Origin of the sequence: Streptomyces sp. NPDC002574 (assembly GCF_042889545.1) — a bacterium.
Taxonomy (GTDB): Bacteria; Actinomycetota; Actinomycetes; order Streptomycetales; family Streptomycetaceae; genus Actinacidiphila.
Genome location: NZ_JBIARB010000005.1, coordinates 358,042 through 398,819 on the forward strand (window position 1 = coordinate 358,042; position 40,778 = coordinate 398,819).

34 protein-coding genes and 1 pseudogene (1 of these 35 running past the window's edge) are annotated in these 40,778 nt (G+C 70.8%); 13 read left to right on the plus strand and 22 right to left on the minus strand.

All coding sequences use genetic code 11. The features are described 5' to 3' along the window. Both ACFYXS_RS14220 and ACFYXS_RS14225 read right to left on the minus strand, forming a co-directional pair. Positions 1–4,436: the 5' portion of a DEAD/DEAH box helicase gene (locus tag ACFYXS_RS14220; protein WP_389247974.1), read on the minus strand. 331 nt of this gene lie to the left of the window's left edge; only the first 4,436 of its 4,767 coding nucleotides appear in the window; it begins with the start codon at positions 4,434–4,436; its stop codon lies off the left edge, out of view. 58 nt (positions 4,437–4,494) lie between these two features. Then, a complete protein-coding gene (locus tag ACFYXS_RS14225; RefSeq protein ID WP_389247595.1) occupies positions 4,495–4,743 on the minus strand; it encodes a hypothetical protein in 249 nt (82 codons plus the stop codon). Positions 4,744–5,290: 547 nt separating this feature from the next. Between ACFYXS_RS14225 and ACFYXS_RS14230 the strand changes: the two genes are divergently transcribed. From ACFYXS_RS14230 to ACFYXS_RS14240, 3 genes are read left to right on the plus strand one after another with little or no spacing between them, the layout of a single operon-like run. Beyond that, a complete protein-coding gene (locus ACFYXS_RS14230) occupies positions 5,291–7,438 on the plus strand; it encodes a helix-turn-helix domain-containing protein (RefSeq protein WP_389247597.1) in 2,148 nt (715 codons plus the stop codon). Continuing rightward, positions 7,435–8,439: a hypothetical protein gene (locus tag ACFYXS_RS14235; protein WP_389247599.1), complete on the plus strand. Its 1,005-nt coding sequence runs from the start codon at positions 7,435–7,437 to the stop codon at positions 8,437–8,439. The genes ACFYXS_RS14230 and ACFYXS_RS14235 overlap by 4 nt, the downstream gene beginning before the upstream one ends. After that, on the plus strand, positions 8,436–9,338 hold the full coding sequence (locus ACFYXS_RS14240; RefSeq protein WP_389247601.1) for a DUF6339 family protein: 903 nt from the start codon (positions 8,436–8,438) through the stop codon (positions 9,336–9,338). The genes ACFYXS_RS14235 and ACFYXS_RS14240 overlap by 4 nt, the downstream gene beginning before the upstream one ends. Here ACFYXS_RS14240 and ACFYXS_RS14245 read toward each other — a convergent pair. Further along, positions 9,263–10,600, minus strand: a complete 1,338-nt coding sequence (locus ACFYXS_RS14245) for a DNA cytosine methyltransferase (protein ID WP_389247603.1) — start codon at positions 10,598–10,600, stop codon at positions 9,263–9,265. The genes ACFYXS_RS14240 and ACFYXS_RS14245 overlap by 76 nt on opposite strands. A gap of 191 nt (positions 10,601–10,791) precedes the next feature. Between ACFYXS_RS14245 and ACFYXS_RS14250 the strand changes: the two genes are divergently transcribed. Beyond that, positions 10,792–11,289 carry a GNAT family N-acetyltransferase gene (locus tag ACFYXS_RS14250; RefSeq protein ID WP_389247605.1) on the plus strand — a complete coding sequence of 166 codons (498 nt, stop codon included), beginning with the start codon at positions 10,792–10,794 and terminating at the stop codon, positions 11,287–11,289. On the opposite strand, the gene ACFYXS_RS14255 is transcribed toward ACFYXS_RS14250, so the two are convergent. The 4 genes from ACFYXS_RS14255 to ACFYXS_RS14270 form a co-directional block, all read right to left on the minus strand. Beyond that, the gene (locus ACFYXS_RS14255; protein WP_389247607.1) at positions 11,264–12,082 is read right to left on the minus strand and encodes a GNAT family N-acetyltransferase; all 819 of its coding nucleotides are present in this window, start codon (positions 12,080–12,082) and stop codon (positions 11,264–11,266) included. The genes ACFYXS_RS14250 and ACFYXS_RS14255 overlap by 26 nt on opposite strands. Further along, positions 12,079–12,636: a YbaK/EbsC family protein gene (locus tag ACFYXS_RS14260; RefSeq protein ID WP_389247609.1), complete on the minus strand. Its 558-nt coding sequence runs from the start codon at positions 12,634–12,636 to the stop codon at positions 12,079–12,081. Before ACFYXS_RS14260 ends, ACFYXS_RS14255 begins: the two co-directional genes overlap by 4 nt. Before the next feature lie 85 nt (positions 12,637–12,721). Continuing rightward, positions 12,722–13,471: an acyltransferase gene (locus ACFYXS_RS14265; protein WP_389247611.1), complete on the minus strand. Its 750-nt coding sequence runs from the start codon at positions 13,469–13,471 to the stop codon at positions 12,722–12,724. A 40-nt stretch (positions 13,472–13,511) separates the two neighbouring features. Next, positions 13,512–14,432: a pseudouridine-5'-phosphate glycosidase gene (locus ACFYXS_RS14270; RefSeq protein ID WP_389247613.1), complete on the minus strand. Its 921-nt coding sequence runs from the start codon at positions 14,430–14,432 to the stop codon at positions 13,512–13,514. 56 nt (positions 14,433–14,488) lie between these two features. Here ACFYXS_RS14270 and ACFYXS_RS14275 point away from each other — a divergent pair, with 56 nt between their 5' ends. After that, entirely contained in the window at positions 14,489–15,040 is a 552-nt protein-coding gene (locus tag ACFYXS_RS14275) for a gamma carbonic anhydrase family protein (protein WP_389247615.1), read from the plus strand. Between the two features lie 10 nt (positions 15,041–15,050). On the opposite strand, the gene ACFYXS_RS14280 is transcribed toward ACFYXS_RS14275, so the two are convergent. Beyond that, entirely contained in the window at positions 15,051–15,701 is a 651-nt protein-coding gene (locus tag ACFYXS_RS14280; protein WP_389247617.1) for a DedA family protein, read from the minus strand. Positions 15,702–15,834: 133 nt separating this feature from the next. Beyond that, positions 15,835–16,287: a DUF4442 domain-containing protein gene (locus ACFYXS_RS14285; protein ID WP_389247619.1), complete on the minus strand. Its 453-nt coding sequence runs from the start codon at positions 16,285–16,287 to the stop codon at positions 15,835–15,837. Positions 16,288–16,359: 72 nt separating this feature from the next. On the opposite strand from ACFYXS_RS14285, the gene ACFYXS_RS14290 reads away from it, so the two are divergent. Then, complete coding sequence (locus ACFYXS_RS14290) at positions 16,360–17,355, plus strand: hypothetical protein (protein ID WP_389247621.1); 996 nt, start codon at positions 16,360–16,362, stop codon at positions 17,353–17,355. Positions 17,356–17,427: 72 nt separating this feature from the next. Then, positions 17,428–18,765: an MFS transporter gene (locus ACFYXS_RS14295; protein ID WP_389247623.1), complete on the plus strand. Its 1,338-nt coding sequence runs from the start codon at positions 17,428–17,430 to the stop codon at positions 18,763–18,765. On the opposite strand, the gene ACFYXS_RS14300 is transcribed toward ACFYXS_RS14295, so the two are convergent. The 4 genes from ACFYXS_RS14300 to ACFYXS_RS14315 form a co-directional block, all read right to left on the minus strand. Then, positions 18,705–19,559 carry a spermidine synthase gene (locus tag ACFYXS_RS14300; protein ID WP_389247625.1) on the minus strand — a complete coding sequence of 285 codons (855 nt, stop codon included), beginning with the start codon at positions 19,557–19,559 and terminating at the stop codon, positions 18,705–18,707. The two genes, ACFYXS_RS14295 and ACFYXS_RS14300, sit on opposite strands and share 61 nt — an antisense overlap. Positions 19,560–19,639: 80 nt before the next feature. Beyond that, positions 19,640–20,812, minus strand: a complete 1,173-nt coding sequence (gene tuf, locus ACFYXS_RS14305) for an elongation factor Tu (RefSeq protein ID WP_389247627.1) — start codon at positions 20,810–20,812, stop codon at positions 19,640–19,642. 279 nt (positions 20,813–21,091) lie between these two features. Beyond that, positions 21,092–21,742: a class I SAM-dependent methyltransferase gene (locus ACFYXS_RS14310; protein ID WP_389247629.1), complete on the minus strand. Its 651-nt coding sequence runs from the start codon at positions 21,740–21,742 to the stop codon at positions 21,092–21,094. A 30-nt stretch (positions 21,743–21,772) separates the two neighbouring features. Further along, positions 21,773–22,480: a DNA alkylation repair protein gene (locus tag ACFYXS_RS14315; RefSeq protein ID WP_389247631.1), complete on the minus strand. Its 708-nt coding sequence runs from the start codon at positions 22,478–22,480 to the stop codon at positions 21,773–21,775. 66 nt (positions 22,481–22,546) lie between these two features. Here ACFYXS_RS14315 and ACFYXS_RS14320 point away from each other — a divergent pair, with 66 nt between their 5' ends. Continuing rightward, complete coding sequence (locus ACFYXS_RS14320; protein ID WP_389247633.1) at positions 22,547–23,236, plus strand: TVP38/TMEM64 family protein; 690 nt, start codon at positions 22,547–22,549, stop codon at positions 23,234–23,236. Positions 23,237–23,240: 4 nt separating this feature from the next. Here ACFYXS_RS14320 and ACFYXS_RS14325 read toward each other — a convergent pair whose 3' ends face one another. Both ACFYXS_RS14325 and ACFYXS_RS14330 read right to left on the minus strand, forming a co-directional pair. Then, positions 23,241–23,894, minus strand: coding sequence for a hypothetical protein (locus tag ACFYXS_RS14325; protein WP_389247635.1), 654 nt, complete (start codon positions 23,892–23,894; stop codon positions 23,241–23,243). A 100-nt stretch (positions 23,895–23,994) separates the two neighbouring features. Further along, positions 23,995–24,609 carry a flavin reductase family protein gene (locus tag ACFYXS_RS14330; RefSeq protein ID WP_389247637.1) on the minus strand — a complete coding sequence of 205 codons (615 nt, stop codon included), beginning with the start codon at positions 24,607–24,609 and terminating at the stop codon, positions 23,995–23,997. 33 nt (positions 24,610–24,642) lie between these two features. Here ACFYXS_RS14330 and ACFYXS_RS14335 point away from each other — a divergent pair, with 33 nt between their 5' ends. Beyond that, positions 24,643–25,395, plus strand: coding sequence for a zinc ribbon domain-containing protein (locus ACFYXS_RS14335; RefSeq protein ID WP_389247639.1), 753 nt, complete (start codon positions 24,643–24,645; stop codon positions 25,393–25,395). A gap of 509 nt (positions 25,396–25,904) precedes the next feature. Here ACFYXS_RS14335 and ACFYXS_RS14340 read toward each other — a convergent pair. The 5 genes and pseudogenes from ACFYXS_RS14340 to ACFYXS_RS14360 form a co-directional block, all read right to left on the minus strand. After that, positions 25,905–28,832 (minus strand): toll/interleukin-1 receptor domain-containing protein, encoded by a 2,928-nt coding sequence (locus ACFYXS_RS14340; protein WP_389247641.1) that lies wholly within the window; start codon positions 28,830–28,832, stop codon positions 25,905–25,907. Between the two features lie 129 nt (positions 28,833–28,961). Further along, positions 28,962–29,714, minus strand: a complete 753-nt coding sequence (locus ACFYXS_RS14345) for a hypothetical protein (protein ID WP_389247643.1) — start codon at positions 29,712–29,714, stop codon at positions 28,962–28,964. A gap of 70 nt (positions 29,715–29,784) precedes the next feature. Next, positions 29,785–31,092 (minus strand): hypothetical protein, encoded by a 1,308-nt coding sequence (locus ACFYXS_RS14350; RefSeq protein ID WP_389247645.1) that lies wholly within the window; start codon positions 31,090–31,092, stop codon positions 29,785–29,787. A gap of 134 nt (positions 31,093–31,226) precedes the next feature. Further along, a pseudogene (locus ACFYXS_RS14355) lies at positions 31,227–31,367 on the minus strand (flavin reductase family protein); the annotation flags it as partial. A 69-nt stretch (positions 31,368–31,436) separates the two neighbouring features. Further along, positions 31,437–31,982, minus strand: a complete 546-nt coding sequence (locus ACFYXS_RS14360) for a GNAT family N-acetyltransferase (protein ID WP_389247647.1) — start codon at positions 31,980–31,982, stop codon at positions 31,437–31,439. A gap of 358 nt (positions 31,983–32,340) precedes the next feature. Here ACFYXS_RS14360 and ACFYXS_RS14365 point away from each other — a divergent pair, with 358 nt between their 5' ends. Further along, positions 32,341–33,366 (plus strand): NlpC/P60 family protein, encoded by a 1,026-nt coding sequence (locus tag ACFYXS_RS14365; protein WP_389247649.1) that lies wholly within the window; start codon positions 32,341–32,343, stop codon positions 33,364–33,366. A 251-nt stretch (positions 33,367–33,617) separates the two neighbouring features. On the opposite strand, the gene ACFYXS_RS14370 is transcribed toward ACFYXS_RS14365, so the two are convergent. Further along, entirely contained in the window at positions 33,618–34,292 is a 675-nt protein-coding gene (locus tag ACFYXS_RS14370; RefSeq protein ID WP_389247651.1) for a histidine phosphatase family protein, read from the minus strand. A 504-nt stretch (positions 34,293–34,796) separates the two neighbouring features. On the opposite strand from ACFYXS_RS14370, the gene ACFYXS_RS14375 reads away from it, so the two are divergent. Together ACFYXS_RS14375 and ACFYXS_RS14380 are read left to right on the plus strand one after the other, a co-directional pair. Then, complete coding sequence (locus tag ACFYXS_RS14375; protein ID WP_389247653.1) at positions 34,797–35,900, plus strand: sensor histidine kinase; 1,104 nt, start codon at positions 34,797–34,799, stop codon at positions 35,898–35,900. A gap of 100 nt (positions 35,901–36,000) precedes the next feature. After that, complete coding sequence (locus tag ACFYXS_RS14380; RefSeq protein ID WP_389247655.1) at positions 36,001–36,183, plus strand: hypothetical protein; 183 nt, start codon at positions 36,001–36,003, stop codon at positions 36,181–36,183. A gap of 26 nt (positions 36,184–36,209) precedes the next feature. Here the strand turns inward: ACFYXS_RS14380 and ACFYXS_RS14385 are convergent, their stop codons facing one another. Beyond that, positions 36,210–36,773 (minus strand): PadR family transcriptional regulator, encoded by a 564-nt coding sequence (locus ACFYXS_RS14385; protein ID WP_389247657.1) that lies wholly within the window; start codon positions 36,771–36,773, stop codon positions 36,210–36,212. Between the two features lie 312 nt (positions 36,774–37,085). Between ACFYXS_RS14385 and ACFYXS_RS14390 the strand changes: the two genes are divergently transcribed. Beyond that, entirely contained in the window at positions 37,086–40,628 is a 3,543-nt protein-coding gene (locus ACFYXS_RS14390) for a choice-of-anchor D domain-containing protein (protein WP_389247659.1), read from the plus strand. The last annotated feature ends 150 nt before the right edge of the window (positions 40,629–40,778 follow it).

A 40,778-nucleotide genomic window follows, 5' to 3' on the forward strand; every position in this document is an offset into this window, starting at 1 on the left:
TCCTTCAGACGGGCGGCCAGGTACTTGGCGTGCTCGACCGAGGTGGCGAACACCAGCACCGGCCAGTCGGCCGGCATCGCGGCGATCTCCGAGACGATGCGTCGGCTGCGGTCGTGGTCGTCGGCCAGCCGCTGCTCGGCGGCCTTGGACAACAGGCTGAACTGCTCAGCGCTCTCACGCTCCTGACGGGACAGCTCGATGGTGCCGCCGGCCAGTTCCCGGTGCTCGACCTGCGCCAGAACTCCGAGGTCCTGGAGGTGGCCGTAGGCATCGTCGGAGGGGAAGACTCCCTCGTCCAGCCGACGACCGCCGAACCGGTTGACCAGGCGGCCGGTCTCCTCCTCGTTGTGGCCACGGAACGGGGTGGCCGTGAGGCCGAGCAGGTGCCGCTCAGTCCGGTGCTGCGTCAGGCCGAGCAGGCTCAGGATCTCGGTGTAGCGCCGGGTGGTGGCCACGTGCGCTTCGTCGACCACGACCAGGGCGGCCGCCCGCAGCCAGGCGTATCGGTCGGTCTCCAGGCAAACCTGGAGCTTGGCATCGGTGGCCACGACGAGCTGCGGCCCGTCGGTGATCGGGGCCGCCTCGTTCGAGGTCCACAGTCGGTTGATCGTCAGTCGGGTCTGCGCGCCGGCCTTGCCCCAGACGAACTGCCAACTCTGCACCGCCTGCTCGCACAGTTCCTCGGTCTGGGCGATCCACAGGATCGGCCCCTTGAGGTCACCCGTCTGCTTCACCCAGCGGATGACGGCCTCGGAGGTGACGCGTGTCTTGCCGGCGCCGGTGGGCAGCGACAGCATCGCGCGTTGCGGGGCCAGGCGGTCCAACATCTCAAAGATGTTGAGGGCGAGCCGCTCCTGGTAGTCGTGCAGGCGCGGGAAGTCGCGCGGACCGTCGACCGTCAGGCTCTGCTCGAGGGTCGGGGCCCGGTAGCCGGCGAAGGGGGCCGGCAGACCGAGGTCGGCGACGAAGGACACGGCGGCCGAGCCACCGGTGTACGACGACGGGGCGTTCGCGAAGCGTTCCTGGATGTCGCGGGCGTGGGTCTTGAGGACCGTGTCGCCGTGGGCGTTGAACGACATCTGTGCGATCCGACGCCCCGTGGGCTCCTGTCCGTCCAACTCCTGTCTCTCGGCATCCATCAGCCCGGCGGGCAGCCGGTCGCGCAGGGCCTCCGCGCCGATCAGGAGCTCGAGCTTGGCCGTCACGTCCGCCGCCTCCCGAATCGCCTTCAGCGCGGCTCGCACCTTCTCGTCCTGCTCCTGGCGGGACTGGGCGTCCAGCACCGCGCGGCAACCCGAATCCCCCATCCGCAAGCCCAGTTCACGGTCCACGGCCCGGAGGGCGTCGAGACGGTCGAGCGAGTCCAGGACCTTGATCACATTGCCCTGGCGGGCGCTCTCCAAGGACTTCGCCCGGGCGCCGCGCGGCGTGCGGACCACCTCTTCCAACGTGGAGCAGCGCAGGAGTGAATAGGTGCCGACGGAGGCCCCCATCCTCTGGCGAAGCGTCGGGAACTCCTCGGACAGCGGTACCGCCTCCACGCTCGACTCGTGGCGGGTCTCGCGGCTGACGACGTCGTCGTGGCGCAGCATGCCCCACTGGTCGACCATCAGGTCAGCGGACTCCTGGTCCGGCATCAGCAGTGCCGGTACCCGCTCCGCCCGCAGCGACCGGTACTCGTCCCGGTTCGCGGCGACGGCGATCTCGCCGTCCTCCCGTGCGTCCCAGGCATCTCCGATCCGGCATCGGGTGAGCGAGCCCTCGGGGAAGTCGATCCCCAGGCGGGTCAGCAGGGCGTACGTCGAGCCGACGAACGCGTCGTCCTCGCTCTCCTGCAGCTTCTCCAGAAGCTGCGCCCACTGCTGGGAGCGGACCTTCTCGACGCTGTCCGCGAGCCCCAGCTTGCGGGCCTTCTCCTCGCTGATCGACGCCACCGGGAGTACGTCGCGGTACGCGTCGAGCTGCGGGCCGACGGCGTCCTTGGGGGACTTGAGCCCCTGCGAGGTCTTGACCCGACCGTGTCGAAGGAGCATCCATCGGATCGGGGACTGAGCCGTCCGACGCGTGCCGGCCTGCGCGCCGATCTGCAGCGTCCAGTTCTCGATCAAGGCGTCCTCGGGCAGCGCCTGGAGGAAGGCGGCGCGCGCCTCGTCCGAGAGGCGGGGCAGCAGGTGCAGGGGTCCACCGACGGGAGCCCCCTCGATCCTTGTCTTGCCGAGAGTCGGCCGGCTCGCCCGGTTGTCGAGCGTGCTGCAGTACGCCGCGTGAGCGGCCTCCCGGTACTCCTCGAACCAGGTCTCAGCCTCCGGCTTGTGGCCGGAGGTCGGGCGGTCCCGCAAACCGGCCTCGCGGAAGAACGCCACGTCATCGGAGTGGAACCGCATGTCCACCGCGACCCCGGGGTCGCTCTCCGCGGTGACGACGATGCCGGGCAGCATGCTGTCGCGCATGAGGTGGAAACGGCCGTCCGCGGTCCGCACCATCAGGGTGTCCATCGGCGCCGGTACCCGCTTGGTCACCTCGTGGCCCACCACGGAGGCACCGGCCCGGTGGAACAGATCCCAGAACCGGTTCCATTCCTGCGGGCCGTACGAGGAAAATCCCTGGTCGAGGACGCTGACGAAGCGCCCCCGGACGTCGGCCTCCTGGATGCCGAGAGTGGTGAGAGCAGAGGAGAGCGACGGATCGTCGGACAGGGCCCGATCCACGTAGACCAGCGACTCCCGCAGACCGTCCTCCTCCGCGCGCCGGTACACCACACCGCCCACCGGGGCGACCATGCCGTGCTCCTCGGTGAGGACGATCGCGGCCTTGCGGGCCTCGGCGGCGCAGGAAGCCTTGGACTCGATCATGTCGGCGACGATCCGGACGGCGGTCTCCGAAGCCTTCGCCGAGCCGTCGGAGACGAGGGACTCGAGCCACTCGACGACCGAGGCCCGCTGGCGTCCGGCCGCGGCGAGGATGTGCTGGATCTTGCCGGACCGCAGGTCCGTGGCCTCGACCGAGGGATGCGTCCAGTCACGGGGGCGACCGGCGTACGCGTGCCACATCCGCAGCCAGCGGATCTGCGAGGTGCTGTCCCGCCCCAGGTCGGGGTGGATCTTCACATCGCGGGGGATGCGCAGGACTCCGTCCTGGTCCGGCAGTGACGGGCGCGCCGCGGTGGCCGCCCAGATCTGCTCGGTGAGCAGGCGGTCGGCCCAACTGATCACCTCCGCGCCCCTGGTACGACCGGGCAGCAGGGGGAGGTACGCACCGGGGTCCTCGGAGGGGGCGAGCGCGGGCAGCGACTCGACCACCAGACGGGCGGCCACCTGGATCATCTCGACGTTGAAGGGCGAGGAGTCCAGCAGGTTCTGCCGGTCCTCGTTGGTCTTCCAGGCACCGTTCAGGATGCCACTGAGGGTCATCTCGTACTTCGTCGGGAAGAAGGACCAGAACCGGCCCCGCCCCCGAGCGTCGGCGGCACTGAGCAACCCGGACTTCTCGTCGGCTCGGTACCCGGGCACGGCCCAGGCCACATCGATGGACACTCGGTCGTGCAACTCACCGGCGTCACGGCGGGCAGCAGCGGTCGGCTCGTGCGTGCGGGTGAAGACCCGCCACTGGGAAGTGGCCGGCGGCTTGCCGACGCGCTCCTCGTGGATGGTGCGCAGGTCGCCGTGCTGTTCGGCGCGGAGGGCCCGACGGGCGATCGGGCGAGGCCGGCGGTCCTCCAGTACCACCGGACCGACGTGCGGGGAGAACAGGTGGAAGCCGGACGGGAACTCCTCGCGGGTCTCGTGGCTGGCCACGCCCTGATGACCGTGCATGTCCTTGCCCAGGCGCTCGGCCGCACCGGGCAGCAGCGGCAGACGGACCACCGTGGTCGCCCACTCCAGCAGTTCGTCCAAAACCCGGTCCCGGAGGCGCTCGATCGCCATGTCCAGCTCGCGGGCCATGCGCAGCACGGGCGCCTCGAAGTGCTCGCCGTGCCGCTCGCGCACGCCGGGGACGTTTCGGATCTGCTCGTACGACCAGGCACGATCGAACCCGAAGCTGCCGTCGCGGCTGAAGAATTCGGGAGTGTCGGTCACGACGAGCACCGACTTGACGCCGACGCCGAACCGACCGATCTGCCCACCGCGCTTGCGGGACATGCTCATGCGCAGGATGGTCTCCGCGCCCTCGGGCGTCACGGGGTTTCCTTCATTCGCGCAGTACAGATGGGTGTCGCTGAGGACGACGTGGACCCGGCCCCCGGGCTCGTCGCGAATCTCGTCGGCGGCGTTCTGGACCAACTCGAAGAGCTGACGGTCGCCGTACCCGCCCTGGGTGATGCGGCGCTCTCCGTTGGCGTGCTCGGGGATCAGGCCCGGGTCGACACGGTAGGTCTCCAGGACACGAAGGGACTGCTCGGTGACGGTGCGGATCACGGGGGACTGCGGGTCGGCCACGAATGGTTCCACTTCAGAACGATGGGCTGGGAAGGAGAGGAGTGAGCGCTGACGCCCGTCAGCAGGCGAGCTGCACGGTGAACGTGACAGTGGCGACGCACCGGTGACCGATGGGATTCCGCGGCAGGCGGCGGAAGTCGACCGGGGCATCGGTGTCGAGCAGGACCTTCCGGTAGGAGGCGACCACGCCGTGGTCGAGTCCGCCCATGATGCCGAGGAGGGTCTCCTGGGCCTGGGGGTCGTCGGCGAGGTGGTCGTACAGCGTGACAACGGTGCGCATGTGGTTGAGCGGGGACGTCGAGGACACCGAGGTACCTGCGCTTTCGCTTTCGTGGGGACTTCACGAGGAAAAGGTGCGAGGTGGTGCGGGAGCGAAATCCGAACCGTGCGGACATCCGTCGAGGGGTCCGTGGTGGGAAAGGTGGAGAAGGATTTCGTCCGGCGTGCGAGGCGGTGCACGTGCAGATGTCCCGGGCCGAACCGCGGGTAGGCCCGATACTCCCTGCTCCCTGGCCTCTCGCCGTGTGGGGCAGGCGGGGAGGAGGGCACAGCTGTGCCCTGGGATTCTGTCGTTTGCCCCGGTCGTTTCCGGGGCTGACGGTCAGCAACTCAACCACGTATTCCCGCCGTTGTGCAAGAGGCTCCCTCGCGGTGGACCACGCGCCGTGGCGCTCGGATCTCGACGAATTCGGCATGAACCGGGTGGAATTCCCTGTTCCATTTCCCACTGCTCCGACAAGCCTCCGACCGGACGCCCGCCGCACGTCAAAGAACTTTTGACAGGCCGGCGCGACGTCAACAGCCGTGCGGTACGGTGACTGTCACGCAGTGACCCGAGCGGAGGCAGGTGGCACGTGAAGGCGGCTGAGGACTTCGGTCCCTGGTTGGCACGCCAGCTCAAGAACGCCAGGAAGAGCCAGGCCGACTTGGCGGAGGAGCTCGGCATGACCCGAGCCGCCGTCTCGGCCTGGATCGTGGGACGCTCGGTTCCCCGGGACGACACCATCCAGCGCATCGCTGAAGTGCTACAGACCGATCTGGCGACGATCCACACCCGCAGCACCGATGCTCAGGCCGGGTTGCCGGTCTCCTGGTACCACCGACCCGCCCACGCCGACGGGGGTCGCGAGTACGGCAACGCAGCCGCGTTCGCCTTCGAGGCCGATGTCTCGGTCCTCGCCCGCGAGGCCACCCAGAACAGCATCGACGCGCGCCTCGACCCGGCCGAACCCGTCCGGGTCCGCTACACCCTGCACGAACTCACCGGCGAGACCCTCGCCCGCTTCCGCGAGGTCATCGACTGGGAACGGCTGCTCCCTCACTACGAGGCGCTCACCGCGGAGAGCGGGAAGCAGGGAAAGGTCTCGCGCACGATCGCGGCCGGGCTGCAGGACATGTACCAGCACGACCGTCTGGTACTGCTGCGTGTCGACGACTACAACTGCACCGGTCTGACCGGCGGCGACTACGACAACGGCCTCTTCGCGGCAGTCGTGCGTCGACAACTCGACAGCCACAAGAAGGACGCCGGGGCAGGTGGCTCCTACGGCTTGGGCAAGGCCACTCTCTGGGCCACCAGTCGCCTCGGTCTCGTACTGATCAACTCCACTCTGTCCAATCCTCACGAAGGTCGCACCGAGCGTCGCCTGATCGGCCGGCTCGACCTTCCGTGGCGCGCGGTCGACGGCCAGGAGTTCGCGGGACCGGCCTGGTTCGGACGTCCCGACGCGGACGCCAAGTCCACTGATGTCGCCCGCTCCTGGTGGGCCGACGAGGAGACCGTCGAGAAGCTTCACCTCACCCGCGAGAGCGCTGCCCCCGGCACCTCGTTCCTCATCGTCGGTGCCCACGACGTCGCCAGCCTGGCGACCGTCACCGGCACCGTGGACGAGGAGGAGACCACCGAGGACGACGACACTGTCCACCGCATGCACGCCCGCCTCGTCGACGCGCTCGGCCGCAACTTCTGGGCCGCGATGACCGGCGGCGGCGACCACAAGCCGCACCTGGAGGCGTCCGTCCGCACCTTCCGCAACGGCGAGGTCCTCATCGCCGAGGAGCGTGTGGATCCGGCCGTCACCCAGCCCTCCCGCACCCGTGCCTTGCGCGCCTTCCTCGAGGGCGACACGGTCGACCGTCTCTCCGCCCCGGGCCAGGTGGCCCGCGCCATCGTGCACTTGAACGTGCCCCTGCACGGTGGTCAGGTGCGCGGCAGCGTGCCTCACGAGGCGGTACTCCTGGTCACCCACGCCGAGGACGCCGACGGCCGCCCGAACCGACTGGTCTCCATGCGGGGCAACCGCATGACCGTCAAGGACAGCGCCGTCGCCAACGTCCCCATCGGGACCAACCCGTTCCAGGCCATTCTCCTCACCGGTCGAGCAGCGGGGCAGGACGTCCCCGGCGCCCAAGCCGCAGAGGAGTTCCTCCGCGCCTCCGAACCACCCGAGCACAACAAGTGGGGTCAGACCGAGGAACTACGCCTCACCTACTCCGCCTCCGCCTACCGACGCATCGCGGCCCTGACGACCGCCGCCAACAGTGCGGTGCGCGACCTGGTCGCCGTTCCTCGCGCCAAGCGCCGGAACGGCGGTGAGGCCAAGATCGCCGGGCGCCTCAAGGTGGGTGGCGCCGGCGCGAAAAGGCCGCGCTCCACCGGGGCCTCGGTGCTGCCCGAACTGGACAACGTGGACGCCATGATCGACGACAGCGGAGCCTGGTCGGTCACGGTCGACCTGCGGGTGTCGCCGGGCGTCGACACGGACCGCCCGGTCACTCCGGTCGCCAAGTTCGACGTGCGCTCCGGTCCTCGTCCCGCGGCTCCGTGGAAGGAACTCGTCGCCGTCAGCGGCTGCGAGATCGTCGACGGTGCCCTGAACCTGCTCCCGGGCAGCCGCAGGGCCGTGTTCAAGGGCGTCACCGATGTGTCCCGTCACCCGGTGCGGGCCCAACTCACCGGACTCGTCGTGGAACTCCGTGTCGGGAAGGGGGAACAGGCGTGAAGGTCTACCCCTACCGTCGGCTGACCGGCAACGTGTCGTGGCGCGTCGACAGCGCCCAGGTCAAGGCCGAGGGTGAGTCCTGGGTGAATGTGGAGAGCAAGTACGTCTCCACCGTCGAACGCGTCGTGGCCCTCGGCCCCGACGAGGAGCGCCCCGACTGGACCCAGGCCCGACTCCGCCTGTCCGTCAAGCTCCCGGCCAAGGCGCTCGAGCCCGATGGGCCCTGGCAGGAGGTCAAGGTCCTTGCCGTACTCACCGAGCGTGCCACCAACTCCCGTGCGTCCGTGGAGTTCTCCCAGGTCTCCGAGGACGGACGCGAACGTACGGCCGAGCTGTACATCCACCGCTGCGACCTCCTCGATCGCGCCTCCCTCGCCGTCCACGTCGTCGCCACCGCGGACGGTGTCCCCGGCCGCGTGATCGGCACGTCCGACGTGGAGTGGTTCGTCGACGTCATCGAGGCCACGCCCTCACTCGCCCGCGAGCTCGACGTACGGATGGTCGGCTTCGCCTCCGGGGCCGGCCGACTCCAGCGCTTCAAGGACTCCCCCTGGCTGGTCGACACGACCGGGCGCATCCCCGCCGTACGCGTCAACACCGACTTCGACGGGCTGGGCGACCTCATCGGCGCGGACGGCGGCAACGGTGCGGAGAAGACCGTCCGGGAACTCCTCCTCGCCCAAATGTGCTCCGAGGTCTGGACCGCCGTCTTCCACTCGGCCGTCGGCGACCTGGAGATCGAGGAGGACGGAACCCCGCTGTTCCCGCACGGCTGGCAGGGCGACGTACTGCGCGAGATGCTCCCCGACATGTACCCCGATCGCGAGCCCGGGGACGCCTTGCGCGAAGTCCACGCGGCCCGCACCGGTCCGTCCGCCACCGGGTGGGGCGAACTGCAGCCCCGAATCCACTTCGCGGCCTCCCGACGGGCGAGTGTCCCCCGGACGCTGTCCACCACCATCCGCGACCTCGAACGACTCACACAGGGGGACGACGCATGACCGGCCGGCCCAGCTACTTCCCGGAGCGCCTGGCGGTGCTCCCCAACGCCGAGGCCGGGGACTTCCTCACCGAAGGAGTTCTCACCGGCCGGGAGGACATTGCGAGTATCAGGCTCAACCAGGTCACCGAACCGCTGCCGCACGACGACCGGCGCGGTGATCTGCAGCCCGTCCGGGACCTGGCCGAGGACGCCATGGCCTACTGCGACAGCAACGGGCTCAAGGCCACCCAGGCCGATGCGTGGCTCGCCCCGCGCCTGCACGCGGCCCTGCGACTCACCCGCCGTGAGGCGGCCGACCCCGGCCTCTGGAACTACCTCGCCCTCGGGGTCGCCCCCGACTACGTGATCTGGCGGCACCAGCCCGAATCGAAGGACGGCAAGGTCGCGAAGGTGGCGGCCGAGCGCTTCCGCGGGCAGTACCACAAGCAGGTCTTCGCCCGCCTTTGGTGGGCGGCAGAGCTCTTCCGTGACGGCCCGAACTACGAGCCGGTCGTCACGGCCTGCGGCAACCAGGACATGCTCAACACCGCCCTGCGCATGACCGTGATCAACCACCGGCCCACCGCCCAGGCGATCGTGCGCCTGGTCGCCAAAGGCGTGATCACGACGGGTCGTGAGGTCAACGCACTGGCCGGAGCCGTCAACGCCGCCGCGGCCACACTGATGTACGACGTGATCGCCCCGGACGCGGAGCGCGAGTCCCGTCCATTGATCGATTGGATCACCGAGGCCGAGACCGCCCGCCAGGTCTCACGGAACGCGCTCCCGACCGGCCCTGACGAGGAACCCGCCCCGGAGATCTCCGTGAGCACATTGGTGGACTACTTCTCCGACCTCTTCGCGGACGCCCCGGTCCGGGGACGGGAGGACTCCGAGGAGTCCCCGGAGGAGGACTGATCCTCGGGCTTCGGGCAGTTGGGACCACAACCGTCCGGAGCACCGCAGCCCTCCTTGCGGAGCGTGGCACGGTCCTCGTCGGGGGTCTCGGGCCAGTCCTCCCGCAGCAACTCCTCCGGCACGTCCGGTAGGCCAAGCGCCGCAGCCAGCACGTGCATGCCGAACATCGGGGGCACGGCATTGCCCACCTGCTGCGACTGGTCGCCTCCCGACCAGGGGTAGTTGGGCGGGAAGGTCTGGAGGATGCCGGCTTCGGCAATGGTCAGGCGGGGTGGGTCGTGCGGGATGCCGGGCTTTCGCCGAACAGCGTTGCGGGAGACCTTGCCGGTGACGGTGAAAGCCGGTTGCCTGTGCGTTCGGACGCCACGATTCTTCGGATCTCCGCCACTGCCGTAGTTCGACACGATCTCGAAGGGGGTCTCGCGGCCCCCGGGCCTGCCCTCCGTGCGCCCCAACACCTTGCCCATCGGGACCCACGGATCGATGAACGGCGGGCCGTCCAGCGACAGGGTCGTGTCCTCGGGCCCGCCCGCCTTGGGATTGTGCGGGTTGTACACGTGGTGCCTGCGGCCGGGCAGCCGCGGAACGCCGTGCGCGGTCAACCGTGCCATCAAAATCGTGCGCCGCCGGGTCTGGGGAACCCCGTAGGCCTCGGTGGGCAGTGTCGTGACCTCGGCAACCTCGTACCGAACGCGAACGCCGTCCTTTCCCGGCAGCCCTGCCTTCAAGACCTCCGCGTAGACATCCCACAACGCCTTCACCCCGGGCACCTGCTCCAGGACGATCACGTCGAAGGGCCGTCCGTCCCGGTTGGGGCAGGTGAGTGCCTTGATCGCGTACCGGAGCGGTTCCAGGACGAGGGCGGTACGGGGATCACCGTGCAACTCTTCCAACTGCTTGTCGATCACGGTGTCGTCGACGCCGTTCACCAACTCACGAATGAAGCCTTTGACGTCGTCCAGGGCCTTACGACCTGCTCCCTGGCCGGCCACCGAGTACGTCTGGCACGGCGGACCGCCGGCCAGGACGTTCAACTCCCTCGGCAGTTCGTGGAACCTCTCCCGGCGTACCGTGCTGACGTCCGCATGCCAGGTCTGAAGTCCGGCCGCGTAACGCGTCTCACAGGCGTTCCGGTCCCACTCGATTCCAAGAGATCGCACGCCAAGCGTGCGCGCGGCTGTGTCGAGGCCACCAGGACCGGCGAAAAGGTCCAGAATGTATGGGTTCTCCAGGAACGAGGCGGCTGCATCCGGGCTGGTCATGTAGCGGAAGTGTAGCCGGCGGATCTCGATGCGAACCACGCAGTCGGCGCTTCCGCGTCATCTCGCCTTTCCTCGCATGTCGAAGAGGGACCGCAGACCATCGCACCGCGCACTGTGTTCCGGACGTCGCGAACATGCCCGTCCCCGACATCGAGATCCCCCTCCTCGGCCGGTCCATGTAGCGTGCAGCCATGAAAGCCGTCGTCCGTCCCGCCCGCCCCGAGGACGCCGCCGAGTTGGTGCGGCTGCGCCGGCTGATGTTCCGGGCCATGACCGGCCGGGACGAGCCGGGCGCGTGGGAGGCCGCGGCCGAGGAGCGGGCCCGGGAGCAGCTCGCCGGCGGTGCCGGGAGCGCGCTGGGGGCGTTCGTGGTCGACGGCGACCCCCGCGGCGGGCCGCATCTGGCGGCGTGCGCGGTGGGTCGGGTCGAGGAGCGGCTGCCCGCGCCCGCCCACCCCGAGGGGCGGTTCGGCTTCGTCTTCAGCGTCTGCACCGATCCCCGCTACCGGGGCCTGGGCCACGCGCGGGCGACCACGGGGGCGCTGCTCGCGTGGTTCGCCGAGCGCGGCGTCACCCGGGTCGACCTGCACGCCACGCCCGACGCTGAGCCCCTGTACCGCAGCCTGGGCTTCGCCGAGCACTCGATACCGCTGTCGCTGGACCTCAGCCGGCCGGGGGTTCCGCGATGAGGGCCGTGCCCACGCGGCGGAAGCCGATGCGGGCGTAGATCCGGGCCACGTGCTCGTCGCCCGCCGACAGGAAGACCGTGCCCAGTCCCCGCGCCCGGGCGTGCCGGACGAGCGCGGAGGTCACGGCGAGCGCGAGGCCGCGGCGGCGGGCGCTGGGCAGCGTGCCGACGCCGACGATCTCGCAGACCTCGCCGACCGGGTTGTACTGTCCCGCGCACAGCGCGGTCGTGCCGTGCACCGCCGCCGCGTGGACCGTCAGGCCGTCCTTGACCCGCGCCTCGGCCGCCGCGAGGGCGGCCGGGGCGGCGTGCAGCACCCGGGCGACGTCCAGTTCGGACGTCCCGGCCGGGCCGATCGCCGTGCCGGGGTGCGCGAAGGCCAGGTGCGGCACGGTGAGGGCGCTCGCGAACGCCGGGTCGCCGGGCGCCAGTACCCGGACGTCCACGCCGTCGACGGGCGCGACGGCGGCTCCGGCCGCCCGGGAGTCGAGCACCATCAGCGGGTGCGCGTGCACGTGCAGGCCCGAGGCCTCCGCCGCCTCGCGCAGCGCGGGCGTCGTCTCCGCCACCCACTCGAAGCACTCGGGCACCCCGAGCAGCCGCTGCCGCTCGCGCACCCGGTCCACGTCGGCGCGGCCGATCCACCCGTCCGCGCCGGGTGTCGGCCGGGCGTAGTAGGGCCAGCCGAGTCCCTCCCGGACGAAGAGGGTCAGCGGGCCGAAGTCCTCGGCGCGGGCGGCCGCCCGGGGCACCGTGTCGTAGTACCGCTCCAGGCGCGCCAGCAGTTCGGTCACGCCGGGATGCCCAGTCCTTCGACGACCTGCACGCCGGGCAGCGCGGCCAGCGCCTTGCCCGGCAGGAGCAGCTTGCCGCGGCGCCTGCCGCTGCCGATGATCACGTAGGGCGTGTCCGTGACCGCCGCGTCGACCAGCAGCGGCCACGCGGCGGGCAGCCCGATCGGGGTGATGCCGCCGTACTCCATGCCGCTCTCGCCGACCGCGGTGTCCATGGGCGCGAACGAGGCCTTCCGCACGCCGAGATGACGCCGGACGAAGCCGTTCACATCGGCCCGGGTGGTCGCGAGCACCACGCACGCGGCCAGCGTCACGTCCTGGCCCCGCTTGCCGGCGACGACCACGCAGTTGGCCGACTGGTCCATGCCGACGCCGTACGTCTCCGCGAAGACGGCCGTGTCCGCCTTCTCGGGGTCGGTGTCGACGAGAAGCACCTCCTCGGCCGGTACCTCCCCGTGCCAGGCGGTCAGGGCCGTGGCGACGGTCTCGGGCAGCAGGTCGAGCCGCTCGACGGCCGGGTGGACGTCGGTGAAGGTGCCGATGGGTGCGCGCATGTGCGGCACGCTAACAAACCGGCCCGGTCGACCGCGCCGACGATCCGCGGAACGGACACCCCCCGGCGTACACCGCGCGGCGCGGTCATCCCTCCGGTTCGAGCTCGACGAGCGCGGCCAGAGCGGCGAGTTGCTGGTGCGTCGCCCCCGCGGGGACCGGCACCGGCGCAGGGGTGCGCAGCGGGGGCTCCCAGCCGCGTTCGGGGTCCCAGCGCCGTACGACGCGCGCCGGTGCGCCGGCCACCACCGAGTGGTCGGGGACCTCGCCCCGGACGATCGCCCCTGCCGCGACCACCACGTTCCGCCCGATCCGGGCTCCCGGCAGGATCACCGCGCCCGCACCCAGCCAGCTTCCGGACCCGATCTCGACGGGCGCGGAGCGCGGCCACTGCCGGCCGATGGGCTCGTGGGGGTCGTCGTAGGAGTGGTTGTCGCTGGTGACGTAGACGTACGGACCGCAGTAGACGTCGTTCCCGAACACCACCGGCCGCGAGGCGATGACATGGCTGCCGCGGCCGAGGACGACGCCGTTGCCCAGCCGGACGACGGGGTCGGGGCCGAGGTCGAGGCCGGGCATCATGCCCGCGGTGAGGGTGACCTGTTCGCCGATGATGCAGTAGTCGCCGAGGTGGACCCAGCGCTCGCCGAAGATCGTGCCCTGAGGGAACGCCAGCCGGGTCCCGGTGCCGATGCGGCCGAAGCGCAGCGGTCCTGGACGGTCCGCGGTCACCGCGCCCGCGCCCTGGACCCAGCGCCAGCCGCGGTGCACCAGGCGGGAGGTGGCGCGCCGGCGCCAGGCCCCCAGCGGGGAGAACATGTTCTCGTTTTTCGGCACCCGCTCACGGTACAGAGGGCCGTGGAGTGCGGCCGGTCGATCAGGTGTGATGTGTGCCGCGTTCGGACCAGGCGACGGCGAGCCGTGCGGCCAGCCGCACATTGCCGCGCACCGCGGCGAGGTTGGCCTCCAGGCTGGCCCCCGCGGTGCCCTCGACGAGCCGGCCGAGCAGGAACGGTGTGACGGCCTGGCCGGTCACGCCCTCGTGCTCGGCTGCGTCCAGTGCCTGCGCCAGGACGCGGTCGTGGAGTTCCGGGTCGAGTTGCTCCTCCTCGGGCACCGGGTTGGCGACGACGATCGCGGCGGGCGGTCCGCACAGGTCGTCCTGGGCGGCCATGACCGCCGCGACCTCCTCGGGCGTGCCCAGTGTCCAGTCGACCGGCTGCCCGGAGCGGCTGAGGTAGAAGCCGGGGAATTCCCCGGTCCCGTAGCCCACGACGGTGACGCCGAGGGTCTCCAGGCGCTGCAGGGTGGCGGCGACGTCGAGGATCGACTTGACCCCGGCGCAGACCACGGTGATCCGGGTCCCGGCGAGCAGTCGCAGGTCGGCGGACTCGTCCTGTTCGTGGGTCCAGCCGCGGTGCACGCCGCCGAGCCCGCCGGTGGCGAAGAAGCGCAGGCCGCCGCGGGCGGCGAGGAACGCGGTGGCCGAGACGGTGGTGGCCCCGCTGGCGCCGGTGGCCAGCGCGACGGGCAGATCGCGGTGGCCGAGCTTGCGCATCCGCTCGTCGTGGGCGACGCGCTCCAGTTCCTTGTCGTCCAGGCCGACGCGCGGCACGCCGTCGAGGACCGCGATGGTCGCGGGCACCGCTCCGCCGTCCCGTACGGCGGCCTCCAGCTCCCGGGCGACCTCGAGGTTGCGGGGGCGGGGCAGACCGTGGGAGATGATCGTCGACTCCAGGGCGACGACCGGGGCGCCCGACTCCAGCGCGGCGATCACATCATCGGAGAACTTCAGCACGCTGTAGGCGCTACCCGCCCCGCGATCACCGCAATCGCGGGGCTACCGTGATCTCCATGACGGAGAGAGCCTTGATCGCGGCCGTGGGCGGCCATACGCCCCGCGTCGACCGGGACGCCTTCGCCGCGCCGACCTCGGTGGTGCTGGGCGAGGTGACGATGGCGGCGGGCGCCAGCGCCTGGTACCACGCGGTGCTCCGGGGCGACTGCGCGCCGATCACCCTCGGCGAGGGCAGCAATGTGCAGGACAACGCGACGGTCCACGCCGATCCGGGCTTCCCGGCCGTGATCGGCGCGGGCGTCACGATCGGGCACAACGCGGTGGTGCACGGCTGCGTGGTGGAGGACCACGTACTGGTCGGCATGGGCGCGACGGTGCTCAACGGCGCGCACATCGGAACCGGTTCGCTGGTGGCCGCGGGCGCCCTCGTACCGCAGGGGATGCGCGTGCCGCCGGGTTCGCTGGTGGCCGGGGTGCCGGCCAAGGTGCGGCGCGAGCTGACGGACGAGGAGCGGGACATGGTCCGGCTGAACGCCGAGCACTACGTGCAGTTGGCCGGTGCGCACCGTGCCGCGTTCGCGTCGGACGCGGCGGGCGGCGCGGGCTGAGCTCGGCGCCTCACTCGGCCGTCGCCGCGACCGTCTCCTCGTCGGGCTCCGCGACGGCGGCCGCCGCGGCCTTGGCCCTGCGGCGCACGACGAGGAAGGACGCCAGGCCGATCAGCACGGCCGCGCCCAGGCCCACCCACGAGAAGCGCTTGAGCCAGGGCTCGGCGACGATGCCCACGTAGTAGATGACGGCCGTCGTGCCGCCCGCCCAGACGATGCCGCCGAGGACGTTCGCGACGAGGAACTTCCAGTACGGCATGCGCAGCACGCCCGACAGCGGTCCGGCGAAGATCCGCAGCAGGGCGACGAAGCGCCCGAAGAACACCGCCCACATGCCCCAGCGCTCGAAGGACGCCTCGGCGGTCGCGATGTGGCCGGGAGAGAAGTGCTTGGGGAAGCGCCGGCCGAGCCGGTCCATCAGCGGACGTCCGCCGCGGCGGCCGATCGCGTAGCCGATGGAGTCGCCCACGATCGCCCCGGCCGTGGCGCAGACACCGACCACCCACGGGTTGACATGCCCTTGGGACGCGAGCAGCGAGGCGCTCACGAGGATGATCTCGCCCGGCAGCGGTATGCCCAGGCTCTCCACACCGATCACGAGCGCCACCAGCAGATAGATGCTGACGGGCGGGATCGTCCCGAGCCACTCCTGGACGTGCAAGGCCGCTTCCTTCCCCTGGGGCGGTCGGGTACCGGTCGGTGCGCCGGGCGCGCACGTCGTTGCAGCGTATCCGACGTACGGCCCGGCGCGGTTCCCGTGCCTGTGGGGTGGCCCACCCCGGGGCCAATGTTCGTCAGGAGTTGGGGCGCAGGGTCCACACGATCGACATCTCGCCGGTCACGGCGCCGTCCTCGCGACGGATCCGGACGGTGACCGGGAACTCGGGGCGCTCGCCCTTGTCGAGTTCGGCGATGATCTCGGCGGCGGGGCGGCCGAGTTCGGCGGTGGCGGTGACCGGGCCCATGGCGAGCTTCTTGTAGGAGATCTCGGCGCGGACGGCGAGGGGCACCGCGCGGGAGAGCTGGTCGGCGAAGGCGGCGAGCACGATGGCCCCGCTCGCGGACTCGGCAAGGGTGAACATGGCGCCCGCGTGGGGGCCGCCGACGTGGTTGTGGTAGTCGGCCTGGTCGGGGAGACGGAGCACCGCGCGCTCGGCGGTGGTCTCCGCGTACTCCAGGTTCAGGGTGCGGACCATGGGGACGGTGGCCGTCAGGAGCTCGGCTATCTGGGGCTGGTTCTCGGACATGGCCGGATGTTACCAGCTGGTAATGACGGGATCCATGGAACCGGGAGGCGGCAACCCCTAGTGTTTCCAGCCATGTGGCCAGGAGAACAGCAGCCCGGGGGACCGCAGTATCCGCAGCAGCCGGGGGGACCGCAGTATCCGCAGCAGCCCCCGCAGCAGTTCCCGTCGCCCTACGCGCCCCAGCAGCACCCGGCCTACCAGCCGCCGCCCCCGCCGTGGGGCGCCCAGACGCTGCCCGGCGGGCACGGCGGGCCGAAGCCGCCCGGCAACCGGCGGGGCGTGGCCGTCGCGGTGTCGGTGGTCGCCGCCGCGGCGGTCGCCGCGGCCGGCGTGCTGATCGCCGTGAAGCTCACCGGGGACGACTCCGGCCGCCCCGAGGCCGGCCCGTCCGCGAGCGGTGCCCCGACGACGGGGACCCCGTCGGACGGCTCGTCCTCCGCCTCGACCGCCGCGTCCTCACCCGCCTCCCCCAGCGCCTCCGACGACGGCCCTGGCGCCGACGACGCGCGCGGCAACCCCGGCGACAGCGCGATCAAGCCCGTGGTCGCCGGGTGGCGGACCGTCGTCCGCGGTGACATGGGCGTCGCCTACGACGTCCCCACGAACTGGACCGTGAAGTCGGCCGGCCTGCTCATCGGCTACGAGTGGGACAAGAACCGCATCGTCACCGGCGGCGCCGCCACCCTCGACGAGGACTGGTGCGGCACCGACCAGCGCGGCATGGCCGGGGTGAAGGGCGGCAAGGGCGCCAAGAGCCTGCAGTCCGAGGCGACCAACGAGGCCTACAACTGGGCGTACGCCAAGTACAACCAGGAGGGCGGCACCAAGCTCACGCGGTCAGCGACCCGCGCCTACAAGAACGGCCAGGGGGTCGCCGGCTGGATCTCCAGCACCCGCGCGACCGGTATGAAGGGCACGTGCGCGGCCGACGGCACCGCCTACAGCTTCACCTTCCTCGGCAAGGACAAGGAGGTCCGCTCCTGGATCCTGGTCGTGGACAGCTTCAAGGGGGCGCCGGACGCCAAGACGATCGCGAAGGTGCGCGACAGCGTCCGCCTGATCGGCTGAGGCACGGACGCCGATCGGCGAGCGGGAACAATCCGCTTGGCAGATGACGGCCCGGGCGACCATAGTCCCCGGGTGACCCCCACGACCTGCCGCCCTCCCCGCCTCCGCTTCCCCGACTGGGCCGGGCGCAACTTCCGGCTGCTGGCCGCGGCGGCGTTCGTGACCAACCTCGGAACCTCCGGCGCCGTGGTCGCCTCGGCCTTCGCCGTGCTGCGGGCCGGCGGCGACGGCACGGACATCGGACTGGTCGCGGCGGCACGGACGGTGCCGCTGGTGGTCTTCCTGCTCATCGGCGGCGCGGTCGCGGACCGGCTGCCCCGGCACCGGGTCATGGTCGCCGCGAACTGCCTGAACGCGGTCTCCCAGGGCGTGTTCGCGCTGCTCGTACTCTCCGGGGACGCCCGGATCTGGCAGATGGCGGTCCTGTCCGCGCTGGGCGGCACCGGCACCGCGTTCTTCGCGCCGGCCAACGAGGGCATGCTGCTGTCCACCGTCGACGGCGCCCACGCCGGCCGCGCCTTCGCCGTGTTCCGGCTCGGGGTGAACGGGGCCAACGTCGGCGGCGCCGCCCTCGCCGGGGCGCTCATCGCGCTCGTGGGCCCCGGGTGGGTCCTGGCCGTGGACGCGGCCTGCTTCGCGTTCGCGGCGTCGCTGCGCGCGCTGCTGCGGGTGGCGCGGACGACGGCCGCGGCCGCGCCCGGCGGCAGTCTGCTGCGCGATCTGCAGGACGGCTGGCGGGAGTTCGCGTCGCGGCGCTGGCTGTGGGCCATCGTCGTGCAGTTCTCCGTCGTCAACGCGGTCATGGTCGCCGCGGAGGCCGTCTACGGTCCCCTGGTCTCGCAGGCCGAACTCGGCGGCGCGGGTCCCTGGGGCGCGGCGCTGGCCGCGTTCGGCGTCGGCAACATCGCGGGCGGCTTCCTCATGCTGCGCTGGCGTCCGCGGCGCATCCTGCTCGCGGGCACGCTCTGCGTCTTCCCGTTCGCCCTCCCGGCGGTGGCGCTCGCTCTCGTCGTGCCGGTGCCGCTCCTCGCCGCGACGATGCTCGTGGCCGGGCTCTCCGTCGAGGTCTTCGGCGTGACGTGGATGCTGGCGCTGCGCCAGGAGATCCCGCAGGACAAGCTGTCCCGGGTCGCCGCCTACGACTGGTTCGGGTCGGTGTCCATGATCCCGCTCGGTACCGCGCTCGCGGGCCCCGCGGCCGGCGCCTTCGGGCTCGACGGGGCGCTGTGGGGATGCGCGGGGCTCGCCGTGCTCCTCACCGGCGCCGTCCTGCTCGCCCCCGAGGTGCGCAATCTGCGCCGCAAGGACACCACCGCCGAGGTGGCCGGCGGCAAGCCCGCGCCGGTGGTTCAGCCCACTCCGAACGACCCGCCGGGCGGCTCCGGGGAGGGCACCGCGTCCTTGTCGTGAACCGGCCGTGCCCGCCGGAGGAAGACCGCGAGGGCGTCACCGTGGACGACCCGCGCGGGGAAGGCGTCCGCGACGGTGCGCCGGGTGAGCCGGGCGACGGGCAGCGGCCGCCGGGAGGCGGCGAGCACGGTGTTGCCGAAGCGGCGGCCGCGCAGCACGCCGGGCTCCGCGATCAGGCAGACCTCGTCGAACAGGGCGTCCAGGCCCGCGATCTGGGGCCGCAGGAAGTCGAAGGGCGCGGAGTCGGCGAGGTTCGCCAGGTAGACACCGTCGGGGCGCAGCACCCGCGCGGCCTCGGTGAGGAACTCGTACGACGTGAGGTGCGCGGGCACCCGCGAGCCGCCGAAGACGTCGGCGACCACGACGTCCGCCGAGGCGTCCGGTGCCGCCTCCAGCCAGGCCCGGGCGTCCTCGGTGGCCACGGTGAGCCCGTCGGCGCCCGCGGGCAGCGGCAGCCACCGCGCGACCAGGTCCGCGAGCGCCCGGTCGGCCTCGACCACGTGCTGGCGGGAGCCGGGCCGGGTGGCGGCGGTGTAGCGGGGCAGCGTGAGGGCGCCGCCGCCGAGGTGGACGACGTCCAGCGGCTCCCCCTCGGGGGCCGACTCGTCCAGGACGCACGCCAGGCGCCTGGTGTACTCGAACTCCAGATGCGTCGGGTCGTCGAGGTCGACGTACGACTGCGGGGCCCCGTCGACGGTCAGCAGCCAGCCGGCGGGCCGGTCCACGTCGGGCAGCAGCTTCGCCGCGCCGAAGTCCACGGCCTCGCTCACCGGGACGCGTTCGTCGTCCTCCATCCGGCCATTGTCCCAGCGCGGGACGGGGCCGTGCCCCCGGGGAGGGCGGAAGGGGCCCGGGCCGGGCCCGGGCCCCTTCGCTAGTCGAGCAGCGCGGTGACGGTGCCGGCGCCGACCGTGCGCCCGCCCTCGCGGACGGCGAAGCCGAGACCGGTCTCCAGCGGCACCGCCCGGCCCAGCTCCACCGTCATCTCCACCCTCGCCCCCGGCAGCGCGATCCCGGCACCGCCGAGGTCCACGTCACCGACGACGTCCGCCGTCCGCACGTAGAACTGCGGGCGGTAGCCGGTCGCGATCGCCGTGCGCCGCCCGCCCTCGGCGGCCGGCAGCAGGTAGACCTCGGCGCGGAACCGGCGGCTGGGCGTGACGCTCCCGGGCGCGGCGACGACATGGCCGCGTCGCACGACGTCGCGCGCGACGCCGCGCAGCAGCAGCGCGACGTTGTCGCCGGCCTGCGCCTCGTCCATCGGCTTGCCGAAGGTCTCCAGTCCGGTGACCACGGAGGCCGTGTCCGCGCCGAGCACCTCGACGCGGTCGCCGACCCGGATCGTGCCGCGCTCCACCGCACCGGTGACGACGGTGCCGCGGCCGGTGATGGTCAGTACGTTCTCCACCGGCAGCAGGAACGGCGCGTCGGTGTAGCGGTGCGGTATCGGCACGTAGGTGTCCACCGCGTCGAGCAGCGCCTCGATCGCCGCCGTCCACCGCGGGTCGCCCTCCAGCGCCTTGAGCCCGGAGACCCGGACGACGGGCAGGCTGTCCCCGGGGTATCCCTGGGCGGAGAGCAGTTCGCGCACCTCCAGCTCGACCAGGTCGGTCAGTTCGGGGTCCCCGGCGTCGGCCTTGTTGAGCGCGACGACGATGTGCTCGACGCCGACCTGGCGGGCGAGCAGCACGTGCTCGGCGGTCTGCGGCATGACGCCGTCGAGGGCCGAGACCACCAGGATCGCCCCGTCCAGCTGCGCCGCCCCCGTGATCATGTTCTTCACGTAGTCGGCGTGGCCGGGCATGTCGACGTGGGCGTAGTGGCGGGTGTCCGTCTCGTACTCGACGTGCGCGATGGTGATGGTGATCCCGCGGGCCGCCTCCTCCGGGGCCTTGTCGATCCGGTCGAACGGGACGAAGGCGGCGGAGCCGCGGGCGCTGAGGACCTTGGTGATGGCGGCGGTGAGCGTGGTCTTGCCGTGGTCGACATGACCCATCGTGCCGATGTTCAGGTGCGGCTTGGTGCGCTGGTACGCCTGCTTGGGCATGGTGCGGTGCTTTCTCGGTCAGTCGACTCGTCGGATACATCGACAAGTCGACCTGCGGAATGGGACCCCTGCGTCCTGCCGACCCTCCCCCTGCGGGGTCCGCCGGACTGTCCGGGGAGGGTCAGGTTCGGGCGCCGCCGAAGGCGTGGACCGGGAGAGCCGGTGCCGGCGCAGCCTTCGGCGCGTCCGCGACTGCGGAGGCGTCTGCGAGGAAGGCGTACCGGAACATGCCGCCGATCATGCGGCACGGGAGGGTCCGGGGGCGAACGATTTTTCAGGTCACGGCGCGCGCCGTGCCAGCACGTAGGCGCGGCGGGACTCGGCCTCGTGCGGGTAGTGGGTCCGCTCGAGCGCCGCCCGCACGGTGAATCCGGTGCCCTCCAGGGCCGCGCGGACGTGGGCGGCGGCGAGGAAGTGGAAGTCCACGTCGACCTCGTGGCCCCACCACTCCGCCATGTGCCGCACCTCGGCGCCGAGATGGAAGGCGACGAGCAGCGGGGCGGAAGGCCGCAGGACGCGCCGCATCTCCGCGAAGGCGGCCGGCAGTTCGTCCGGGGCGAGGTGGATCACGCTGTAGAGCGCGACGACGGCGCCGAACTCGCCGTCGGCGGCGGGCAGACGGCGCAGGTCGCCCACCCGGAACTCGGCCCCGGGGTGGTCGGCGCGGGCGAGCGCGACCATCCGCGGCGACAGGTCGATCCCCACCGCCCGCACGCCCCGGCCGGCGAGCCAGCCGGTCACATGGCCGGGGCCGCAGCCGAGGTCGGCGACGGGCGCGCCGTCGGCCGTCTCCTCGACGAGGGCGGACAACAGGGCGCGGTCGAGCGGCTTGTGCGCGAGTTCGCCGGCGATACGCGTCCGGTACTCCCCCGCCACGGCGTCGTAGCTTCGCCGCACACGGCCGTGGTCGTGCTCCGGGGCGCTGGGCATGCGCCCAGCATCCCAGCCACGGGCGTGCTGTCACAGGTGCTTGGTGGCCTCGCGCACCGACAGCGGCGAGAGCCGGTCCGCCGCCGACACGACGAACTCCCGCACGGCGTCCGGGTCGGTGCGGGCGTACTCGCGCAGCGCCCAGCCGATCGCCTTGCGGATGAAGAAATCACGGTGCCCGGACTGGAGCAGGCAGTAGCGGAACAACCGCTCGGCGTCGGTGTCGCCTTTGTACGTCAGCTGGTGCAGGAGCGCGGTGCGCGCGATCCAGAGGTCGTCGTCCGTGATCCAGGCGTCCATGGTCGCCACCAGCGGCGGATCGGCGGCGACCAGGCGCCCGACGACGTGCGCCGCGAGCAGGTCGGCCGTGTCCCACCACGGGTCGGTCGCCACGAGGTGCCGGACCGTGCCGAGGAACGCCGACGAGCACCGCCCGATGTGGCGGCGCAGGAAGTCGACCGCGAAATAGCGGTACTCCCGTTCCGGCAGCGCCCAGCACCGCAGGGCCACGGCCGCGCAGTCGTTCTCACCGGGGCGGGGCGTGCCCGCCAGTACCTCCCGGGACAGCACGCGCCGGGCAGGAGTGGCGATACCGAGGAAGGGGAAGGCTCCGCGCATGTAGGCCGCCGCGGAGGCGGCCCGATCCGGGTCGGCGGCCGCGGCATACGCCGTGGTCAGGCGGGGCAGCACCAGATCGGCGAGAGTGCTGTCCGGGACGACCGGGACATGGGATGTCATACGCGCACCGTACGCGGGACCACTGACGGTCCCCGGACGGACATCCTCCTGGGCTAGGCTCGCGGAATGTCCGACGCCCCTGCCCTGACCGGTTCCCGCCCGCGCCTGCGCGTGTCGCCGTGGGCCCGACTGGCGCTGCTCGTCGTGCTCCTCGTGGGCGCCGGGGTCTGCGTGGTGATCTGGGAGCCGCAGCATTACCTCGCCGACGGTTGGCCCGCGCAGCTCACGGGATTCGCCGCGATCCTGCTGTTCACGCTCGGCTACGGCATCTGCGCCACCGCCTTCGTCCCCCGCCCGCTGCTGAGCATGGGCGCCGGCGCGCTCTTCGGTTCGGTGTGGGGGCTGACCGCGGCGATCGGCGGCACGGTGATCTCCGCGGCGGCCTGCTTCGTGCTGGGCCGCGTCCTGGGCCGGGACGCCCTGCGCCCGCTGCTGCGGGGCCGCATACTGCGGTCCGCCGACCGGCAGTTGAGCCGGCACGGCTTCCGCACGATGCTCGTGATGCGGCTCTTCCCCGGCATCCCCTTCGCGGCGGCCAACTACGCCGCTGCCGTGTCCGAGACGCGCCTGATGCCGTACCTGGTCGCGACGGCGCTCGGCACGATCCCGAACACCGCCGCCTACGTCGTCGCGGGCAGCCGCGCCGCCACCCCCACCTCGCCGGTGTTCCTGCTGGCGATGGGCTTCCTGGCCGTGACGGGACTCGGGGCGCTGGTCTTCACGGCCTGGGCCCGCCGCCGGCGCCGGCGCGGCTGACCGCCTACCGGTCGAACCAGAACGCGTCCTCCGGCAGGCCTTCGTAGACATCGGCCCGCAGATACCCGGGGCGTCCGAAGTGCTCGGCCTCCCCCCGGTAGACCGCCACCAGCGAGTCCGGACCGCGCCACCAGGTGTCGGCGATGCCCGCCACCCGCGGCACCGGATCGAGGGCGTCGAGGTCCAGGCCTTCCACGGCGTCTCCCGACACCTGCGTGATCCGGCGCGCGCTCCCCGCCGCACGGTGTGCGAGGGCCACGGACTCGACCCACCCCTCGACATGGGCGTGCAGCGGGGTCCACCGGGCGCCGCGGATCCCGAAGGCGCCATCGGGGGCGATCATGAACCCGTAGGGGAGAGAACAGCGCTGGTCGCCCGCCGCGAACCACCAGCCCTCCTCCGGCGTGCCGAAGGGAAGGTCCGCACTGAGCACATGGGGGCCGCCCTCGTAGCGGGGCGCCGGAGGCACCAGGAATCCGCCCCATCGTGCCTGGTAGGCGGCCGCCCGGTCGATGACCTCGACAGGGATGCCGAGCCCCAGCCATGTCGCCCGGTAGCGCTCGACGGGCAGCGGCTCGACACGGACGGCGTGGAAATGGAGGAATGACGCCGTCATGACGCTCAGCCCGTCGGGCACATGGGTGACGTGGTGGTTCACCCGCCGCAGCCTACTGCGGGAAGTCAGGAGCCGGGCCTCGCCCGGGCCACGGCGGGCGTTGCCCGACGCGGCCCGGCCGGTGCGGAGCGGCCCCCGCGGATCAGCCCTGGCGCGCGCCGGGCCAGTCGGCGTAGCGGATGCGGGAGATCTCCAGGATCTCCCCCGTCGTGCCCCACTCGTCCTTGCCGAGACGCGCGAGCGGACGCAGCTTGCGGACGTCGGGATGGCCGTCGGCCATCACGGCCTCGGAGACGGCGGCGTGCACCACGCGGCCGAAGACGACCGTCGAGTCGCCGAGGGTCACCGTGCTGTGCAACTCGCACTCCAGGGCCACCGGGGAGGCCGCCACCCGCGGCGGCTTGACCACGTGGCTGGGCTCTCGGGCGATGCCGACCTCGTCGAACTCGCTGACGCCGCGCGGGAAGTCGGTCCCGGTCGCGTTGATCTGCTCGAAGAGGTGCTCAGGGGCGAGGTTGACGACGAACTGCCGGGTCTCCTCGATGTTGCGCAGCGAGTCCTTCCGCCCGACCGACGTGAACTGCACGACCGGCGGGCTGACGCACGCGACCGTGAAGAAGGAGTGCGGGGCGAGATTCGCCGTCCCCGCCTCGCTCAGGGTCGACACCCAAGCGATGGGCCGCGGCACGACCACCGAGGTCAGCAGCTTGTAGAAGGGGGTGCGGCCCATGGCCTCGGGATCGAAGTCGATTCGCATGGGCGCCAGTATCCCCCTTGAGGGATGCGGATCGTGGCCGCCCTCTCCGCCCCGGCCGAACGCGAGGTTCCGACGAAAGGGCCGGGTATCGGAAGACACGAGTCACCGGAGTCGATCACCCCATGTCCACGTCGCACGAGTGGGACGACATGCTCATTCCGCCGCAGGCACGCGGCGGCCGCGTCACCCCCGGCCCTCCCCCAACGACCGGCTGCCTATCCGCTGATCTCCTCCGACCGTTTCGGCACCGAAGCCGGAGTCGACCGCCAGGAGGAAGATGCCGAGGACACCCGGGCACGGCTGCGCTGGGGACCGTTCGCCAAGATCTACAAGGAGAACGACACCTCGGCGTTCTCGGGCATCCTCATCTACGGCAAGTGCGGCCGGGGCCTCGTCGGCCACCGCGGCAGCAAAACCCAGGTCCGCGCCTACCGGTGCCCGCCCACTGCACTCGGGGGATGCCTCGGGAAGTCGATCAGCGCCCATACCGTCGAAGAAGTGGTGGATGAGGCGCTCACCGCATTCCTCGCCAATGCCCTGCACAGCTCGACAACCGACGGACCCGCCAACGAACGACTCACGCCCCTGCACAACCAACTCACCGACCAAACCAGGCGTAAGGAAGACCTCGTCCAGCGCTGGCCCTCCGGCGCCCTCACGGACGCCGGCCTCGGTCAGGAAGAATTTTTCAACTCCTGGGAAGCATCAACAAGAAGATCTCCGTTCTACGCGACGCCATCGCCGCCGCCGAAAGCGCCACGCCGCAACCCATTGACACAGAACTGATCCTGGACAGCTGGCGCCAGGGCTCCCACCACCAGTGCCGCGCCCTCCTCCAGAGGTACCTCCACAGCATCGAGGTTCAACCGCCCCTGCGCCCCAAGGGCGCCAACCGAAGCCACCACGTCCGCGAACGCCTCCTCCCCCCACTGGAGGACACCAGAGGAAATAGCCGCGTAGGGGTGTGGCCCCAGGCTCTCGCCGGGGGACACACCTTCAGGACTGCATGACCTGCAGCATCCGCCCTCCACGACGCCCTGTCGACGCCCGGGGCTGGGGCAAGGCGATCACCGTCACCCGCCTGATGTTCACCCGCCCGCAACAAGACGCGCAGGTGACTTAATCCTCCAGGCGGGCCCGGGCGGTACGGAAGACCCCGGACTGTTCGATTGGTGCTCGTGGGCGCCGAGCGGACGCCCCTGCCTTCCATCCGCCTTACCGGCTCTCGAGATTCCGTGCCTACACCCGGCATCCAGGCGACCGTGACCTGCGACGCCGACTCAGTAGCGCATTTACTAACAAGACTCCGGTAGTTCGCTACGCCGCGGGGTGAACTCCTGCCACTCGCGCGCCGTCAAGCCACCGTCCACCATCCGGCACAAGGCGGTGCGCCAGTGCTCGGGATTCAGATCCCACAGGGTCGTTCCCTCGGATGTGATGACGGCCGCTTGATCTCCGGATCGGCTGCCAGCAACCGCCAGAGGGGTCCCGCTCTCCCAGGGAGACGTCCACGTGGCTGCGGGCCCGCCGCGGTCGACGTAATGGAAGGTGACGCTCTCGGGGGCGAACGACACCAGCCGAGTAGCCGCGCCATCCGCAACCCAGCCCTGGGAGCTCGCTGGCCAGTTGCCTCGAACGACCGACTTCCGCTGCCCAGTCCGGGGATCCCACAACTCCATTCCCCTGGATTTCTCACCGTCCCTCTTTGTGCCGTCGGCCGTGAACTTCCAGTGGACCACGGAGAGAATCAATGTCGAACCGTCAGGGCTCATCGCAATGCCTTCGACGAAGGCGTCGGGAAGGCGCAACCGGACTGGTGCGGAAAGTTGCCCCTTCTCGCCGGGCTGTCGGACCTCGACCAAGGCCTCAGGGGTCCTAGGGGCCTCGTAGCCACTGACGGTCAGGGTTGCCAGGCGACGGCCGTAGGGATCTGCCGCGAGCATCCCTTCGCCCTTGAGGAACGATCCTGGTCGGCCGTCCCGGCTGACCAGCCGCACTCCATTGTCCGTGACCACCGCCAGCGTGCCGGAAGACAACGCAGCGACGCTGTACAGCTCCCGGGCCCCGAGCCGATCGGCCGTCGTTTGCCACACCGGAGTCAGGGGATCGCGGCGCCAGTGGACGAGGCGGTATGCATCTCCTGACACCCCGATGGTCGTCAGGCTGTGCCCGTCCGGCGAGAAGGCCAGGTCCATCCAGTCAGTGCCCCGCCCATCGCCAGGTGAAGAACGGTCGACAGGTTTCAGACGCTTCGGGTCGTAGACGGCGATGCGGTCCTGTTCTAGGACGCCGAGTCGGCCCGCGTCGTCCCACTCCGCCTGGGAGGCAGATGCGCCCCAGGAGAGTCGGCGAAACCTGTTGTCGTGGCCGGGAGTCGTCAGAGCAAGCTGCTGTTCGTCTGTGGACAGCACCTGCCTACCGTCGCTGCCGATGGCCAGCGCACGGATGCTCTTCGCGTGTCGGAACAGCTCGGTTCGCGAACCGGACCTCAGATCCAGGGCGAACACCCGGCCGTCGGCGCAGCCGACAACCGCAGTACGGCCGTCGGCTGCGGCCTTCAGGTCGTAGACGTCGCATTCGGCAGGCAGAGACGCTCTGCCGTGACTCGACCCGTTCCTGGTGTCGACGAATTCCACACGGGTGTCTCGTACGGCCGCGATACGGCTCCCGTCCGGAGAGAATGCGGTGGGCGTGCCAGGGAGAGCGATCGCCTCGCTCTTCGGCAACCACTGTCGACGTCGAAGATCCCACGCACGGAGGGTCGCGCGGTCACTGTCGATGTTCGTCGCCAGGGCAAGCACCCGTCGGCCATCGGCGGAGAATACGACGTCGTCGATCCTCAGCCGAGGGTCGAGAGGCGGCGTCGTGGTGACCGACCCTCGCTCGGGATCCCACAATTCCAGGCCGTTGCCACCAACGGGCTCCGCCAACACGGGGCCTTCGTCTCCGGTATCGATGCCGCCAGGCGCCGCAATCAGGGACGTGTCCGATGCGATGGCGAAGGTGGACCCGATCCTGTCGTTGCGCGGTCCTTCCCGGCCGCCCTCGGCGAGGTTCCAGCTCCGCATTCCGTGGCCTACCTGCGATGCGAACAGCCATTGCCCGTCGAGGCTGAAGACCAGCTGGTCGATGTCGCCCCAGCCTTCCCCGCCGGCACCCGGTGGGGCGTCCTCGGAAACCGGTGCGGTTAGCAGGTACGCTCGACGCGACGGGGCCGCGTCCCAGACCTCGATGGTCGAGCCGCCACGTCCGCTGAATGCAAAAAGGTTGTCCGGGCCGACCGCTGTGGCGATGAAGGAGACCGTCCCGTCCACTTGGTGGTCCCGGATCAACTGGACGTGCCGCATCTGGTCCATGCGCTGGATCATGGCGGTCGTGGACTCTGGAGTCGGCTCCATGGCGTAGGCGGCGACAGCGAGCCGGGCCGCCAGCACGGGGTCCTCTACGACCTCTTCGGTCGAGCGCTTCGACAATGCCTCGGCAAGTTTCAGGCGTTCCTGTGCATTCGCGTCACTCCGCGCCTCCCCCCAGGCCAGCAGGCTCCACGTCAGTGCGAGAACCAAGCCAAAGGCGACGGTAAGCTTTCCACGGCGTCGCCATCGCTCTTCCCTGAGTAGGACCTCGGGCCTCTCGCCATACAGAGGCGCCGCCAACTGGCAGACGGCGACGCGGCCGGACCACCAGCGGAGAGCGAGCGCGGGGTGGAGGCGCCACCGGCGCTTAAAGCGTCGCAGGTCGACCCATTTCGGTTCCTTCTTGTAGAACCCCTTCAGGGCGGGCGGTACGGCATTGGAACCGACGTGGAAGTCCCCGGCCTCCGCATCCCACGCCAACTGCCCACCGGTCTGAGCGATAAGGATGTGACGGCTGGCGTCGTGCTCACGCCACCATTCGATCTCCTGGTTCGGCCATGGCTGGGTGGCTGCCTCAGGAGAGGCGAGCAGGATCAGATACCGAGACCTGTCCAGAGCCCGCTTCACTTCATCGGGAAGCTCTCGGGTAGCTGGCAGGGACCGCTGGTCAAGGTAGACGCGGAGCTGCGGCCGCTTACGGCGTCGGCGGACCCTGATCACCCCAGCGCCGACACTTCTTAGCCTGCCACGTAGCGACGGCGCGAGGCGGCGGTCCGCCTTGTTGGCGTATGAGATGAAGGCGTCGTAATGCTCGTGGTCGTCGTGGTCCTCGGGCCGTTCGGACCTCCTGAGCCCCACACGCCATCTCACGCAGTCCCCCTCCAACGCCCAAAATCCCGTACTTCCCGACCTTGTTGTCCGCCACATGGAGATCCCCTCGGATGATTCGAGCAACGGGTAACTACGGATGAGAACGAGGGAAGGGTGATTGGGACGCGGTCAGGCGGTGGCGGAGCGTTGTGCTGTGTCCTGTTCGGGGACGCCTTCCGAGTTGCGGGCCTCGTGCCAGGCGGATCTGCGCAGATGACGTTCGGGGTCGCGGACGCCCGCGATCTCACCCAGACCGATGATGTACGGCCGTAGATTGCACTGGAGTTCGCGCAAGGCCTGCCGGAACTCCGCATTGCCGGGCCAGGCCGACTCGTTCTCTTCGGGGTGGGCCTCCTCGAAGGCACGCAGCCGGGGATGCCAGGTGGCCAGGAAGGGCGCGAGTTCGAAGTTGAGTATGTCCAGGACTAGTTCGTGGACGGAGTCGCCGTTCGCGGGAGGAGGCGTAGCGCTACCGGACTCCAGCGGTTCGCGGTACATGTCGAACAGCATCTTGAGGGACGTGAGGGCTTCGCGCAGATTGCCGCTTCCATCGTCCAATGGACGGGTTGCCACACGCGTCGCGGCCTGAAAGAACATGCGCAGCGCCGCCTGCCGCATGTCCATGTTCGCCTTGAACGTCATCTCGCTGCCCGGGAGGACCAGCCGCACCTCGGTCAACTGGACCGACCTGCGGTAGACATCGCTGCCGAGTACCAGGGCGACTCCAACCACACCGCCGACCGCGACGGAGAGCCACTGGCCTCCCGTCTGGCTGATGGAGTACGCGGCGACGCCGATGACTGCACCGACTGCCGCGGCCAGCACCGCCCGCCCCACCGTGCGTCTCGCAGCAGCGATGGTCCACCCCCGACGCACCGTCACCTCTTGTGTCCTTTCCCCGGATGGCTCGTTGCACGGACACCCTGTCCGTGCTGGTGGGGAACCTACCGGGTCAGGTGCTCTGGCGCAGGCGCCCCAGCCCGCGGCATGCCAGGGCGGCGATCTCCTGGGGGTAGTGGGAACCCGCCAACTGCTGGTTCTCCTCGTCGGTCAGGCCGTTGTACAGGCCAGTCCACGTGGGAGCGTTAGTGAGTGCCCGAAGCCGCTCCAGGCCGTCGAGGAAGCGGGGATCGGGCGGGGTGGCGTCCGAGGGATGGGGTACATCTGGTGCACCGGTGAGGCCGAGCGTCTTGGCGATCTCGGAAGTGACTCCGCCGTAGCCAGCCGCGAGATAGACGGGCAGCCCGGCTTCCAAGGCCAGCAGAGCTTCTTCCACGAGCCCCGGCATGGTCCCGAGGAACCCTCCTCGCTTGCCACCGAGGAGCAGATGCCCGTCCACATGGCGCATGAGGTGGCGACGCATGCCGGTGAGTGCGCGGTGCCTGATCTCTGGGTCGGCCTCGGGCACAGGGGCCTCGCCTCGGTCGGCGGCGGGGTTGACCGGTTCGCCGTCAATACTCAGGCAGACGATCTCACCGTAGCGTCCGAACTCTTCTCGATGGCGATCGAGTTCCGACAGTGGCAGTCTGCGGTGCTCGGTCCAGGCGAGGCAGTTGAGCAACGGGCGGGACGAGGGCGCGTACGTCCGCATCTGCTCGATCAAGAAGAGGGTGTAGCCGTCTTGCCGCAGGTTTCCTCCGTAGGCCAGCTTGCCGCCCGCCGTCACGACGAGCTGCGCGAGTTCACCGAGGACCGTGCGGAACTGGGTTTCGGCCAGGCCCAGCCTGTCCAGGTCTGCACTGGTTGCGACCGAGATACCGATCCGCATTCCCTTCAGGGCTTCGGTCGGCAGTACGTCGGACATGTACGTCCCTCCGTTCTCGCGCATACGGTCCCGGCCCAAGGCGACGAACTGCTGGGGGGTCATGGACTCGAAGACCAGCCCTCTCAATGACGCGACATCCTTCAGCTGCGCGGCTTCGGTCGGTCGGACAGGGACGCCGGCGTGCAGGACGCTGAACCGGCGGATCGTAGACCGGCCTGCGGTGGTCTGCGTGTGTCTCTTCAGTTCCGCCGTGAGCGTTTCCGCTTCCGGCGGGTGGAAACTCATCCGGGTCGTCGATTCATCTACGTACCGCCGCAAGCACGTGCTCTGGTGCCGCCACAGAGCGTACGACAGGTAGTCGTCCACCAGGAGGTTCACCCCACGGAAGACGTCCGCCTCCGACCACCCATCTTCGAGCATGCGCACGCGCACCCAGCGCGCGTTCCCAGCGAGCGACGAGGCTCTCTCCTCGCCGTGGGTGAGGGCGTCAAGCATGACGATGGGAACCCCCTCCCGTTTCGCGGTCCACAGGTCCTCCGGACACCAGTGCCGCGTGGAGTACAGGTCGGTGTCGACGGCCAGGAAGGCGCCACGCCCGGCGTTCTCCGGGACCGCTACCGCTTTCCTCAGAACTTCGCAGGGGCGAGATTCGCCGTCCCCGCCTCGCTCAGGGTCGACACCCACGCGATGGGCCGCGGCACGACCACCGAGGTCAGCAGCTTGTAGAAGGGGGTGCGGCCCATGACCTCGGGATCGAAGTCGATACGCATGGCGGCCAGTATCCCCTTCGGCGCGCGCCGATCCCAACGCCCCTCTCGCCGGTGCGCCGGGGCCGGCGATCACGACTCCCGGGACAGGCCCCACGTCTGCAGGGCGAAGGCACGCCCCTTCTCCTCCCCCTCGATCAGCGGCACGTCGAGCAGGCGGAACCCCGCCTTGGTGGCCACGGCGACGCTCGCGGCGTTCTCGGCCTCCAGCTCCAGGATCACCTGCTGCAGGCCCAGTTGCCCGAAGGCGTACGCGGTCATCACCCGGACCGCGCGCACGGCGAGCCCCTGGCCTCGGTGCGCGGGACCGATGGCGTAGCCGATCTCCGCGCCCTCGGGGGCGCGGCGCAGCATCACCTCGCCGAGCGGCGCGCCGCCGTCGACGGTGACGGCGAGCAGGATCGTCGTGCCGTCCGCCCGCATGCGCCGGTCCCGGTCCAGTCGTGCGCGGGCGGCCTCTTCGTCGAAGGGGGAGACGATCGGCGTCCAGTACGCGATGTCGGGATGGTCGAACAGATCCGGCATCGCGGCCAGGTCCGCTTCCGTCCAGTCGCGCAGGACGAGGCCTTCCCCGGCGAGTTCGAGCCGCGAGGGAAAGGGCGACGTCGTGCTCGTCATGGTGCGGATCCTCCCTGGCATGTCGGAGCAGGCAGCATAACCGGGTCCGGCCGCCGGGGCAGGCGGACCGGATTTCCGGTGCTCTGCGTCAACCCGACCTCACTGTGTGTGCGATGTGTGCAGAGAAAGGGCCCATGAGAACGACTTTATTTCATAAGGGATTTGATCCGATCACAAGATGGTCACTAGGGTCAGGTCTCGAACCTCTGTCCAGCGATCACCCAATCGGGGTGGCGGCAGAGGTCCCGCCGATCCGAAGTGGCGTGCGTACGACGGGGGAACGCCGACACTCGGGGCCGGGGAACCGCGGTTCCCGACGCACGCGGCAGGCGGCTGGAGGAAGAAGGAGCTCGCCCGAGTGGCGTCCCACCGTCGACCCAAGCAGACCAGTCGCACCCGCATCACGGTGCTCACCGCGACCGCCGCCGCAGCCGTGGCGATCTCCGCCCAGGCCGCCCAGGCCGCTCCCGCCAAGCAGTCCGTCAAGAGCGTCAAGGCCAAGGTCGACGCCCTCTACGAGCAGACCGAGCAGGCGACCGAGAAGCTCAACGGCGCCAAGGAGAAGCAGGAGCAGCTGCAGAAGCAGGTCGACAACATCCAGGACGAGGTCGCCCGCCAGCAGGACGAACTCAACGACCTCCAGGACGACCTCGGCACCCTCGCCAGCGCCCAGTACCGCAGCGGCGGCATCGACCCGACGCTGCAGCTCTTCCTCTCCACCGACCCGGACACCTACCTCGACAAGGCGTCCACTCTGGAAGCGTTGAGCACCAAACAGGCCGAGGGCCTCCGGCAGATCGCGGAGAAGAAGCGCAGCCTCGCCCAGCAGAAGGCGGAGGCGGCGAGCAAGCTCACCGAACTCGACCGGACCCGCACCGAACTGGCCAGGAAGAAGAAGCAGGTCCAGGGCAAGCTGGCCGAGACGCAGCGGCTGCTCAACTCACTGACCGCCGCCCAGCGCGCCGCGGTCGCCGCCGCGGACGCCGGCGCCGGCGTGGGCAACCAGCACGTCAACCTCGGCAACGACACCCCGGCCACCAGCCGTGCCGCCGCCGCCCTCGCGGCCGCGCAGACCCGGATCGACATGCCGTACGTCTACTCGCACGCGGGTCCGACCTCGTTCGACTGCTCCGGCCTCACCTTCTGGGCGTACGCCCAGGCCGATGTCACCATCCCCCGGATCTCGCAGGACCAGGCCAACGCCGGGACCCGCCTGTCGATGAGCCAGTTGCAGCCCGGCGACCTGGTGATCTTCTACGGCGACCTGCACCACGTCGGCCTCTACGCGGGCAACGGCATGGTCCTGCACGCGCCCCACTCCGGCGCGCTCGTCCGCTACGAGTCGATCAACAACATGCCGTTCCAGTTCGGCGTCCGTATCTGATCCTGGATCTGATCCTGGATCTGATCCCGGATCGGCTCACCGAGCCGGGGTCTTCGGGGTGTCACAGGCCGGCCACCGCCCCGCCACAGCCGCCCCGGGACCTGTGCGGGTGTCGACGACGCCACGCCTCAGGGCATCGTCGCCGAGGCCGGCCAGGAGCGGATGAAGGCGGCCACCGAGGCACCCCGACACGAACGGGAGGCGCCCGTCGCCGGTGTCACCGGCAACGGGCGCCTCTCACTGACGGCCCGTCAGGAAAGCGGCGGTGCGGCGGCGTTCGCCTGCTCCAATGGCGCATGGTGGCGGAGAGTCGTGAAAGGCGTCCCGTGGACGGCGAGCGGAACGCTCCCGGCCGGACGAGAGGGCTCCCGCTCCGCCGCGTGGGCGGGGGTGACCTGCCAGCCGGTGTCCGTGGAAACGAGCGACACCGCCGACAGCGGCCGCACGTCGAGGTGCCAGAAGGTCCTCGCCGGCGCCAGAAGTGCGTGCACGAGCAGGGCGCGCACGACGGCGGGCTCGACGACGGCGAGAGTGGGCCGGGTGCCACGCGGGAGTTTGATGAGCCAGTCGGCCGCCCGGTCGCACAGGTGCCGGACGGATTCACCGCCGTGCGGCGCGGCCTCGGGGTCGGTCAGCCACAGGGACAGGCCGTACGGGTCCATGGCCGCGATCTCCGCGCGGGTCCGTCCCTTCCAGCGACCGCAGTCCAGGTCCCGCAGCGCGGGCTCGACCGTCGGCTCGAGGCCGAGCGCCTCGGCGGTCCGGGCGCAGCGCGTCGAGGGCGCCCTGATGGTCAGCGGGTGGGTGACGAACGCGGGGAGGGTCACGCTGCCGGGCAGCCGCTTCCCCACGGGCTCGTCACCGAGGACCGCTTCGCGTCCTCCGGTCGCGGTGGCCGCGCACAGAAGGGTCAGGTGGATCGCCATACGGTGGCCTCCTTCCTTTCCCGGTCGGGTACCGGGCGTCCTGTGAGGCTCCGGCAACCGTTCTCCCACACGGTCCGTGGGCTGTCTGCCGCCACTCGGGTGACGAGGCGACGTGAGGAGGGAGCAGGCGCCGACCGTCGGTGCCGCGGTCCGTGGATACGGGGATACGTGGACACACGTGGACCTGCGTGGACAGGTGTTTCCTGGTTACAGCATGGCGTCCGGCGTCCCCGGGATCCATCCACCGGTCGGCGGCTGTTGCCTCCACCGACCGGCGGGACGGCATCCGCCATCCGGCCGGTAGCGCGGCGCGCGCAAGGGGTACGGCCCCGGGCGGGGTAGGCATCCGATCATGGCCCCATGCCGTACGGCGCGCACGATTCCGCCGGCCCCGGGCGTCCGGCGACCCGTGGCGGGAGCCCCGCGCACGCCCCGCCCCGGTGAGGGCGCCGGCCCGCGGCGTACCGGCGCGTGCGGCCGTCCGTGCCGGCGGGCCGACGGATGATGAGGTTCCGCACGCCGCCCCCCGTGCTGCTGGACGTGGTCCTCGTCTTCTTCGCGCTGCTCGACGTGCGCGTCAACGTCCATTTCAACGACTCCGCCAGCCTGGCCTGGGGCCTGACGGCCGCGCTCTCGCTGATGCTGCGCCGCCACCGACCGCTGCTGACGTTCCTGCTGACCCTGCCCGCCGTGCTCGTGTCGTCCGCGGTGTTCGCGTCGCTGGCCGCCCTGTACACGCTCGCCACGTTCACGCGGCGGCGCACTCTGCTGGCGCTCTGCGGCATCGCCTTCACGCTCTGTGACGTACCACCGTGGCCCTCGATGAACTTCGACCTCACGCAAACGGCGACGTTCATCACCCTCGGCTACACCGCTACGACCGCGGCCGCCCCCCTCTTCCTCGGACAGCTCGTGCAGGCCCGTCGTGACCTCTCGCTCCGGCTCCGGGAGATCTCCGAGGCCCGCGACCACGAGCGGCTGCTCACCGACCAGACGGTGCTGGCCACGGAGCGTGCCCAGCTGGCCAGGGAAATGCACGACGTCGTCTCCCATCAGGTCAGCCTGATCGCCGTGCAGGCCGGTGCCCTGCAGGTCGGCGCGCCGGACGCGGCCGTCAAGGAGACCGCGGGGACGATCCGGCGGCTGAGCGTGCAGACCCTGGACGAGTTGCGGCACATGGTGGACGTTCTGCGAGCGGCCGGCAGCCGTCCGACCGAACTGACACCGCAGCCGTCCGTGTCGGACCTCGAACGGCTCGTCGGCGGCAGCGGCATCGAGGCCGACCTCGACATGGATCTGCCGGAGGGGCTCCCGGCGCCCGTCCAGCGTGCCGTCTACCGCACGGTCCAGGAGGCCCTGACCAATGTGCGCAAGCACGCGCCCGGCGCACGGGCCACCGTGCGGATCCGGCGCGAGGCCGGCGTCGTCCGGGCGACGGTCACCAACGGCCGGCCCACCCGCCGGCCCCTTCCCCTGCCGAGCGCGCGGTACGGCCTGGTCGGACTGCGGGAGCGTGCCGCGCTGCTGAACGGCACGTTCAGTTCGGGGCCCACGGCCGAGGGGGGTTACGAGGTCCGCCTGGAGCTGCCGGTCGAGGGCCCGACGTGACCGGCACCGGATCCACCCGTACGGCGTATCTCCGGCGACCGCGCCGGTGCCGATGGTCCGACAGTGCACCAACGGCCCTGAGGAGCCCGAGCAGCACGACGTGCCACGGCCCCGTGGGACGTCCCCGGAGGACGGTACGCGGCCGGCCGCCAAGGAACCCGGCGCCGAGGCGCGCCCGCTGCTGCTGCAAGTCCTCGACGAACTGTGCGCCCGCGGCCTGTTGCGACTGGACCCGCGGGTCCCGCCGTCCCGGCCCGCGCCCCCGCGGGACGGGGACCGGTGAGGGGGGACGCGACGGCACGGCCCCGCTCAGGCCGGAAGCGTGGACCGCCGTTCCAGGACGGTCAGCGCCCGCTCGGCCCAGCGGATGTTCTCCTCCTCGAAGGCACGGCCGCGCATCAGGGTCAGGTACGGGCCGACCCGTTCGGCGCCGGTGAGGAACTGCTCCTCGGTGCGCCCGGCGAGCAGGCGCTCACGGTCCAGGTCGTAGCGCGCCGACTTGGCCCGCGAGGACTCCAGGAGCTCCGCGATCGCGGTATGGACGGCGGCCGCGTCTCCCCCGTCCACCGCCTGGACCTTGACCAGCAACTCGTCGCGGATCGCGGTCGGTCTGGCGGGTTCCGCGGTGAAGTCGTGCAGCGCCTGGTGCCCGGCGGCGGTCAGTGAGTACAGGCGCTTGTTGGGCCGGCGCTCCTGGAGGACGACCCGGGCCTCGATCAGCCCCTGGGACTCCATCCGGTCCAGTTCCTTGTAGAGCTGCTGGGGGGTGGCCATCCAGAAGTTGGCCACCGACGCGTCGAACCTCTTGGACAGGTCGTAGCCGGACGCTTCCCCCTCCAGGAGGGCCGCCATCACCGCGTTGCGCAATGCCATGGCCGGATATTACGCCTTCTTGACTAGACAAGAAGACCACTAGCCAATCATTTGCCCGTGACCGCCACATCGGCACCACCCCCGGGACCGTGCAGTGGAGCGCAGATTCTTGCGCAAAAAAGTTACTTTCTCGCGAGAATGAGCCTGGATATTGCGGCGCTGTATCCGCGACATTACGGTGCCCCTTGCGTTGGCGCTCCACCCCCCTGGTGCAGAACAGACATTCTGCGCCGAAAGGAGCATGTGATGTTTCGTATACCCCCCATCCTCCGAAGCCGGAGACGGCCGTCCTTAAGACGAGCCGTCGCTGTCATGGCCGGCACCACACTGCTGACCACCGGCGGCGCGCTCGCGCTGACCGCCACCCCGGCCTTCGCCGCGGCCGCCACCGGCGGCAGCGGCGCGAACCTGCCCTACGTCGAGGTGCAGGCGGAGAACTCCACCACCAACGGCACCCTGATCGGCCCGAGTTGGACCTACGGTGAGCTCGCGGACGAGGCGTCGTACCGCAAGGCGGTGACCCTGCAGGGCAGCGGGAAGTTCGTCACCTTCACCACGCCCGTGGCGACCAACTCGATCGACTTCCGCTACAGCATCCCGGACACCGCCGGCGGCTCGGCCTATACCGCCCCGCTGTCCTTCGCCATCAACGGCGCCGCACAGCCCGACTTCACCCTCACCAACGCCTACAGCTGGTACTACGGCAGCTACCCGTTCACCAACACCCCGGGCAGCAACCGGCACCACTTCTACGACGAGGTCCACCGGCTGCTGCCGCAGACGTATCCGGCGGGCACCACCTTCACCCTCCAGGTGGGCGCCGGCGGCACCACGACCACCATCGACTTCGCCGACTTCGAGCAGGTCGGCGCGGCCCTCCCGCAGCCGGCCGGCTCGGTCTCGGTCACCAGCAAGGGCGCCGACCCGACCGGCGGCAGCGACGCCACGGCGGCCTTCAACGCGGCGATCAGCGCGGCCGGGGCCGGCGGCACGGTGTGGATCCCGTCGGGCACGTTCAAGATCCCCGGCCACATCACGGTCAACAACGTCACCGTGGCCGGTGCGGGCATGTGGTACTCGACGGTGACCGGTGCGGCGCCCGGCTTCTACGGGCTCGGCGAGCCCGACAGCTGTGGGGTCGGCGGCAATCGCGGGGTCAGCAGCAACGTCCACCTCTCCAACTTCGCGATCTTCGGCCAGGTCGGCACCCGCAACGACTGCGACCAGGTCAACGGCATCGGCGGCGCGATGAGCAACTCCTCCGCGTCGAACATCTGGATCGACCACCTGAAGGTCGGCGCCTGGATGGACGGCCCGATGGACAAGCTGACCCTCAGCGGGCTGCGGATCCGCGACACCACCGCCGACGGCGTCAACTTCCACGGTGGCGTCACCAATTCGACCGTCACCAACAGCGACATCCGCAACACCGGTGACGACGGTCTGGCGATGTGGGCGGACTCCGCCCTCGGCGCCGACGCCAATGACAGCTTCTCCAACAACACCGTGCAGCAGCAGATCCTGGCCAACGGCATCGCGATCTACGGCGGTCACGACAACACGGTGAGCGGCAACCTGGTGGTGGACTCCGGTCTGGCGCAGGGCGGCGGCATCCACGTCGGCCAGCGCTTCACCTCCACGCCGGTGGGCACGACCGACATCACCAACAACACGATGATCCGCGACGGCAGTCTCGACCCGAACTGGCAGTTCGGTGTGGGAGCGCTCTGGTTCGACGGCAGTCAGGGCGCCATCACGGGACCGATCAACGTGAGCAACGCGCTGATCCAGCAGAGCCCCTACGAGGCGGTGCAGTGGGTCGAGGGCACGGTCAGCGGCGTCCACCTCAGCAATGTGACGATCGCGGGCACGGGAACGTTCGCGCTGCAGGAGCAGACCGGTGGCGCGGCCACGTTCACCAACGTCACGGCGACCGGCGTCGGCGCCTCGTCACCCGTCTACAGCTGTGAGGGCCCCAACTTCACGGTCACCGACGGCGGCGGCAACTCCGGCATCTCCGGGACACCCTTCTGCGGCGGCTTCCCCACGCCGGTCTTCCCGCCCTACCCCGTCACCGGTGTCACGGCCTCCCCGGGCGCGCTCAACTTCGGTTCCGTCGCCACGGGTTCCACCAGCGCCGCACAGACCGTGACGGTGTCCAACCCGACCGGCACCGCCGCCGCCGTGTCCGCGCTGGCCACCTCGGGCGACTTCGCGCAGACCAACACCTGCGGCACGTCGGTGCCTGCGAACGGCTCCTGCACCGTCAGCGTCACCTTCAGGCCGACCGCGTCCGGGGACCGCACCGGCACCCTGGCCGTCACAGCGGGCGGCAACACCAGCACCGTCACCCTGGCGGGCACCGGCATCGCGCCCGGCCCGGTGCTGAACACCAACCCGGCCAATCTGTCCTTCGCCGGCACGGTGGTCGACTCGACGGCCACGCCGCAGACGGTGACCGTCACCAACTCCGGCACGAGCGCGGCCACCGTGTCGTCCGTCGCGGCGACCGGTGACTTCACCGAGACCGACAACTGCGGGGCGCTGCCGGTCGGTTCGTCGTGCGTGGTGACCGTCACCTTCAAGCCCACCGCGGGCGGTACCCGCAACGGCACCCTGACGCTGACCAGCAACGCCAACAACAGCCCGACGAAGGTCGCGCTCGGCGGCACCGGCATCGACAGCGGCACGAACATCGCCGCCGGGCGCCCGGCGTCGGCGAGTTCCACCAACGGCACCTTCGCCGCGGGCAACGTCACCGACACCGACGCCTCCACGTACTGGGAGAGCGCCAACGGCAACTTCCCGCAGTGGGTACAGGTCGACCTGGGCCAGAACTACAGCGTCGGCAAGGTCACCCTGAAGCTCCCGCCGTCCACCGCGTGGGCGACCCGTACCGAGACCCTGTCCGTGCAGGGCTCCACCAACGGCACCAGCTTCGACACCCTGGCGGCGTCCGCCGCCCGGACCTTCGACCCGAACGCCAACAACAACACGGTGACCGTGACCTTCCCGGCGGCGACGGCCCACTACGTACGGATCAACGTCACCGCCAACACCGGCTGGAACGCGGCCCAGTTGTCCGACCTCCAGGTCTTCCCGAGCGGCGGCACCGGCAACCCGACGTCGCCGACCCTGACGGTCAGCCCGACGTCGCTCACCTTCTCCGCCCAGACGCCCGGCACCACCAGCGCCGCGCGGAACGTGACGGTGACCAACACCGGTACGGCCGCCGCGTCGATCTCCTCGGTGACCGCCTCCGGCGACTTCGCGCAGAGCAACACCTGCGGCACCTCACTCGCCGCGGGCGCGGGCTGCACCGTCGCGGTGACCTTCACCCCGACCGCGTCCGGCACCCGCACCGGCACCCTGACGATCAACAGCAACGCGACCGACAACCCGACCACCGTCGCCCTCTCGGGCACCGGCAGCGGCACGGTGGCCACCAACCTGGCGGCCGGCCGGCCCACCACCGAGTCCAGCCACACCGACGTCTACCCGTCCTCGAACCTGACCGACGGCAACCAGGCCACCTACTGGGAGAGCGCCAACAACGCCTTCCCGCAGTGGGCCCAGGTCGACCTCGGCTCGGCGCAGAGCGTGAGCAAGGTCGTCCTGAAGCTGCCGGCCGGCTGGGGCGCCCGCAACGAAACGCTCTCGCTCACCGGCAGCACCGACGGTTCCGCCTTCAGCACCCTCAAGTCGTCCGCGTCCTACAGCTTCACCCCGGGCGCGAACAACACCGTCACGATCACCTTCACCGCGTCCACCCAGCGCTACGTCCGGGTGACCGTCACCGCCAACGACGGCTGGCCCGCGGCCCAGCTGTCCGAGTTCCAGGTCTGGAACATCTGACCTGGCACGCCCCGCAGACCGTCCGTGCCGCCCGGTGCCCGCGCACCCGGCGGCCCGGCCGGCCCGGCGGCTCCGCGCGGCGGGAGCCGAGGGGGGCCGCGCGGCCCCCGGGGGGTAACCCCTCGGCCCCGGGCCCGGGCGCCGGGGGCG

Coding starts and splice junctions, on each gene's coding strand:
- ACFYXS_RS14240 (WP_389247601.1), top strand. CDS start 8,436: ATGACCGGCCGGCCCAGCTACTTCCCGGAGCGCCTGGCGGTGCTCCCC.
- ACFYXS_RS14245 (WP_389247603.1), bottom strand. CDS start 10,600: ATGACCAGCCCGGATGCAGCCGCCTCGTTCCTGGAGAACCCATACATT.
- ACFYXS_RS14250 (WP_389247605.1), top strand. CDS start 10,792: ATGAAAGCCGTCGTCCGTCCCGCCCGCCCCGAGGACGCCGCCGAGTTG.
- ACFYXS_RS14260 (WP_389247609.1), bottom strand. CDS start 12,636: ATGCGCGCACCCATCGGCACCTTCACCGACGTCCACCCGGCCGTCGAG.
- ACFYXS_RS14275 (WP_389247615.1), top strand. CDS start 14,489: ATGACGGAGAGAGCCTTGATCGCGGCCGTGGGCGGCCATACGCCCCGC.
- ACFYXS_RS14285 (WP_389247619.1), bottom strand. CDS start 16,287: ATGTCCGAGAACCAGCCCCAGATAGCCGAGCTCCTGACGGCCACCGTC.
- ACFYXS_RS14290 (WP_389247621.1), top strand. CDS start 16,360: ATGTGGCCAGGAGAACAGCAGCCCGGGGGACCGCAGTATCCGCAGCAG.
- ACFYXS_RS14300 (WP_389247625.1), bottom strand. CDS start 19,559: ATGGAGGACGACGAACGCGTCCCGGTGAGCGAGGCCGTGGACTTCGGC.
- tuf (WP_389247627.1), bottom strand. CDS start 20,812: ATGCCCAAGCAGGCGTACCAGCGCACCAAGCCGCACCTGAACATCGGC.
- ACFYXS_RS14310 (WP_389247629.1), bottom strand. CDS start 21,742: ATGCCCAGCGCCCCGGAGCACGACCACGGCCGTGTGCGGCGAAGCTAC.
- ACFYXS_RS14315 (WP_389247631.1), bottom strand. CDS start 22,480: ATGACATCCCATGTCCCGGTCGTCCCGGACAGCACTCTCGCCGATCTG.
- ACFYXS_RS14320 (WP_389247633.1), top strand. CDS start 22,547: ATGTCCGACGCCCCTGCCCTGACCGGTTCCCGCCCGCGCCTGCGCGTG.
- ACFYXS_RS14330 (WP_389247637.1), bottom strand. CDS start 24,609: ATGCGAATCGACTTCGATCCCGAGGCCATGGGCCGCACCCCCTTCTAC.
- ACFYXS_RS14350 (WP_389247645.1), bottom strand. CDS start 31,092: ATGCTTGACGCCCTCACCCACGGCGAGGAGAGAGCCTCGTCGCTCGCT.
- ACFYXS_RS14360 (WP_389247647.1), bottom strand. CDS start 31,982: ATGACGAGCACGACGTCGCCCTTTCCCTCGCGGCTCGAACTCGCCGGG.
- ACFYXS_RS14370 (WP_389247651.1), bottom strand. CDS start 34,292: ATGGCGATCCACCTGACCCTTCTGTGCGCGGCCACCGCGACCGGAGGA.
- ACFYXS_RS14375 (WP_389247653.1), top strand. CDS start 34,797: ATGAGGTTCCGCACGCCGCCCCCCGTGCTGCTGGACGTGGTCCTCGTC.
- ACFYXS_RS14385 (WP_389247657.1), bottom strand. CDS start 36,773: ATGGCATTGCGCAACGCGGTGATGGCGGCCCTCCTGGAGGGGGAAGCG.
- ACFYXS_RS14390 (WP_389247659.1), top strand. CDS start 37,086: ATGGCCGGCACCACACTGCTGACCACCGGCGGCGCGCTCGCGCTGACC.